The organism is Ideonella sp. A 288, from assembly GCF_002198735.1.
In the GTDB taxonomy this organism is placed as follows: domain Bacteria; phylum Pseudomonadota; class Gammaproteobacteria; order Burkholderiales; family Burkholderiaceae_C; genus Pseudaquabacterium.
In genome coordinates, this window is the sequence record NZ_MWLO01000125.1 from 54,562 (window position 1) to 99,751 (window position 45,190).

The 45,190-nt window shown below is 68.5% G+C and carries 44 protein-coding genes (1 of these 44 cut by a window edge); 17 read left to right on the forward strand and 27 right to left on the reverse strand.

Annotated features, from left to right (window positions below; all coding sequences use genetic code 11):
• The 4 genes in view from EOINJALH_RS15620 to EOINJALH_RS15635 are tightly spaced (at most 4 nt apart) and all read right to left on the reverse strand, a layout consistent with a single transcriptional unit that may run on beyond the window.
• Window positions 1–715: the 5' portion of a S49 family peptidase gene (locus EOINJALH_RS15620; protein ID WP_088281643.1), read on the reverse strand. The gene continues 305 nt to the left of window position 1, outside the view; 715 of the gene's 1,020 nt are visible here — the first part of the coding sequence; the start codon lies at window positions 713–715; the stop codon falls past the left edge of the window.
• Window positions 712–1,128, reverse strand: coding sequence for a Rieske 2Fe-2S domain-containing protein (locus EOINJALH_RS15625; RefSeq protein ID WP_088281645.1), 417 nt, complete (start codon window positions 1,126–1,128; stop codon window positions 712–714). The genes EOINJALH_RS15620 and EOINJALH_RS15625 overlap by 4 nt, the downstream gene beginning before the upstream one ends.
• Window positions 1,103–1,765, reverse strand: coding sequence for an HAD-IA family hydrolase (locus EOINJALH_RS15630; RefSeq protein ID WP_088281647.1), 663 nt, complete (start codon window positions 1,763–1,765; stop codon window positions 1,103–1,105). The genes EOINJALH_RS15625 and EOINJALH_RS15630 overlap by 26 nt, the downstream gene beginning before the upstream one ends.
• Before the next feature lie 4 nt (window positions 1,766–1,769).
• Window positions 1,770–2,717 (reverse strand): RluA family pseudouridine synthase, encoded by a 948-nt coding sequence (locus EOINJALH_RS15635; RefSeq protein ID WP_088281649.1) that lies wholly within the window; start codon window positions 2,715–2,717, stop codon window positions 1,770–1,772.
• Window positions 2,718–3,332: 615 nt separating this feature from the next.
• Between EOINJALH_RS15635 and EOINJALH_RS15640 the strand changes: the two genes are divergently transcribed.
• Window positions 3,333–6,308: an Rne/Rng family ribonuclease gene (locus EOINJALH_RS15640; RefSeq protein ID WP_088281651.1), complete on the forward strand. Its 2,976-nt coding sequence runs from the start codon at window positions 3,333–3,335 to the stop codon at window positions 6,306–6,308.
• A gap of 98 nt (window positions 6,309–6,406) precedes the next feature.
• On the opposite strand, the gene nagZ is transcribed toward EOINJALH_RS15640, so the two are convergent.
• The 21 genes from nagZ to EOINJALH_RS15745 form a co-directional block, all read right to left on the reverse strand.
• Window positions 6,407–7,465, reverse strand: coding sequence for a beta-N-acetylhexosaminidase (gene nagZ / locus EOINJALH_RS15645; protein ID WP_088281653.1), 1,059 nt, complete (start codon window positions 7,463–7,465; stop codon window positions 6,407–6,409).
• Window positions 7,462–7,857 (reverse strand): holo-ACP synthase, encoded by a 396-nt coding sequence (acpS, locus tag EOINJALH_RS15650; protein WP_088281655.1) that lies wholly within the window; start codon window positions 7,855–7,857, stop codon window positions 7,462–7,464. Before acpS ends, nagZ begins: the two co-directional genes overlap by 4 nt.
• The gene (locus EOINJALH_RS15655) at window positions 7,854–8,669 is read right to left on the reverse strand and encodes a pyridoxine 5'-phosphate synthase (RefSeq protein ID WP_088281657.1); all 816 of its coding nucleotides are present in this window, start codon (window positions 8,667–8,669) and stop codon (window positions 7,854–7,856) included. Before EOINJALH_RS15655 ends, acpS begins: the two co-directional genes overlap by 4 nt.
• Window positions 8,666–9,448 carry a DNA repair protein RecO gene (gene recO / locus EOINJALH_RS15660; protein WP_088281659.1) on the reverse strand — a complete coding sequence of 261 codons (783 nt, stop codon included), beginning with the start codon at window positions 9,446–9,448 and terminating at the stop codon, window positions 8,666–8,668. The genes EOINJALH_RS15655 and recO overlap by 4 nt, the downstream gene beginning before the upstream one ends.
• Window positions 9,448–10,398, reverse strand: coding sequence for a GTPase Era (gene era / locus EOINJALH_RS15665; protein ID WP_310732311.1), 951 nt, complete (start codon window positions 10,396–10,398; stop codon window positions 9,448–9,450). The genes recO and era overlap by 1 nt, the downstream gene beginning before the upstream one ends.
• Window positions 10,399–10,486: 88 nt before the next feature.
• Entirely contained in the window at window positions 10,487–11,236 is a 750-nt protein-coding gene (gene rnc / locus EOINJALH_RS15670; RefSeq protein WP_088281662.1) for a ribonuclease III, read from the reverse strand.
• Entirely contained in the window at window positions 11,233–11,601 is a 369-nt protein-coding gene (locus EOINJALH_RS15675) for a DUF4845 domain-containing protein (RefSeq protein ID WP_088281664.1), read from the reverse strand. The genes rnc and EOINJALH_RS15675 overlap by 4 nt, the downstream gene beginning before the upstream one ends.
• Before the next feature lie 23 nt (window positions 11,602–11,624).
• Entirely contained in the window at window positions 11,625–12,593 is a 969-nt protein-coding gene (lepB, locus tag EOINJALH_RS15680) for a signal peptidase I (RefSeq protein ID WP_088281724.1), read from the reverse strand.
• A gap of 7 nt (window positions 12,594–12,600) precedes the next feature.
• Window positions 12,601–14,409, reverse strand: coding sequence for a translation elongation factor 4 (lepA, locus tag EOINJALH_RS15685; RefSeq protein ID WP_088281666.1), 1,809 nt, complete (start codon window positions 14,407–14,409; stop codon window positions 12,601–12,603).
• Between the two features lie 557 nt (window positions 14,410–14,966).
• Window positions 14,967–16,427, reverse strand: coding sequence for a Do family serine endopeptidase (locus tag EOINJALH_RS15690; RefSeq protein WP_088281668.1), 1,461 nt, complete (start codon window positions 16,425–16,427; stop codon window positions 14,967–14,969).
• Window positions 16,428–16,499: 72 nt separating this feature from the next.
• On the reverse strand, window positions 16,500–17,501 hold the full coding sequence (locus tag EOINJALH_RS15695; protein WP_088281670.1) for a MucB/RseB C-terminal domain-containing protein: 1,002 nt from the start codon (window positions 17,499–17,501) through the stop codon (window positions 16,500–16,502).
• The gene (locus EOINJALH_RS15700) at window positions 17,498–18,097 is read right to left on the reverse strand and encodes a sigma-E factor negative regulatory protein (RefSeq protein WP_234413866.1); all 600 of its coding nucleotides are present in this window, start codon (window positions 18,095–18,097) and stop codon (window positions 17,498–17,500) included. Before EOINJALH_RS15700 ends, EOINJALH_RS15695 begins: the two co-directional genes overlap by 4 nt.
• 48 nt (window positions 18,098–18,145) lie before the next feature.
• Complete coding sequence (gene rpoE / locus EOINJALH_RS15705; RefSeq protein WP_088281672.1) at window positions 18,146–18,757, reverse strand: RNA polymerase sigma factor RpoE; 612 nt, start codon at window positions 18,755–18,757, stop codon at window positions 18,146–18,148.
• 465 nt (window positions 18,758–19,222) lie between these two features.
• Complete coding sequence (gene fabF / locus EOINJALH_RS15710; protein WP_088281674.1) at window positions 19,223–20,467, reverse strand: beta-ketoacyl-ACP synthase II; 1,245 nt, start codon at window positions 20,465–20,467, stop codon at window positions 19,223–19,225.
• 18 nt (window positions 20,468–20,485) lie between these two features.
• A complete protein-coding gene (gene acpP, locus EOINJALH_RS15715; protein WP_088281676.1) occupies window positions 20,486–20,725 on the reverse strand; it encodes an acyl carrier protein in 240 nt (79 codons plus the stop codon).
• A gap of 122 nt (window positions 20,726–20,847) precedes the next feature.
• Window positions 20,848–21,585: a 3-oxoacyl-ACP reductase FabG gene (fabG, locus tag EOINJALH_RS15720; protein ID WP_088281678.1), complete on the reverse strand. Its 738-nt coding sequence runs from the start codon at window positions 21,583–21,585 to the stop codon at window positions 20,848–20,850.
• Window positions 21,582–22,520 (reverse strand): ACP S-malonyltransferase, encoded by a 939-nt coding sequence (gene fabD / locus EOINJALH_RS15725; protein WP_088281680.1) that lies wholly within the window; start codon window positions 22,518–22,520, stop codon window positions 21,582–21,584. The genes fabG and fabD overlap by 4 nt, the downstream gene beginning before the upstream one ends.
• 29 nt (window positions 22,521–22,549) lie before the next feature.
• Window positions 22,550–23,548, reverse strand: a complete 999-nt coding sequence (locus tag EOINJALH_RS15730; RefSeq protein ID WP_088281682.1) for a beta-ketoacyl-ACP synthase III — start codon at window positions 23,546–23,548, stop codon at window positions 22,550–22,552.
• Window positions 23,545–24,621 (reverse strand): phosphate acyltransferase PlsX, encoded by a 1,077-nt coding sequence (gene plsX / locus EOINJALH_RS15735; protein WP_404872765.1) that lies wholly within the window; start codon window positions 24,619–24,621, stop codon window positions 23,545–23,547. The genes EOINJALH_RS15730 and plsX overlap by 4 nt, the downstream gene beginning before the upstream one ends.
• 319 nt (window positions 24,622–24,940) lie before the next feature.
• Window positions 24,941–25,123, reverse strand: coding sequence for a 50S ribosomal protein L32 (gene rpmF, locus EOINJALH_RS15740; RefSeq protein ID WP_088281684.1), 183 nt, complete (start codon window positions 25,121–25,123; stop codon window positions 24,941–24,943).
• 164 nt (window positions 25,124–25,287) lie between these two features.
• Complete coding sequence (locus EOINJALH_RS15745) at window positions 25,288–25,881, reverse strand: DUF177 domain-containing protein (RefSeq protein WP_234413867.1); 594 nt, start codon at window positions 25,879–25,881, stop codon at window positions 25,288–25,290.
• Between EOINJALH_RS15745 and EOINJALH_RS15750 the strand changes: the two genes are divergently transcribed.
• Complete coding sequence (locus tag EOINJALH_RS15750) at window positions 25,874–26,473, forward strand: Maf family nucleotide pyrophosphatase (protein ID WP_088281688.1); 600 nt, start codon at window positions 25,874–25,876, stop codon at window positions 26,471–26,473. The genes EOINJALH_RS15745 and EOINJALH_RS15750 overlap by 8 nt on opposite strands.
• Before the next feature lie 5 nt (window positions 26,474–26,478).
• Complete coding sequence (locus EOINJALH_RS15755) at window positions 26,479–27,234, forward strand: SAM-dependent methyltransferase (RefSeq protein WP_088281730.1); 756 nt, start codon at window positions 26,479–26,481, stop codon at window positions 27,232–27,234.
• Window positions 27,235–27,289: 55 nt separating this feature from the next.
• Here the strand turns inward: EOINJALH_RS15755 and EOINJALH_RS15760 are convergent, their stop codons facing one another.
• The gene (locus tag EOINJALH_RS15760) at window positions 27,290–28,756 is read right to left on the reverse strand and encodes a DEAD/DEAH box helicase (protein WP_088281690.1); all 1,467 of its coding nucleotides are present in this window, start codon (window positions 28,754–28,756) and stop codon (window positions 27,290–27,292) included.
• A 268-nt stretch (window positions 28,757–29,024) separates the two neighbouring features.
• Here EOINJALH_RS15760 and rfbD point away from each other — a divergent pair, with 268 nt between their 5' ends.
• The 14 genes from rfbD (at window position 29,025) to paaZ (ending at window position 43,216) form a co-directional block, all read left to right on the forward strand.
• Entirely contained in the window at window positions 29,025–29,945 is a 921-nt protein-coding gene (gene rfbD, locus EOINJALH_RS15765) for a dTDP-4-dehydrorhamnose reductase (protein WP_088281692.1), read from the forward strand.
• Window positions 29,942–30,505, forward strand: coding sequence for a dTDP-4-dehydrorhamnose 3,5-epimerase (gene rfbC, locus EOINJALH_RS15770; RefSeq protein ID WP_088281694.1), 564 nt, complete (start codon window positions 29,942–29,944; stop codon window positions 30,503–30,505). The genes rfbD and rfbC overlap by 4 nt, the downstream gene beginning before the upstream one ends.
• A gap of 26 nt (window positions 30,506–30,531) precedes the next feature.
• Complete coding sequence (locus EOINJALH_RS15775) at window positions 30,532–31,572, forward strand: NAD-dependent epimerase/dehydratase family protein (protein WP_234413868.1); 1,041 nt, start codon at window positions 30,532–30,534, stop codon at window positions 31,570–31,572.
• 339 nt (window positions 31,573–31,911) lie between these two features.
• Complete coding sequence (locus EOINJALH_RS15780; protein ID WP_234413869.1) at window positions 31,912–32,871, forward strand: glycosyltransferase family 2 protein; 960 nt, start codon at window positions 31,912–31,914, stop codon at window positions 32,869–32,871.
• A 25-nt stretch (window positions 32,872–32,896) separates the two neighbouring features.
• A complete protein-coding gene (locus EOINJALH_RS15785; RefSeq protein WP_088281696.1) occupies window positions 32,897–33,805 on the forward strand; it encodes a hypothetical protein in 909 nt (302 codons plus the stop codon).
• A complete protein-coding gene (locus EOINJALH_RS15790) occupies window positions 33,802–35,019 on the forward strand; it encodes an O-antigen ligase (RefSeq protein ID WP_088281698.1) in 1,218 nt (405 codons plus the stop codon). Before EOINJALH_RS15785 ends, EOINJALH_RS15790 begins: the two co-directional genes overlap by 4 nt.
• 102 nt (window positions 35,020–35,121) lie before the next feature.
• The gene (gene paaK, locus EOINJALH_RS15795; protein WP_088281700.1) at window positions 35,122–36,444 is read left to right on the forward strand and encodes a phenylacetate--CoA ligase PaaK; all 1,323 of its coding nucleotides are present in this window, start codon (window positions 35,122–35,124) and stop codon (window positions 36,442–36,444) included.
• Window positions 36,445–36,488: 44 nt separating this feature from the next.
• Window positions 36,489–37,499: a 1,2-phenylacetyl-CoA epoxidase subunit PaaA gene (gene paaA / locus EOINJALH_RS15800; RefSeq protein WP_088281702.1), complete on the forward strand. Its 1,011-nt coding sequence runs from the start codon at window positions 36,489–36,491 to the stop codon at window positions 37,497–37,499.
• The gene (paaB, locus tag EOINJALH_RS15805; RefSeq protein ID WP_088281704.1) at window positions 37,496–37,813 is read left to right on the forward strand and encodes a 1,2-phenylacetyl-CoA epoxidase subunit PaaB; all 318 of its coding nucleotides are present in this window, start codon (window positions 37,496–37,498) and stop codon (window positions 37,811–37,813) included. Before paaA ends, paaB begins: the two co-directional genes overlap by 4 nt.
• A gap of 7 nt (window positions 37,814–37,820) precedes the next feature.
• Window positions 37,821–38,606 carry a 1,2-phenylacetyl-CoA epoxidase subunit PaaC gene (gene paaC, locus EOINJALH_RS32780; RefSeq protein WP_234413870.1) on the forward strand — a complete coding sequence of 262 codons (786 nt, stop codon included), beginning with the start codon at window positions 37,821–37,823 and terminating at the stop codon, window positions 38,604–38,606.
• Complete coding sequence (paaD, locus tag EOINJALH_RS32785; RefSeq protein ID WP_404872766.1) at window positions 38,606–39,178, forward strand: 1,2-phenylacetyl-CoA epoxidase subunit PaaD; 573 nt, start codon at window positions 38,606–38,608, stop codon at window positions 39,176–39,178. Before paaC ends, paaD begins: the two co-directional genes overlap by 1 nt.
• Window positions 39,179–39,296: 118 nt before the next feature.
• Complete coding sequence (gene paaE / locus EOINJALH_RS15815) at window positions 39,297–40,382, forward strand: 1,2-phenylacetyl-CoA epoxidase subunit PaaE (RefSeq protein ID WP_088281706.1); 1,086 nt, start codon at window positions 39,297–39,299, stop codon at window positions 40,380–40,382.
• Between the two features lie 34 nt (window positions 40,383–40,416).
• On the forward strand, window positions 40,417–41,118 hold the full coding sequence (locus EOINJALH_RS15820) for a TetR/AcrR family transcriptional regulator (protein WP_088281708.1): 702 nt from the start codon (window positions 40,417–40,419) through the stop codon (window positions 41,116–41,118).
• A gap of 52 nt (window positions 41,119–41,170) precedes the next feature.
• The gene (gene paaZ, locus EOINJALH_RS15825; protein ID WP_088281710.1) at window positions 41,171–43,216 is read left to right on the forward strand and encodes a phenylacetic acid degradation bifunctional protein PaaZ; all 2,046 of its coding nucleotides are present in this window, start codon (window positions 41,171–41,173) and stop codon (window positions 43,214–43,216) included.
• A gap of 21 nt (window positions 43,217–43,237) precedes the next feature.
• Here the strand turns inward: paaZ and EOINJALH_RS15830 are convergent, their stop codons facing one another.
• Window positions 43,238–45,142: a hypothetical protein gene (locus EOINJALH_RS15830; protein WP_088281712.1), complete on the reverse strand. Its 1,905-nt coding sequence runs from the start codon at window positions 45,140–45,142 to the stop codon at window positions 43,238–43,240.
• Window positions 45,143–45,190: the final 48 nt, after the last annotated feature.

Here is a 45,190-nt window from a genome sequence, read left to right on the forward strand (position 1 = left end):
GGGCATAGGCCTTGTGGCGCTCGTTCTGCGGCGAGAACGGATCGAGCATGCCCTTGTTCTCGCCGGCCGTCAGCAGGCGCCGCTCGACGCCGAGCTTGTCCATGGTGCCGGCAAAGCCGAATCCGTCCATCAGCACGCCGATCGACCCGACCAGACTGGCCTTGTCGACGTAGATCTCGTCGGCCGACACCGCGATGTAATAGGCTGCCGACGCGCACATCTCGTCGACGACCGCATACACCTTCTTCTTGTGCAGCGCCTTGAGGCGGCGGATCTCGTCGTTGACGATTCCCGCCTGCACCGGGCTGCCGCCAGGGCTGTTGATGCGGATCACCACGCCCTTGGCACCGACGTCCTCGAAGGCATTCTTCAGCCCGGCGATCAGTTGCTCCGCGCTGGCCTCGGTGTCGGCGGCGATCTCGCCCTTGACCTCCACCAGGGCCGTGTGCGGGCCCTGGGGTGCCGACGTATGCCCCCGCTGGGAAAACAGCACCCACACGATCATGGCGACAAGACCCAGCCAGGCCAGGCGAAAGAAGACGCGCCAGCGGCGATCGCTGCGGCGGTCCTGCAGCAACTCGTGCGCCAGTCGTTCGAGGGTCTGCTCGACGGCAGGCCGGGACGCTGACGGGAGTGCGTCGACCCGTCGCTCTGGCATCGGCGCCGACTCGGGTGTCGCGGCGTGGGGGTTCGGGGTGTCGTCGGGCGGTGTCATGACTGGCCTTCAGGGTGCGGCGGCTCGTCGAAGGCGACGGGGCGGATGTCGGGGGAAGGATACCAATACACCTGCCCCCCCGACTCGGCGGCCCGAATGGCCATCAGCTTCGACCGGCCGCACGGACCACCCACGCAGCGGCCATCGGCGGGCTCGTAGGTGGCACCATGGATCGAGCAGACGATCCAGCGCTTGTCCAGGTCCAGGAACTGGCCCGGCTGCCAGTCCATCTCGACAGGCACATGCGAACAACGGTTGACATAGGCCACCACGCGGCCATCGAAGCGCATCGCGAAGGCCCGCGCCGGCCGACCCCAGAGCAGCACGTCGAAGACGTGGGCCAGGCCGCGCTCGGCCAGCGCCTCGGCAGCGCACAAGGCCTGCGGCTCAGGCGTTGGCGACGAGCCACTCATGCAGTTGCGCGGTACTGTGGGCCACGACCAATGGATCGAAGGCTTCGAAAGCCTCGGGCTCATGGGCGCCGAAGCTCACGCCGATGCGGGCCGCGCCGGCATTGACGGCCAACTGCAGGTCGTGCGTGGTGTCGCCGATCATCAGCGTGCGGGCCGGGTCCACGCCGAACTCGCGCATCAGTTGCTGCAACATCAGCGGCGCGGGCTTGCTGGCGGTCTCGTCGGCGGTGCGGGTGGCGTCGAACAGGCCCCGCAACTGCACCGTGTCGAGCGCCTCGTCCAGGCCACGCCGGCTCTTGCCGGTGGCCACGCCCAACCAGTGGTTGCGGGCCTTCAGCGCATGCAGCATCTCCAGCGTGCCCGGGAAGAGCACCAGTTCGTGCTGCCGCGCGAAGTAGTGATGGCGGTAGCGCAGGCCCAGTTCCGGGTAGCGCGACTCGGGCAGGCCGGGCACCGCGTGCTGCAGCGCATCGTGCAGGCCCAGGCCGATGACATAGGCCGCCTGGCTGTCGCTGGGCACTGCCACGCCGAGGTCGACGCAGGCGGCCTGGATGCAGCGCACGATCAGCGCGGTGGAGTCGAACAGCGTCCCGTCCCAGTCGAAGACGATCAGGTCGAAGCGGCGGGGTGCGGACATGGTGTCAGTGCGGGGTGCCGAGGCGGGCCAGGAGTGTCGCGCATTCGGCCGGCAGGGGCGACTGCAGGTCGATGCGGGCCCCGGTGGCGGGATGGTCGAAGGCCAGCCGGCGGGCGTGCAGGAACATGCGCTCGAAGCGCACACCGGCCAGGCCTTCGCCGCGCGAAAGCTGGCGGTTGAGGGCGAAATCACCGTACTTCGGGTCGCCGACGACCGGGTGCCCAGCGTTGGCCAGGTGCACACGAATCTGGTGGGTGCGCCCGGTCTTGATGGTCACATCGAGCAGGCTGTAGTCGGCGAAGGCCTGCACCACCTTCACCAGGCTGATCGAGCGGCGGCCGTCAGCATGGTCGTTCGGCACGGCGCGCACATGGCGCTCGCCGGCGGCGTCCAGCGTCTTGTGCAGCGCCACGTCGACCACCTTCAGCCGCGCCGGCCAGGTGCCGGGCACCAGCGCGGCATAGGTCTTATCGGTCTCGCGCTCTCTGAACTGTGCCTGCAGCCCGGTCAGCGCACTGCGCTTCTTCGCCAGCAGCAGGATGCCGGAGGTTTCCTTGTCGAGCCGGTGCACGAGTTCGAGGAAGCGCGCCTGCGGCCGGGCCTGGCGCAGTTGCTCGATCACGCCGAAGGCCACGCCGCTGCCGCCGTGCACTGCGACACCCGCAGGCTTGTCGATGGCCAGCAGGTGCTCGTCCTCGAACAGCACCGGGAACTCCCGCGCCGGCGCCGACACCGCCCCGGCGGGCCGCTCGGCCACGCGCACCGGCGGCACGCGGACCTCGTCGCCCAGGGCCAGCCGGGTGTCCGCAGACGCCCTGCCCTTGTTCACCCGCACCTCGCCGGAACGGATGACGCGGTAGACGTGGGTCTTGGGCACCCCCTTGAGCAGGCGCATGAGGAAGTTGTCGAGCCGCTGGCCTTCACCGGCCTCGTCGACGACCAGCCGACGCACCTCGGGCGGGGCGGCATCTTGCGGCGCGGCGTGCGTTGGAATGCTGCTTATAATGCGCCGGACCACAATTGAGCCCTAAGTGCTTGATTTTTCAGAGTTTACCCGGGCGTGCCGGGCTCTATTGTGGCGGCGCGCCCTTGTTGGCGCACCAAAGCGTTGATGCAACGCCTGATTCCGGCGCAGCAGGTTGCAGTCCCCGAAGCGATGCAGCGGCCCGCAGGCCAGGCGGAAGAGACACGTTGACACAGCCGTCCCACTTCGGGAAAGAAACCAGCTCATGGGAGGCAGACCGGTCCACAGGCCGTGCTGCCCCCCGCGTCGAAGCACACCGCCCGGTCCGCATGCTGTCCCACCCCTGCCTCCGAACGCTCGCCCGTGATGGCGAGTTGCGCCTGTCGTGCGCCGGACAGGGGTGCGCAGCAGCGCCGACCCGAACTGCCTCGTCGCACGCGGCCCCGCTGCACCCATGATCGTTGTTCGATCACTGCAGCCCAGGGCAATTCCTTCTCCGGCCGTCCCTCGTTTCTCGTGCATCGGTTGAGTCGCCTGCTCACCTGAGCCGGCGACCTGTTGGGGCAGCCCCGCACCTGCGGGGCTGCGTGACTGGGAGTGCACATGAAACGCATGCTGATCAATGCCACGCAGCCGGAAGAGCGGCGCCTGGCCATCGTCGACGGCCAGAAGCTGCTCGACTTCGAGACCGAGATCGAAGGGCGCGAGCAGCGCAAGGGCAACATCTACAAGGCCGTCGTCACCCGCGTCGAGCCGTCTCTCGAGGCCTGTTTCGTCGACTACGGCGAAGAACGCCACGGTTTCCTGCCGTTCAAGGAGATTTCGAAGCAGTACTTCCGTGAAGGCGTCGAGGCCAAGAACGCCAGCATCAAGGAAGCCATCCGCGAAGGCCAGGAACTCCTGATCCAGGTCGAGAAGGAAGAACGCGGCAACAAGGGGGCGGCGCTGACCACTTTCGTCAGCCTGGCCGGCCGTTACCTGGTGCTGATGCCCAACAACCCGCGCGGCGGCGGCGTGTCGCGCCGCATCGAGGGTGAAGACCGCGAAGAGCTGAAGGAAAACCTCGATCAGCTCGAGTACCCCAAGGGCATGAGCCTGATCGCCCGCACCGCCGGCATCGGTCGCACTGCGCCCGAGTTGCAGTGGGACCTGAACTACATGCTCAAGCTGTGGTCGGCGATCGACTCGGCCAGCAAGGCCGGCAAGGGCGCCTTCCTGATCTACCAGGAAAGCTCGCTGGTCATCCGCGCGATCCGCGACTACTTCACGTCGGACATCGGCGAGATCCTGATCGACACCGACGACATCTACGAGCAGGCCCAGCAGTTCATGAACCACGTGATGCCGGAATCGGCCTCGCGTGTGAAGCGCTACCGCGACGACGCGGCGCTGTTCAGCCGCTTCCAGATCGAGCACCAAATCGAGACGGCGTTCTCCCGCACGGTCAATCTGCCGGCCGGTGGCGCCATCGTCATCGACCACACCGAGGCGCTGGTGTCGGTGGACGTGAACTCCGCCCGCGCCACCCGTGGCGGCGACATCGAGGAAACCGCCACCCGCACCAACCTGGAAGCCGCCGACGAGATCGCGCGCCAGATGCGCCTGCGCGACCTGGGCGGCCTGATCGTCGTCGACTTCATCGACATGGAGGAGAGCAAGAACCGCCGCGAGGTCGAGCAGCGCCTGCGCGACGCGATGCGCCAGGACCGCGCCCGCGTGCAGTTCAGCTCGATCAGCAAGTTCGGCCTGCTCGAACTGAGCCGCCAGCGCCTGCGCCCGGCCCTGAGCGAAGGCAACCACATCACCTGCCCGCGCTGCAACGGCACGGGCCACATCCGCGACACCGAGTCGAGCGCGCTGCAGATCCTGCGCATCATCCAGGAGGAGACGCTGAAGGACAACACGGCCGCGGTGCATGTGCAGGTGCCGGTGGAAGTGACGAGCTTCCTGCTCAACGAAAAGCGCACCGAGATCACCAAGATCGAACTCAAGCAGCGCTGCACCGTGCTGCTGGTGCCCAACAAGCACCTCGAAACCCCGAACTACAAGCTCGAACGCCTGCGCCACGACGATCCGCGGCTGGAGAACCTGCAGGCCAGCTACACGATGATCGAGGAGCCGGACGACGAGGTGGCGATCAGCCGCCGCGAGAAGGCCAAGCCCAAGCAGGAGCCGGTCATCAAGGGCGTGCTGCCCGACCAGCCCGCACCGGTGAGTGTGCCGAAACCCGAGCCGGTCGCGGCCGCGCCGGTCGCCGCAGCGGCCGCCACGCCCGCCGTGCCGCCCACGCCCAGTTGGGTCACCGAAGCACCGCCACCCGCGGCCGGCTCGGGGTTCTTCGGCTGGGTGCGCAAGCTCTTCGGCGTCACCACACCGCCGCCCGCTGCCCCCACCGCTGCGCCCGTGGCCACGCCACCGGCCGCTCCGGCAGAGGCGGCTGGCGAGAAGCGCGAAGGCCGCGGTGATGCCCGCCGCGGCGACCGCGGAGGCCGCAACGATCGCGGCGGCCGAGGTCGAGACCGGGACGGCAAGCCTGCCGAAGGCCGTGGCGAAGGCCGCGCTGACGGCCGTGGCGAGTCGCGCGGCGACGGTGGCCGCGGCGAAGGCCGTGGCGAGGGCCGTGGCGAGGGCCGTGGTCGTGGCGGCGACAGCCGACGTGACGGGCGCCGCAACGAGCGCCCGGCAGAAGGCGACGCAACGCCTCGCAGCGCGATTGCGGCGGACGCCGCAGCCGACGCCCCGCGTCGGCCCGCACGTGGCGCTGACCGCGACGCAGCGGCCCTGGAGCCGCAGAACGCCCTGCTGTCACCCGTCGAAGGTTCACCGGCAGCCGACACTCCGCCGAGCGATGGCAACGACGGCGAGCGCGACGAACAACGCCGTCGGCGCCGCCGTCGCGGCGGGCGTGGTGGGCGTGAAGACGGCGCACCCGAGGCCCAGGGGGGCGACGAGAGCCCCCGCGACGTCGACGCGGTGGCATCGGCCGATGTGGCACCGGCCGACGTGGTCGCACCAGCCACGGACTCCGAACGGCCGTCTGGCGATGCAGCCGATGGCACCGATGCGGCGACATCGGACGACCGTGACGGCACCCGCCGCCGCGGCCGTGGCCGCAACCGTCGCGAGCGCCCTGCCGACGAGGCGGTGGCCGCTGTCGACGACACCATGACGCCGCCCGAAGGCGAGACCGTCCCCACGCCAGAAGCCGCCGAGGCGCCGATCGCAGCCGCGCTCGCCGTCCCTGCGCCGCCCCCCTCACGGCCCGAGCCGCGCTCGGTCGCCGCCCCGGTGACGGACGCCGCGCCCCGCGGAATGCCGCGCGTGACGCCGTACAGCCTGCCGCTGGACGAACTGCAGCGCGTGGCCCAGGTCTCGGGGCTGGAGTGGGTCAACTCGGACGCCGAGCGCATCCGACTGGTGCAGGAGGCCATGGCCAACGAGCCGAAGCCGGTGCACGTGCCGCGCGCGCGCAAGCCGGTCGCGCAAGTCGACGAAGGCCCGCTCGTGCTGGTCGAAACCCGCAAGGATCTCTCCCAGCTCAAGCTGCCGTTCGAGGCCGGCGGCCCAGCCGCGCGCTGAGCTCCGACGCCGTGCGGTTCAACAGCCGTTGAACCGCACCGTCGCGACGCCTGGACAAGGCGCTGCAGCCCGCGTGGGTGCCGCTCGACCTGGACGGATCAGGGCAGGCGTTCCAGCGCGTGCTGGTAGGCCGGTTGGTGCATCAGTTCGTCCCAGGGCATCGGCGGCACGGTGGGCAGCAGGTCGAGCCGCCGGGCCTCGCTGTCGGGGTCGGGCTGCCAGGTGCTGGCCTGCCGCGCGGCCAGCAGGCCGTCGAGCAGGGCATCGACCGCCGCACCGCCATCGAGCGACTGATTGCACAGCAGCACCATGTCGCAGCCGGCCTGCAGTGCGGCGATGGCGCCGTCCAACGTGCTGCCGGCCACCTTGGCCCCCTCCATGCTGAGGTCGTCGCTGAACACGGCGCCCTGGAAGCCCAGGTCGCCACGCAGGATGTGGCGCAGCCAGCGCGCCGAGAAGCCGGCCGGCATCGCGTCCACCTTCGGGTAGACCACGTGCGCCGGCATCACGCTGGACAGGCAGGTGGACAGCCACTCGTAGGGCCTGGCGTCGTCGGCGAGGATGGCCTTCAGCGAGCGCTTGTCCACCGGCACCGCCACGTGGCTGTCGGCCTTGACGTGGCCATGCCCCGGGAAGTGCTTGCCGCAGTTGGCCATGCCGGCCAGCAGCAGGCCGTGCATCAGGCTCTTGGCCAGCACCGTCACGACGCGCGCATCGCGGTGGAAGGCCCGGTCGCCGATGACGCTGCTGCCGCCGTGGTCGAGGTCGAGCACGGGCGTGAAGCTCAGGTCCACGCCGCAGGCGCGCAACTCGGCGCCCAGCACGAAGCCGGTGGCGGTGGCCGCGTCGGTGGCGGCCATCGCGTCCTTCATCCAGAGTTCGCCCAGCGCGCGCATCGGCGGCAACTCGGTGAAGCCGTCCGAGCGGAACCGCTGCACGCGGCCGCCCTCGTGGTCGACGCACACCAGCATGTCGGGTCGGATCGACTTGATCTCGGCGGTCAGCGCGGTGAGCTGCGAGCGGTCGCGCCAGTTGCGCGCGAACAGGATCAGGCCACCGGTGAGCGGGTGGGCCAGGCGGCGCCGGTCGTCGGCATCGAGTTCGATGCCGGCGATGTCGAGCACCACCGGTGAGTGGTCGACGGTCTGCTGGGTCATGTCGTTGTCTCCACCACCACGAATGTGACGGCCTGGTCGGTTTCGTCGCTGACGCTCACGTTGGCGCGCAGGTTGCGGCCGGCGAACCATTCGGCCAGTTCGCCGTGCAACACCACCTGCGGCTTGCCGCCGGGGGCATTGAGGATCTCGCAGGCACGCCAGGTCATAGGCCAGCGCATGCCCAGCCCGATGGCCTTGGAGAAGGCCTCCTTGGCCGAGAAGCGCGTGGCCAGGTAGGACACGCCGCGCGCCTCCGATCGGGCACGGCGGGCGCGGAAGACGGCCAGTTCTCCCGGACCGAGCACCTTCTCGGCAAAGCGCTCGCCGCGCCGCGACAGCGTGTCGCGGATGCGGCGGATGTCGCACAGGTCGGTGCCGATGCCGTAGATCATCGGCTCGGCCCACTGCCGCGCGAAGGCGGCGCCGAGTACGCGCGCTGGATGCAGCGCTGGTAGTCGCGCACCGTCTCGGTCAGGCCCAGTTCCAGCGCGTCGGCGACAAGCGCATGGCCGATCGACACCTCGAGCACGCCCGGCACGGCGCGCAGGAAGCCAGTGAGGTTGTCGCGGTTGAGGTCATGGCCGGCATTGACCTGCAGGCCGGCGGCGATGGCCGCCTCCGCCGCCGCGGTGTAGCGCGCCAGCACCTGCGCCTGCCGCTCGGTGCCCCAGGCGCTGGCGAAGGCTTCGGTGTAGAGCTCGACACGGTCGGCACCGGTGGATCGCGCCTGCGCCATGGCCTCGGGCAGCGGATCCATGAACAGGCTCACGCGCACGCCCAGCCGATTGGCCTCGGCCACCACCGGCTTCAGTCGCTCGAGATCGTCGGGAAAGGACCAGCCATGGTCGGAGGTGAACTGGTCGCTGCTGTCGGGCACGAAGGTGCACTGGTGCGGGCGCAATTCGCGCACGAAATCCATCAGGTTGTGGAACGGGTTGCCTTCGATGTTGTACTCGGCGCCGGGCCACTCGGCCACCAGCGCCGCGAGGTCGCGTACATCGTGTGCACGGATGTGGCGCTCGTCGGGCCGCGGGTGCACGGTGATGCCCTGCGCGCCGGCCTCCAGCGCCTGTCGCGACAGCTTCACCACGTCGGGAATACCAAGGTGGCGCGTGTTGCGCAGCAGCGCGATCTTGTTGACATTGACCGACAGCGCGGTGCGGCTGTGGCGGTCGTGGCTTTCGGGGGCGACGAGCGGGTTCATCGGGGCACATTCTCGGGGTGGCCATCGAGCAGGCGCCGCACCTCGATCATGGCCTGTCGGGTGCGCAATTGCGGCGAACCCAGATGATAGTGAAGCAGCGGCCGCACCTGGGCCCGCAGCGCGGGCAGCGCGGCCGCGCAGGCGGCACGCAGGGCCGGTGGGTCGTGGTCGTCCAGCGCAGCCTGAAGGGCCAGGCAATCGGTGGCGGCCAGCCCTGGCTCACCCGTGGCCAGCGCCACCAGCCCGGCTTCGGCGCGCAGGGCGTAGAGCCCGTCGGCGTGCATCGGCTCCTGCGTGGTGGTCACGCGATCGAGTTCGGGCAGCACGCCGGTCTCGCGCAGCAGCCACAGCTCGAAGGCCCTCAGCACCGCCTCGTCGCCGGCAGGATCGCCCGCCGCCAGTTCGGCCAGCGCATCGGCATAGGCGTCGAACAGGCCGGGGTGCGGGTCCTGCCGGGCCAGCAGCTTCATCAGCAGTTCGTTGAGGTAGAAGCCGGCGAACAGCCGCGCCGGCGGCAGCAGGGTGGCGCCGCCGGCGAACTCGGCCGACCGCAGGGTGACGACGTCACCCGAATCGTCGGCGCGAGGCCGGCCCAGGGTCACCTGGATGCGCTGGAACGGCAGCAGCACGCTGCGCAGTTGCGAGTACGGCCGCTTGGCCCCCTTGGCCACCACCGCCACGCGGCCCTGCTCCCGCGTGAAGAGATCGAGCACGAGGCTGGTCTCGCTCCAGGCCCACTGGTGCAGCACGAAGGCCGCCTGCGGCCCCGCACGCACCATCACTCGTAGCCGTAGGAGCGCAGGTGCTCTTCGCTGTCGGCCCAGCCCGAGCGCACCTTGACCCACAGTTCCAGGAACACCTTGGCGTCCATCAGCCGCTCCAGTTCGACCCGCGCCTCGCTGCCGATGCGCTTGAGCCGTTCGCCGCCATCGCCGATGACCATGCCCTTGTGGGCATCGCGCTCGACGACGATGGTGGCCGCGATGCGGCGCAGGTTGCCTTCTTCCTCGAACTTGTCGATCACCACCGTGGCGCTGTAGGGCAGCTCGTCGCCGGTCAGGCGGAACAGCTTCTCGCGGATCAGTTCGGCGGCAAGGAAGCGGTCGCTGCGGTCGGTGAGCGCGTCCGCGTCGTACATCCAGGGCTGCTCGGGCAGGTAGGGCGCCACGATGCCCAAGAGCCGCTGAACGTCGTCGGCCTTGTGCGCCGACATCGGCACGAACTCGGCGAAGGCGTGGCGCTCCTGCATCGACTTGAGCCAGGGCAGCATGTCGTTGCGCCGCTGCACCGCATCGAGCTTGTTGGCGATCAGGATGGCCGGTTTGTCCGCGGGCAGCAGCGACAGCACCTTGGCATCGTCGAGCCCGAATCGACCGGCCTCGACGACGAAGAGCACCACGTCGATGTCCGCCAGTACGCCATGCACCGTGCGATTGAGGTTGCGGTTGAGCGCCGTGCCGTGGCGGGTCTGGAAGCCGGGCGTGTCGACGAAGACGAACTGCGACTGGTCGATCGTGCGCACGCCGTGGATGCGGTGGCGCGTGGTCTGGGCCTTGCGCGAGGTGATGCTGATCTTCTGGCCGACGAGCGCGTTCACCAGCGTCGACTTGCCGACGTTGGGACGGCCGACCACGGCAATCAGGCCGCAACGGGTGGGCACGGCGTCGGCGCCATCGACCGGGTTGTCGGGCTCGGCGGAATCGGCCGCCGGATCGGGCAGGTCAGGCATGTCGGAGGTCATGGTGTCGGCGCACGGCGTTGGTCCGCCGATCGCGCCCCGTGGAGCCGGTGCAACGGCGGGATGTGCGGCAGGCAGGTCATGATTTTCCGGCGTCGCCGGGCTCGGTCGCGGACACCCGCATCAGCAGGCGGCGGGCCGCTTCCTGCTCGGCGGCGCGGCGCGATCGGCCCTCGCCGAGCTCGGCCAGTCCCAGCGGCGGCGACGCGCATTCGACCTCGAAGGTCTGCGCATGCGCCTGGCCGCGCGTGGCGACGATGCGGTAGGCCGGCACCGGCAGGCGGCGTGCCTGCAGCCATTCCTGCAGTTCGGTCTTGGCGTCCTTGCGCCAGCTGTCGGCCTCGCTGCCGGAAATCAGTTCACCGAACAGTTGCCGCACCAGACGCACGGCAGGATCGAAGCCGCCGTCGAGGTAGGTGGCGCCGATGACGGCCTCCACCGCGTCGGCCAGGATCGACGGCCGCTGCGCACCGCCGCCACGGGCCTCTCCCTCGGACAGGCGCACCACCGCCGGCAGACCCAGCACGACCGCAGCCCGGTGCAGGCTGTCCTCGCGCACGAGGTGGGCCCGCACGCGGGTGAGATCGCCCTCGTCAGAGCCCGAGAAGCGTTCGAACAGCAGGCTCGACACGGCGAGGTTGAGCACCGCATCGCCCAGGAATTCGAGCCGTTCGTTGTGGTCGGCACCGAAGCTGCGGTGGGTGATCGCTCGTTCGAGCAGGCGCGTGTTGCCGAAGGTGTACCCCAGGCGTGCCTGCAAACCATCGAGTGCCGAGACCGACGATCCTGCCGCCGCGGTCGCACGGCCGCGCTCGGCCGCCGTGGTCACTTCGATCGGCCCTCGTACTTGATCAGGAGGAACACCGGTGCGATCAACTCGACCTCCTTGTGGTAGGCAAAGCTGATGACGACGCGGTCGTTTTCCTTGGTGATGTCGAGATCATTGCCGGTGATGGTCTCGATCGAGTACTCGATGTCCTTCTGTCGCTCGAAGGCCTGGCGGATGCCCGCCACCGTAGCCGGAGGCGCCGCGGCAATGCGGTCGATGGTGGCCTGAATGGCTCGGTACTCCAGCAGCGTGGGCACCGTTCGGATCACCACATACCCGGCAAAGCCGACCAGAACGGCCCAGAACAACAGGCCGATCAGAGTGACGCCCCGCTGGTGCCGTCGTGAGCCGAAGTGCTGATTCATGGTCGTGATCTTGCCACGCCGGGTCAGTCGAAGGAACCGATGCGCTTGAGGTTGCCGAAGTTCATCCAGACGAAGAACGCACGGCCGACGATGTTCTGGTCTGGCACGAAACCCCAGAAGCGCGAATCCTGCGAATTGTCGCGGTTGTCGCCCATCACGAAGTAATGGCCGGCCGGCACCTTGCAGACAACGCCCTCTGCGCTGTAGCGACAGGCTTCGCTCATCGGGAACGACTTCGGCTCAGGGCCGTAGTACGCCTGGGCCTTCGGGTTGACGAGGATGTGGTGATCGACCTGACCGAAGCGCTCGGCGAAATGCGGCGCATAGCGCATGCTGTCTTCGTCGTAGAACTCACCCAGTGACCGCGTTGGAACGGGTTTGCCGTTGATCGACAGTTGCTGGTTGAGGTACGCCACCTCGTCACCGGGCACGCCGACGACACGCTTGATGTAGTCGATGCGGGTGTCGACCGGGTAACGAAAGACGATGACGTCGCCCGGCTTGGGGTCGTTGTTGGGAACGACCTTGATGTTGAGCACCGGCAGGCGGATGCCGTAGTGGAACTTGCTTACCAGGATCAGGTCGCCCACCAGAAGCGTGGGCACCATCGAACCCGATGGGATCTTGAACGGCTCGAACAGGAACGAGCGCAACACGAACACCACCAGGATCACCGGGAACAGCCCGGCCGTCCAATCCAGCCACCAGGGCTGAGCCAGCAATTGCCGACGCGCAGCCTCGATGTCGCCATCGACCTTGTCGATGCCCAATCGGGAAAGTTCTGAGCGGCGTTGCGCATCCTGCGCTGCCAACGCATCGGCGGCGGCTTGGCGGGCCGGTGCAAAGCGAAACCGCTCCGCCAGCCAATACGCCATGGTGACGACCGTCAGCACGAAGAGCAGCAGCGAGAAGTTGCCGATCCAGTAGCCCAGGTACCAACCCGCGCCGTAGACGATCAAGACGCCGCCGAGCACGGCGGTCAGTGCGCTCATCATTGGGTCAGTCTTCCACTTGCAGGATGGCAAGGAAGGCCTCCTGCGGCACCTCCACCGTCCCGATCTGCTTCATGCGCTTCTTGCCGGCCTTCTGCTTCTCGAGCAGCTTCTTCTTGCGGGTGATGTCACCGCCGTAGCATTTTGCCAGCACGTTCTTGCGCAAAGCCTTGATGTTCTCGCGGGCGATGATGTTGGCGCCGATGGCCGCCTGGATCGCCACGTCGTACATCTGGCGCGGGATCTGTTCGCGCATCTTGGCGGCCACGGCGCGTCCGCGGTACTGGCTCTGCACACGGTGCACGATGATCGACAGCGCATCGATGCGGTCGCCGTTGATCAGCAGGTCGACCTTGACGACATCGGCCGCGCGATATTCCTTGAACTCGTAGTCCATCGAGGCGTAGCCCCGCGAGACGCTCTTCAGCTTGTCGAAGAAGTCGAGCACGATCTCGGCCAGCGGCAGCTCGTAGGTGAGCATCACCTGGCGGCCGTGGTAGGCCATGTTCAACTGCACGCCGCGCTTCTGGTTGGCCAGCGTCATAACCGGGCCGACATAGTCTTGCGGCATGTACAGGTGCACGGTGACGATGGGCTCGCGGATCTCGCGGATGCGGCCCAGGTCGGGCATCTTGGACGGGTTCTCGACCTCGATCACCTCGCCGTCGTTGAGCTCGACCTGGTAGACGACGCTGGGCGCCGTGGTGATCAGGTCCTGATCGAACTCGCGCTCGAGCCGCTCCTGCACGATCTCCATGTGCAGCAGGCCGAGGAAGCCACAACGGAAGCCAAAGCCCAGCGCCTGCGACACCTCGGGCTCGTATCGCAGCGAGCTGTCGTTGAGCTTGAGCTTCTCGAGCGCGTCGCGCAGTTGATCGTACTCACTGGCTTCGGTGGGATACAGGCCTGCGAACACCTGCGGCTGGATCTCCTTGAAGCCCGGCAGGGCCTCGGTGGCCGGGCCGGCGTTGTTGGGCAGCTTCTTCTCGAGCGTGATGGTGTCGCCCACCTTCGCCGCCTGCAGTTCCTTGATGCCCGCAATGAGGAAACCGACCTCGCCGGCCTTCAGTTCCTCGCGCGATTCCGACTTCGGCGTGAAGACACCGAGCTGCTCGATCGGGTAGACGGCGTTGGTGGCCATCATTCGGATGCGATCGCCCTTGCGCAGCACGCCGTCGACGACTCGGGCCAGCATCACCACGCCGACGTAGTTGTCGAACCAGCTGTCGATGATCATCGCCCGCGGCGGGCCATCGGGGTTGCCGCGGGGCGCCGGCATGCGCGTGATGACGGCTTCGAGGATCTCGTCGATGCCCTCGCCGGTCTTGGCCGAGCACGGGATTGCGTCGGTGGCGTCGATGCCGATCACGTCCTCGATCTCTGCCTTGGCGTTCTCAGGATCGGCCTGCGGCAGGTCCATCTTGTTGAGCACCGGCACGACCTCGACATGCAGTTCGAGTGCCGTGTAGCAGTTGGCCACCGTCTGGGCCTCGACACCCTGGCTCGCATCGACGACGAGCAGTGCGCCCTCGCAGGCCGAGAGGGATCGACTCACCTCGTAGCTGAAGTCGACGTGGCCCGGCGTGTCGATCAGGTTGAGGTTGTAGACCTGGCCATTGCGCGCCGTGTACTGCAGCGAGGCCGTCTGAGCCTTGATGGTGATGCCCCGCTCACGCTCGATGTCCATCGAGTCGAGCACCTGCGCCTCCATCTCGCGGTCGGAGAGACCGCCGCAACGCTGGATCAGGCGATCGGCAAGCGTCGACTTGCCGTGGTCGATGTGCGCAATGATCGAAAAGTTTCGGATGTGGTCCATAGGTACGGTGGCGGTCGGATGCGCATGCACGGGCCGCGCTGCGACTGCGGCATCGCGAGCCGTGAAGGCCCTGCGATGCGTGGGCGCTCAGGCGCCTGGTCGGGAACAAAAAAAAGGCACGTCCAAGAGAAGACGCGCCTTCCAACAAAAACGTATGGCAACTGCTTGTTGGGCTTTCATTGTAGCCAAAAGCACCGGGCTGGAACCCGCGCCGTTGCTTGTTTTCCGGTCGTTGCAGGTCACCAACAGCATGTACTTATCAACAGCTTCTCAACAGGTCGGATCGCTCTGTTGCCAGAGCCCCACACCCGACCAGTTGATCCAAATGTTCAGCGGAAAAGATCCGTCAATCCCCTGATTCTAACCTTTGAGATCCGGAATCTTGAGCCACCAACACCGAAGCGAACGACCACCAACCGGTGGGGCGTCCGGAGCCCACTCGACGCCGGACAGCAGCCACAGATGTTTGCGCCCACTACCATCGACGCCTATGCCGCATTATGAAAAGACCTGGCATCCCACTGGGATGCCAGGTCCACGCGGCAGCGGCCCGACCGTCAACGACCAGCCGGGATCACCACATAGTTGACCCACTCGCCACGCCGAACCATCAGGTTCACCGACTTCGACTTCTCGACCTTGGCTGCCAAGCCCATGAACTGGCGAACATCGGTGATCTCGGTGTTGTTCATCGCAAGCACGACATCGCCACTTCGCATGCCCGCCCGCGCCGCAGCGCCTTCGGCCGATTCAACCCGAACGCCGCCTCGGACCTTCATTTCCTTGCGTTGCCCGTCAGTGAGTTCGACCACCGTGAGGCCCAACGCCGACTTTGCAGCCGCCGACGCCGCGGGCTCGGGCGTCGGCGCCTTGGCCTGCTGTTCGGCCTCGAACTCGACCACGGTGACGCTCATGTCACGATACGCACCCCGTCGATACACCTGGAGCGCCGCGCGCGCACCGGGCTTGATGCTGCCAATGATGCGAGGCAGATCGACCGAACTCTCGATGACCTTGCCATCGACGCGCGTGATGATGTCGCCGGCCTCGATGCCCGCCTTGTCCGCTGGCCCGCCCGCCTCGACACCGCGCACCATCGCCCCTGCCGCCTTGCCCAGACCGATCGACTCGGCGACCTCCTTGGTGACCGCCGCGATCGTGACACCGATGCGCCCCCGGATGACGCGGCCGCTGGACCGCAACTGGTCGGACACACGGGTGGCCTCGTCGATCGGGATCGCGAAGGCGATGCCCATGTAGCCACCGGAGCGGCTGTAGATCTGCGAGTTGATGCCCACCACCTCGCCGCGCATGTTGATCAGCGGGCCGCCCGAATTGCCAGGGTTGATGGCCACGTCGGTCTGGATGAAGGGAAGGTAATCACCGGTCTCGCGGGCCTTGGCACTGACGATGCCAGCCGTCACGCTGTTGGCCAGGCCAAAGGGCGACCCGATCGCCATGACCCACTCGCCGACCCGCAAGCGATTGACATCGCCGATGCGCACCGCCGGCAGGCCGGTCGCATCGATCTTCACGACCGCGACATCGGTGCGCTTGTCGGCACCGATCAACTTGGCCTTGTACTCTCGCTTGTCCGTCAGCGTGACGATCACTTCGTCGGCACCCTCGACGACGTGGGCGTTGGTCATCACGAAACCGTCGGCCGTGAGGATGAAGCCCGAGCCGACACCGCGAGGCTGCGCCTGCTGCGGTTCGTCGTCGTTCCTGGGGCCGCCGCGGCCGCCCGGCATGGGGATGCCGAAGCGGCGCAGGAATTCCTCGATGTTCGGATCCCGTTCAGCACCGCCAGGCCCCGCGCCGGCCAGGCGGCCGCGCTCGGTCGTGCGGATGTTCACCACCGAGGGACCCACCTTCTCGACCAGGTCGGGAAAATCGGGCAGTTCGCGGGCCTGGGCGGGCGCCTGGCTGGCGAGCGCAGACATGATCGCGAAGGCTGCAGCACCAATCCAGCGACGGCGTGCAGTGGACGAAACAAGCAAATCGGCAACGTTCAACATCGTGCTCCCTCTCTCGATGGGTCGGTCGGCATCGGGCAGGCCGCAGGCCAGATGCCGAAACTGTGTGCGGCCTCAACGCCGCTGCAATCCTGCCTCGAATTGCTGGATGGTGGGCATCGGTACATCGCCGACGACCGTGATCCACCATTCGCCCTGGCGATTCATCAGGGTGCTCGTGGCGCCGAGGCTGGTGCGCATCGGGCGATGCTGTTGGGCATCGAAGGGCTCGACGAACACGGACACGTGGGTCAAGCCGTCCGAGTACACCGCCTGCAGCACCTGACGGGCGTCGCCAACCCCCATCGAGGCTTCGAGCGCGCGTCGCGCGCAGCCAACCAGATGAAAGCCAGCGACGGCACGCTGCATGGTCCAGCCCTCGGACTCGAAGTTCACCCTTTGAGACGGCAGCCTCAGCACCCGATAACCATCCAGGCGCTTCATCGGACCGAGCACGCTGTCCGGCTGCAGCTTGCCGCCGAAACTCAGTTCTGTGAAGGCCGATGACTCCAACACCTCGCCGCGCGGTCCCAACACATCGGCCCGCAGCAGCAGTCCGCTGCCCCGCTCGGCCCACAGCCGCTGGGCGTAGCGCATCCCATCCTTGGGCTTGAAGACCACGACGTCCACGTCCATGCCGGCCACGCGGTCTTGCCCCAAAGGGCGGGCCTCGTAGCTCTCGAGCAGACGTTGACCGAGGCTGGGCAGCGCCGGGAACTCCGCCACCGCATCCTCGGTCTCGAAAACGGCCACCCGGGTCTGAGGCCACAAAGTGAGCACGGTCTCGTTGTGCCGAAGTTGCTGTCGCGCCTGACCGTTGAGCAGTTCGATGCGCTCGAGTCGCTGCCGTCCATCGCTCACGCGACTGATCCGCGAGCTCGACAGGTGCCCTCCACCCGACGAGGTCATCGTGCCCTGGTAGCTGCGCTGGGTTGCAGCCGCTTGCGCTCGCGCGAGCCACTGCTGGGCATCGAAGCCCACAGGCTGCGCCTGCGCCAGCACCGCGGCGCAGCCTAGCAAGTGGCCGGCGCAGTAGCGCTTCCAGCGCCAGCGCTGATCGACAGGGGCCGCACTCACTTGTCGTCGACGGTCAGGCTGTCGACACTCCGCACCACGGCACCGGGCATCGCCAGTGACGCGCCGTTCGAGACGCGACGATGGGCCGACAGATAGCGGTCCAATTGGGCATCGCGGATCATGCGGCCGTTGGCGACCACCTGCTCGGGAGGGGCCGTGCTCGCCAGCGTGGCGGCGCTCGGCTGAACGGGTGCCTGCGAGGTGGGGCGCAGCACCACCAGCACGCCCGCCACGGCAACAAAACCGGCGGCAGCGGCGGCCGAGGCAAGTTGCCAGTTCGTCCGGTGGCGAGCGGGCGCCCGCGCTGGTTCGGCCGCCACTTCAGGGGCCCAAGGGGCCAGGGGCACCGGCTCCACAGCCAGCCTGCCGCGCAGCGAGTCGAGGAACGCGGCGTCGCGGGCCGGCAGTGACGACAATTCGTCCGAACGCAGCACATCGCCGATCAGTTGATAGGTGTGCCAGCACTCGCGGGCACGCGGGTCGGCCTTCCAGGCTGCCATGGCGCCTTCGACTTCGGCTGGTCCGAGGCGCCCATCCGCCAGGTCCGACATCAGTTGCCGCGACGGGGTGCCCATTTCATCCGATCTGTTCGACATGATCCTGCCTTGTTGAAGCCACGCGCACCCGAGTGCCCAATCCACCGATCACCATCGCTCGCCCTCTCGGGTATCCAGCAAGGGCCGAAGCCGCTGCGCGATGGCTTCTCTTGCCCGAAAGATACGGGACCGCACCGTGCCGATCGGGCAGTTCATCAGCTCTGCAATTTCCTCGTAGCTCAGCCCTTCGATCTCGCGCAGGGTGATCGCCTGCCGAAGATCTTCTGACAGCGCTTCGATCGCAAGGTTCACGGTTTCGGCGATTTCCTTGCTGGCCAGCAAGGACTCGGGGGTCGCGCCATCGCTTAGTTCGCGATCATGACGGTAAGTTTCATCGTCATCGTCGCTGGCCGAGAGCAGTGACGACTCGTTCACGACCGGATCGCGCTTGAGATCAACAAGTGCCTTCTTGGCCGTGTTCACCGCAATGCGGTACAGCCAAGTGTAGAAGGCGCTGTCGCCGCGAAACTGCGGCAAAGCCCGGTACGCCCTGATGAACGACTCCTGGGCGATGTCGTTCACGAGATCGGTGTCCCGCACCATGCGACCGATCAGGCGCTCGATCCGGCGCTGGTACTTGACCACCAGCATCTCGAAAGCCTTCGGGTCGCCAGCCACGGCACGCTGCACCAACAGGGTGTCCGACGCATCGTCCGTCATGGCGGCGGGCTCGCGGTCACTGCGCTCGATCGGTTGCGCAAGGCCAGTTGAAGACCGTGCCAGGAGGTCGCGGACCGGCTGCACGACACCCCACACCAATGACGACCATGCTCGCCAGCGTCGCACCGCAGCAGTACCCAGCGACCCAGATCGAGTGCCCGCTCGACACGGGAAAGCTGGCACGGTGATCGACCGGGGGCCTGCCATCGCCAGCGCTGCCCGTCCCAAACCAACACACCCGCCATGGGTTTCGTGGAGAGCCATCCCGCCCACATGGCAACGATGACAGACAGCGCAAGAATCCAACCCGGCAGAATCAGTTGGAAAGATCGGTCGATCCAGGCCCCGAGGACGCCCGCCGACAGGCCCCACAGGACGAGCCCCAGGACGCGCTCTCGCCGTCCAGGGCCGAGGTCCAGCTCGACGGGCGGTGCCGCTCGCATGCCGCGATGGCGCCCGAGCGCCCTAGACCCGCCGGAAGACCAGCGTGCCGTTGGTGCCGCCGAAACCGAAGTTGTTCTTCACGGCCACGTCGATCGTCATCTCCCGCGCGGTGTTGGCGCAATAGTCCAGGTCGCATTCGGGATCCTGGTTGAAGATGTTGATCGTGGGAGGCGACACCTGATGGTGCACCGCCAAGGCCGTGAACACCGACTCGATGCCACCAGCACCGCCCAGCAAGTGCCCGGTCATCGATTTGGTGGAATTGACGACCAGCCGCTTTGCGTGGTCGCCGAATGCCAGCTTGATGGCATTGGTTTCGTTGAGGTCACCCAGCGGCGTCGATGTGCCGTGCGCGTTCAAGTAGTGAACGTCCGACGCATTGACCTTGGCGTTGCGCAGCGCAGCCGTCATCGACCGCTTGGGACCGTCCACGTTGGGTGCCGTCATGTGATGCGCATCGGCACCCATGCCGAAGCCGGCGAGTTCGGCATAGATCTTGGCCCCACGCGCGACGGCATGCTCGTACGACTCGAGCACCATCACACCTGCCCCCTCGCCCAGCACGAAGCCGTCGCGGTCACGGTCCCATGGACGGGAAGCCGTCTGGGGATCGTCGTTGCGCGTGGACAGAGCCCGGGCGGCCGCAAAGCCACCCATGCCCAGCGGAGACACCGTGGACTCGGATCCTCCGGCGATCATCACGTCGGCGTCACCGTACTCGATCATCCGGCCCGCCTCGCCGATGCAGTGCAGGCCGGTGGTGCAGGCCGTCACGATGGCCATGTTCGGACCGGTGTAGCCGTACCTGATCGAGATGTGCCCCGAGATCATGTTGATGATCGAGGCGGGCACGAAGAACGGCGAAATGCGGCGGGCGCCACGCTCGATGTAATCCTGGTGCGTCTGCTCGATCAGCGGCAAGCCGCCAATGCCGGAGCCCACCATGCACCCGTAGCGTTCAGCCTGGGCTTCGGTGAGTGTGTCGCCATGGGGCAGCCCGGCATCGGCCACTGCCTGGATGGCAGCGGCCATGCCGAAATGGATGAAGGCATCCATGTGGCGGGCTTCCTTGGCGGGGATGTACTCCTCGACATTGAAGCCCTTGACCTCACCGGCGAAATGGCAAGACAGCACCGTCGCATCGAAGCGTTTGACGGTGTCGATGCCTGAACGGCCGGCCAGGATATTGCTCCAGCCTTCGGCCACGGTGTTACCGACCGGGCTGATCAGGCCCAGGCCGGTGATGACGACACGACGACGGGTCATGCGATGCCGTGTGTTGACTCAGGCCTTCTGGTGATTGACGGCGTAGTCGATCGCCAACTGCACCGTGGTGATCTTCTCCGCCTCTTCGTCCGGGATCTCGATGCTGAACTCGTCCTCGAGTGCCATCACCAGTTCGACCGTGTCGAGGGAATCCGCGCCCAGATCAGCCACGAAGGCCTTCTCGTTGGTGACGTCGGATTCGGGAACGCCGAGTTGCTCGGCGATGATTTTCTTGACACGTGCTTCGATATCGCTCATGACTCCTCCGGGAGTGAAATGCAGAAAGCCAGCCCAGGATTCTACCGGCGCTGGAGTCGCCTATCCGAGGCACTCCGGCCACCATCGCGCCGAGCGGGCAGGGCCCGGCGGACGGGCAATGCTCAGACCATGTACATGCCGCCGTTGACGTGCAGCTCGGCACCGGTGATGTATCCCGCCAGGGGCGAGGCCAGGAACGCCACGGCATGCGCGATTTCCTCCGGCGTACCGAGTCGACCGAGCGGGATCTGCTGCAGCAACGCCGCCTTCTGCGCCGGCGGCAGGTCAGCCGTCATGTCGGTTGCGATGAACCCTGGCGCGATGCAGTTGACGGTGATGTTCCGGCTGCCGAGTTCTCGGGCCAGCGCCCGCGTCAACCCTGCGGTGCCGGCCTTGGCCGCCGCGTAGTTGGCCTGCCCGGCGTTGCCGCTGGCCCCCACCACCGAGGTGATGTTGATGATGCGGCCGTGGCGCTGCTTCATCATCGGCCGCATCGCCGTTCGGCAGGCGCGGAACACGGCCTTCAGGTTGGTGTCCAGCACCGCGTCCCAGTCCTCGTCCTTCATGCGCATGGCCAGCGTGTCGCGCGTGATGCCGGCGTTGTTGACCAGCACGTGCAGGCCACCTTCGGACTTGACGAGGCCTTCGATGGCGGATTCGACCGCGGCCGCATCGTTGACGTTGAGGCACAGGCCGCGGCCGCCATGGGGCGCCAGCGCTTCGCCGATGGCGGCGGCTCCGGCCTCGGTGGTGGCCGTGCCGACGACCATGAAGCCCTGGGCGGCCAGCGCGGCGGCGATGGCGCGACCGATGCCACGCGACGCGCCAGTGACCAGCGCCACCTGCTTGACGGTGCTCATGCCAGTTGTCCCTTCATCTCGCCCAGCGTGGCCGGGTCGAAGATCATGCCGCTCTCGAGGCCTGGGTCGATGCGCTTGACCAGGCCTGCAAGCACCTTGCCCGGGCCACACTCGACGACGCGCGTCATGCCCCGGGCCTGCAAGGCCTGGATCACCTCGACCCAGCGCACGGGCCCGAACGCCTGGCGGTACAGCGCGTCGCGGATCGCCACGGGATCGACCGGCGCGGCCACGTCGATGTTGTTGACGACCGGGATGACCGGCGCCGCGATGGCTTGTACGGCCAGGCGTTCGCGCAGGCGCTCGGCGGCCGGCCGCATCAGCGTGGAATGGAACGGCGCCGACACCGCCAGCGGCAAGGCGCGCTTGGCGCCCATGGCCTTGAGCACCTCGCAGGCGCGGTCGACGCCAGCCTTGCTTCCGGCGATCACGGTCTGCTTCGGATCGTTGAAGTTGGCCGCCTCGACCACTTCGCCGCTCTCCGACGCGGCCTTGGCGCAGCCCTCGCGCACGGCGGCCGCGTCGAGTCCGAGGATGGCGGCCATCGCCCCGACGCCGACCGGCACCGCCTCCTGCATGGCCTGGGCACGAAAGCGCACCAACGGCAAGGCATCGGACAGCGAGAGGGCACCTGCCGCGACCAGTGCGCTGTACTCCCCAAGCGAGTGACCGGCAACTGCCGCAGGCGGATCGCCGCCTTCGGCGAGCCAGGCGCGATAGCAGGCCACCGCCGCGGTGAGCATCACCGGCTGGGTGTTGGTGGTGAGATCCAGCTGGGCCTTCGGGCCCTCCGAGATCAGCTTGGCGACGTCCTCGCCCAAGGCCTGCGAGGCCTCGTCGAGGGTGGTGCGAACGGCAGGATGGCCGCCCCAGGCGTCGAGCATGCCGACGGCCTGCGAACCCTGACCGGGAAAGACAAAGGCGAACGTTGTCATCGTGCGAATCGTGGCGAGCAGGAAGTGGATCAGAAGTCGAGCAGCACCGCGCCCCAGGTGAAGCCACCGCCGACCCCTTCGAGCATCACGGTGTCGCCTGGCCGCACCCGGCCGGAGCGAACCGCCACGTCCAGGGCCAGCGGTATGGACGCCGCCGACGTGTTGCCGTGCTCGTCGACGGTGACGATGACCTTCTCCAGCGGCAGCCGTAGCTTGCGGGCGGTGCCCTGCATGATGCGGATGTTCGCCTGATGGGGAATCAGCCAGTCGATGTCGTCGGTGGTCAGGCCCGCCTTGGCGAGCGTGGCCCGCGCGGCCGACTCGAGCACGCCGACCGCGAGCTTGAAGACGGCCTGCCCGTCCATCTTGAGCAGGGGATCGCCCAGCACCTTGCCACCGGACACGGTGCCCGGCACGCAGAGGATCTCGACATGCCGGCCGTCGGCATGCAGGTCGGTGGACAGGATGCCCGGCACCTCGCTGGCCTGCAGCACCACGGCGCCCGCACCGTCGCCGAACAGCACGCAGGTGCCGCGATCGTTGAAGTCGAGGATGCGCGAGAAGACCTCGGCACCGATGACCAGCGCTTTCGAGGCCGTGCCGGTGCGGATCATCGCGTCAGCGACCGTGAGTGCGTAGACGAAGCCCGAGCACACCGCCTGCACGTCGAATGCTGGGCAGCCGACAATGCCCAGCTTGCGCTGCACGATGCACGCCGTGGACGGGAACACCATGTCCGGCGTGGAGGTGGCCACGATGATCAGATCGATCTCGTCGGCCTGCAGGCCGGCCGACTCAAGCGCCGCCCTGGCCGCGTCGACAGCCAGGTCGCTGGACGACTGCGACGGATCGGCAAAGTGGCGTGCGCGGATGCCGGTGCGCTCCACGATCCAGCCGTCGGAGGTTTCGACGCCGCGCGTCGCCAGGTCGGCGGCCAGGTCGGCGTTGGTGAGTCGGCGTGCAGGCAGCATGCTGCCGGTGCCAGTGATGCGCGAAAAGCGCGGGGGTGTGCTGTGGGTCGAGGTCATGCAGCTTGGGCGGACACCGCATCGTCCGGTGCCGTCGGCTGGTCCGACAGCGCATCACGAACGCTGTCGTGGACACGGTCCAGGAGCCGGTTGCGGGCGGCATCATACGCCCGCTCGAGGGCCCGGCCGAAGGCGTAGGCGTCTGATGCCCCGTGGGCCTTGAAGACCAAGCCGCGCAAGCCGAGCAGCGCGCCGCCGCTGTAGCGGCGGTGATCCATTCGCGAGCGGAAGCGCTTGAGCACCGGCATCGCCACCATTGCGGCCAGCCGGCTCAGGGGCGTGCGCGTGAACTCGTCCTTGAGCACCTGCGTCAGCATGCCGGCCACGCCTTCGGCGGACTTGAGCGCCACATTGCCGACGAAGCCATCGCAGACGACCAGATCGGTTGTGCCCTTGAAGATGTCGTTGCCTTCGACGTTGCCATAGAAGTTGAGGCGGCCTGCGGCACCGGCCTCGCGCAGCAGTTCGCCCGCCCGCTTGATGGTCTCGCTGCCCTTGATGGTTTCCTCGCCGATGTTGAGCAGGCCGACACTGGGGTTGTCGTTCCCATCGAGCGCGCTGACCAGTGCGCTGCCCATCACCGCGAACTGCAGCAGGTGTTCGGCGGTGCAGTCGACATTGGCCCCGAGGTCGAGCACCTTGGTGAAGCCGCCGCGCGCGTTGGGCAGCAAGGCTGCAATCGCAGGCCGGTCAATGCCCTCGAAGGTCTTCAGCACATAGCGGGCCACGGCCATCAGGGCGCCAGTGTTGCCTGCCGACACACACACGTCGGCGGCGGCCACACCCGAATCGTCCGCCTTGAGCTGGCTGATCGCGACGCGCATCGACGACTGGCGCTTGCGCCGCAATGCCACCTCCACCGGGTCGTCCATCGCCACGACTTCTGCGGCCGGCACCAGCGTGCAGCGCGGCCAACCCGCAGCCACCGCGAGCGCCGATTCCGTGCCGACCAGCAGCAGGTCGGCCTGTGGATGCGCATCGAGGAATGCCCGGCAGGCAGGGAAGGTGACCGACGGACCCAGGTCACCACCCATGCAGTCGACGGCCACGCGAACACGCGACAGGGGCTTCAATGACGACGAGGACACTTGGATGGTTGGGCGTGGCACCTGCCGGCGAATCCGGCCGGCAAACGGGCAACTGCAGTGTCGGCCGGCTCAGCAACGAGCGGTGCCGGGCACGACCTTAGGCGATCGGTCGGGACTGCACAAGCGGACCCACCCTGCCTGCCGGAAACGTTCGGGCAGCGGCCACATCGCGGCCAGGATGGGAACTCGGGGGGTGCCGGATAAGCACGAAACCCGGCTCCACCGTGGGTGGGGCCGGGCATCGGGGAGCGGCGACTCGCTGGACGTGCGGCACCAACGGTGGACGCCGCGGCGCAATCGATCGTCAGGCGTCCTGCTTGGTCTTCAGCACCTTGCGGCCACGGTAGAAACCGGTCGGGCTGATGTGGTGACGCATGTGCACTTCGCCGGTGGTCGGCTCGATGCCGGTGCCCGGGGTGACGAGGGCGTTGTGCGAACGGTGCATGCCGCGCTTGGACGGCGACTTCTTGTTCTGCTGGACGGCCATGAAAGACTCCTGATCGGAACCGGCGCCGCGGGAGCGGTGAGGCCGGAGCGGGCTCGACGAGCCCGTCTGTGGATGCCTGAATCGGGCAAGCGGCGGGGCATGACAAGCAAAGGCCCCGCAACGGAAAGCCCGCGAGTATAGCAGCCCGCTCAACGCGAGGTCACCTATCTGCGGGTCTTGATGCCTTGCAGCACGGCGAAGGGGTGGGGCCGCTCATCCTCGTCCTGCGGGACGGGGTCAGTCCCTGGCAGCGGCAGCGGCATCGGGCATTGCTCGTGCCGAGGGATCAAGGGCAAGGACAGGAGCAACTCGTCCTCGATCAATTCGCGCAGGTCGAGCCAGCGCGGCAGTGACAGCACGTCATCCTCCGACTCTGCGTCGAGCACCTCGGCCTGCGCCTCGTCGCGCACGAAACGCACCCGACGTTGCACCGCCAGCAGCTGCTGAAACGGCTGCAGACAACGCTGGCACTCGAGCCACACCGAGGTGCTGGCCTCGAGGTGCAGCCACAGTTCGGGATCGCCGCCAGTGACGGCCCGGCGCTCGCCGCGCACCTGCCAATCGACCGCCAGCGGCGGGGAATCCTGCGGCAGGGCCTGGCTGTCGGCCAGCCGGGAAAGCGTCTGGCCGGGCCAAGCGCCGGACAATTCGCCCCCTTCGGCGCAAAGCGCCGCCACATCGAGCCGGCAGGGGTCGTGTCCTCTGGGTTTCATGGCGTCAGTGTACGCACGCGATGGGACAATCGTTTGCATGTCCATGCCGCCCGCCCTCGTCCTGGGTTCCACCTCGCGCTACCGGCGCGAACTGCTGGAGCGTCTGCGTCTGCCCTTCGAGTCGGTGGCCCCCGCGGTCGACGAGTCGCCCCTGCCCGGCGAAACCCCTGCGGCGCTGGCGCTGCGGCTGGCGGTGGCCAAGGCGCGGGAGGTGGCGTCCCGGCAAGGCGATGCGGTGGTGATCGGATCGGACCAGGTGGCCGACCTCGACGGCATGTCGATCGGGAAACCCGGCACGCACGAACGCGCGGTGGCCCAACTGCAGGCCATGCGCGGTCGGACGATCGTGTTCCAGACCGCGGTGGCGGTGGTCCGGCGCGCCACCGCCTATGAGCAAGTGCGGCTGGCGGCGGTGACGGTGCGGTTCCGGTCGTTGACGGACGCCGAGATCGAGCACTACCTGCGCGCCGAACAGCCCTACGACTGTGCCGGCAGCGCCAAGTGCGAAACCCTCGGCATCGCCTTGCTGGCCTCCATCGAGTCGGACGACCCGACGGCGCTGGTCGGCTTGCCTCTGATCCGCACCTGCGCGATGCTGCGCGAGGCCGGGATCGACCCACTGGCGGCCCCGCGGTGACCGTCGTGCCCGGCCGCCTGGTGCTGGTGCCGAATGGCCTGGACCTGGGCAGCGGCGAAGAGATCGACCTGACCGAGGTGCTGCCACGGGCCGTGCTGGCGCAGGCAGCGTCGATCGGGCACTGGGTGGTCGAAAACGCGAAGACGGCGCGCGCGTTCCTCAAGCGCGTCGACCGTCACGTGACGCTGGCGCAACCGCTGCAAGCCCTGGACATCCGTGAGTTGCCACGCCCCCGCAAGGGGGTGAGCACACCGGAGCCAGCCGATTTCGGCCGTCTGCTGGCGCCTGCGCTGGCGGGCCACGACGTGGGCCTGCTGTCCGAGGCCGGGCTGCCGGCCGTGGCCGACCCGGGCGCCCTGCTGGTGTCGGCAGCACATGGCCTGGGCCTGACGGTCATGCCCTTGTCGGGGCCGAGTTCGCTGCTGCTGGCATTGGCCGCCAGCGGTCTGAACGGCCAGAGCTTCGCCTTCGTCGGCTACCTGCCCGTGGAAGCAGGCGCGCGCGCCGCTCGGCTCCGTGAGCTCGAGTCCCTGTCACGTCGGCAAGGACAGACGCAGATCGCCATCGAGACGCCCTACAGGAACGCAACCCTGCTGGGCGCCCTGGTGGAGCACCTTCACCCGTCGACCCGCCTTTGCGTGGCCAGCGGGCTGACGCTCTCGGCGCAGCAATGCCAGACACGAACGGTCCAGGCCTGGCGCGCGATGCGCCACGAGATCGGAGATCGGGTGCCCGCGGTGTTCTTGTGGCTGGCGGGTTGAATCGAGGGCCACTTGGTCCCGAGCGCGGTGCCAGGCGATCGACCGTCTTCGCCGCTTACTGACTGCCGCCACCCAGCAGCGAAGCCACCTTGCGCTTCGTGCGGATGTTGCTGGACCGGCGGGGCACGGGCGGCGCCGCGGCAGGCATCTGGTCCCACGCCGGCCGATCGTCGGCGGCCGGCGCCTCGTAAGGCTTGTCGAAGAACGGGTCTCGGCTCGGGCCACGGGGTGCGGCATAGCGCGGCGCGTCGGTGCGTTCGCGGACCGGGGCCGGCGGTGCCGCGCGGTCGGCGGGCGCCGCGCGTTCGAATTCGTCGTCGCGGGGTCGGCGCGGCGGGCGGCGCGGACGGTCGTCCTCCAATTCCACCGGCTCGATCTCGATCTTGGTCTTGATCAGGCGCTCGATGTCGCCGACGAGGCGCACGTCGTCACGGTCGACCAGCGTGATGGCCAGGCCCGACGCGCCGGCACGACCGGTGCGGCCGATGCGGTGCACGTAGTCCTCGGCATTGAAGGGCACGTCGAAATTGAACACGGCCGGCAGGTCGGCAATGTCCAGGCCACGAGCGGCGACGTCGGTGGCCACCAGCAGGTCGACCTCCCCGCGCTTGAACGCGTCCAGCGACTTCAGGCGCTCGTCCTGCGACTTGTCGCCGTGCAGCGCCGCGGTCTTGAGGCCGTCGCGCTCGAACGAGCGCGCCAGTCGGGCCGCGCCGAGCTTGGAGTTGACGAAGATGATGGCCTGGCCAATGGAGCGGTCGCGCAGCATCTGCCGCACCGCCGCCCGCTTGTCGTCCTCTGCCACGCTGTAGAAGCGCTGCTCGACATTGGTGGCCGTGGCATTGGCCCGCGCCACCTCGACAGTGATGGGATCCTGCAGGTAGCTCTGGGCCAGGCGCCGGATCTCGGGCGAGAAGGTGGCCGAGAACAGCAGGGTCTGGCGCTGCTTGGGCAGGTAGGACAGGATGCGCTGCAAGTCGGGCAGGAAGCCGATGTCGAGCATGCGGTCGGCCTCGTCGAGCACCACATACTCGACCTGGTTGAGCACGCAGTTCTTGGCCTCGATGTGGTCCAGCAAGCGCCCGGGTGTGGCGATCAGCACCTCGACGCCCCGCTTGAGTTCAGCCGTCTGGGGCTTCATGTCGATGCCGCCGAAGACCACCGTGGAGCGCAATTGGGTGTGCTTGGCGTAGGTCTTGACGTTGTTGGCCACCTGGTCGGCCAGTTCGCGGGTGGGCGTGAGCACCAGGGCGCGCACCGGATGGCGCGCCGGCGACATGGATGCCGTCTCGTGCCGCATCATCTTTTGCAGCAAGGGCAGCGAAAACGCAGCGGTCTTGCCGGTACCGGTCTGGGCAGCGCCCATCACGTCGCGCCCGGCCAGCACCAGGGGGATCGCCTTGGCCTGGATCGGTGTCATCGAGGTGTAGCCGGAGTCGGTGACGGCCCGCAGCAACTTGGCGTCGAGCTCCAGCGTCTCGAACTTCAGCGGGGCTTCCGCAGTGGTGGTGGTTTCGGTCATTAACTCGGGATTATCCCCTACCTGTCACGAAACGCCCGACCAGGCTGTGGCTGGCTGTCGACAGGCCCCCACTACAATTTTGAGGTTTTCGGGGAGTTGCATGTCCGCGGGCAATCAGAAGATCCCGCCGAGGCTCCCCCGATCGTCTGGACCGCTTCACGCGCTCGACGAATTCCCGATCCGCCACGACCCACAGGATGCCACTCCACCGCCGGACATCGACCCTGCCGTGCCACGCGCTGCGAGGCCTGCGGCCGCTGGCCTCGCCATGAAGCTGCTGTTGCTGGGGCCCGACGGACAAGTGGGCTGGGAACTGCGCCGCGCGCTCGCCCCGTTGGGGGACCTGATCGTGCTAGGCCGAACGGTGCGATCCGGCGGCCTGTCGGGCAACCTTGCGGATCCCGCGGCACTGACCGCCACGCTGCGGGCACTTCGCCCAGACGTCGTGGTCAATGCGGCGGCCTACACCGCCGTCGACAAGGCCGAGAGCGACGTCGAAGCGGCCACCGCGGTCAATGCCGTGGCCCCTGGCGTGATCGCCCGCGAGCTGGCAACCTGGTCGGGGTGGCTGGTGCACTACTCCACAGACTACGTCTTCGACGGCAGCGGCACCGCCCCGCGCGACGAGCTCGCCGCGACCGGGCCGCTGGGGGTGTATGGACACACCAAGCTTGCCGGCGAAGAGGCCATCAGGTCCAGCGGCTGCCATCACCTGATCCTGAGAACGAGCTGGGTCCATGCTGCGCGCGGCGGCAATTTCGCCCGCACCATGCTGCGTCTGGCGGGCCAGCGCGACAGCCTGGGCGTCGTCGACGACCAGATCGGTGCACCGACGGGCGCCGATCTGCTGGCCGATGTGACGGCCCATGCGCTGCGCGCTGCATCGAACGCCACTGAGCTTTCGGGCACCTACCACGCCTGCGCCAGCGGCGCGGTGAGCTGGTGCGACTATGCCCGCCACGTCATCGCCTGGGGCCATCGCGCGGGATTGCCTTTGAAGGCCACAGCCGACAGTGTCAAGGGCATCCCGACAAGGGACTATCCCAGCCCGGCCACTCGACCCCTGAACTCCCGCCTCGACACCCGAAAGCTGTGCCGCAGTTTCGGTCTGACCTTGCCCGACTGGCGCCTCGGCGTCGACAGGATGCTCGACGAGGTGTTTCCCACATTGACTGCCATTCCCCCATGAAATTCCTCGCCACCTACCTGCCGGGCGTCGTGATCATCGAACCGGATGTGTTCAGCGACGATCGGGGCTGGTTCACCGAAAGCTTCAACCGCCGCCGCTTCGCCGAGGGCCTGGCGTCGCTGGGCGAATCGACACCGCGGGATTTCGTCCAGGACAATGAATCCGCCTCGAAACGCGGCGTGCTGCGCGGCCTGCACTACCAGTTGTCGCCTCACGCTCAAGGCAAGCTGGTGCGGGTGAGTCAAGGCGCCGTATTCGATGTGGCCGTTGATATCCGACGCCAATCGCCGACCTTTGGCCGCTGGCTGGGCGTCGAACTCAGTGCTGAGAACCGGCGTCAGCTGTGGATCCCGGAAGGCTTTGCCCACGGCTTCCTGGCGCTGAAGGATGACTCCCGCTTTCACTACAAGACCACCGACTACTACGCCAAGGACAGTGAGCGCGCCATCGTCTGGAACGACCCGCAGTTGGGCATCGCCTGGCCGGGCGGCCTGACGCCGCTGCTCGCCGACAAGGATGCCGGTGCGCCTGCCTTCGCCGCCGCCGACCTCTTCGATTGACCGCCTGCCACCTCCGGGAGACCCGCGTGACCACCCCATCGGCCTTCGAGACGACGCTGCAATCCCTGAGCGCGACACCGCGCACCTGGCTCGTGACCGGCGTCGCCGGATTCATCGGCAGCCACCTGCTGGAGACCCTGCTCGGCCTTGGCCAGAAGGTGGTCGGCCTCGACAACTTCGCCACCGGACACCGGCGCAACCTCGACGACGTTCGCGCCATCGTCGGCGATGAGGCCTGGTCACGCTTCCGTTTCATCAGCGGCGACATCCGCAACCCGGCCGATTGCCACGCCGCCTGCGCCAATGTCGACATCGTGCTGCACCAGGCCGCGCTGGGCTCGGTGCCCCGTTCGCTGGCCGACCCGGTGACCACCAACGACGTCAACATCGGCGGCTTCCTCAACATGGCCGTGGCCGCACGCGATGCCAAGGTGCAGCGCTTCGTCTATGCGGCCAGCAGTTCCACCTACGGCGATCATCCGGGCCTGCCGAAGGTCGAAGACATCATCGGCAACCCCTTGTCGCCCTACGCAGTCACCAAGTACGTCAATGAGTTGTATGCCGCGGTGTTCGCCCGCAGCTACGGGCTGGAAAGCGTCGGACTGCGCTATTTCAACGTCTTCGGCCCGCGGCAGGACCCCAACGGTGCCTATGCGGCCGTCATCCCGCGATGGGCGGCCTCGATGCTCACAGGTGAAACGGTGTACATCAACGGCGACGGCGAGACCAGTCGAGACTTCTGCTATGTGGCCAACGCCGTGCAGGCCAACCTGCTGGCAGGCACCACGACGTGTCCCGAAGCCATCGATCAGGTCTACAACGTGGCCGTCGGCGACCAAACCTCGCTGAATCAGATGCACGGCATGCTGTCGGCGGAACTGCAACGCTGCCGGCCGGGGTTGGCGGTGGGCACTCCCGAGTACCGCGATTTCCGGGCAGGCGACGTCCGCCATTCGAGGGCCGACATCGGCAAGGCGCGCGTGCGCCTGGGGTTTGCGCCCACCCACGACATCCGCGCTGGCATGGGACTGGTGGCGGATTGGTATGCCGCCCGGCACGCCGCATAGCCACTGGCAAGGCCCTGTCGCAGTCCTTTTGTGATAGCGATCACCCTCGCCAGGCGCCGGCGGCCCTATGCTCGCGACGCCCGATCGCCAAGATTGCTGCGGTGGCCGAAATCCAACGCCAAACGTAAGCCTTAGTCAGTTCATCTGCCGAATCAATGACTTGCGCAAACGCATCAGGGTTTGTGCGCAGAACGGTGGGCTAAACTCCAAGGCGTCATGGCATCGATACACGAAAGCAAGCGGGACACCGCCGTCGGCATCCGACGGACCCGCACCCACCGCGGCACCGTCGCGGAATTGCTCTCCCCCTGGGAGGAATTCCGGCAGGTCATCCCGCTGGTGTCCCTCAAGTCGCTGCTGCACCGCCCCAATCCGGCGATGCCGAAAGTGGCGGTGTTGATGTGCACGATGCAGGGTCAGCACTTTCTGGCCCAGCAGCTCAATTCCATCGCCACGCAGACGCACCCCAGTTGGGCCATCTGGGCCTCCGACGACGGCTCGGATGACCACACCCATGCCATCCTGGAGTATTACCAGTCGCACTGGGGCGAAGAGCGCATCTCCATCCACGACGGCCCGGCCGAAGGCTCGACCGCCAACTTCCTGTCGCTGACCTGTCGTGCCGACATCGATGCCGACTACTTCGCCTACGCCGACCAGGACGACATCTGGGAAGCCGACAAGCTCGAGCGCGCCGTGGCCTGGCTGCAGACCGTGCCGTCCGACCAACCCGCGTTGTACGGCTCGCGCACCCTGCTGGTCGATGCCCGGAACCAGCACCTGGGCTACTCGCCGCTGTTCGAAGAAGCACCGAGCTTCCGCAATTCGCTGGTGCAAAGCATCGCAGGCGGCAACACCATGGTCTTCAACCGCGCCGCTCGCGATCTGCTGCGCAGCGCCGGCGAAAGCATCGAGGCCATCACGCACGACTGGTGGGCCTACATGCTGGTGGCGGGCGTGGGAGGCTCGGTCCACTACGACCCCTACCCCACCGTGCGATACCGCCAGCACGCCAGCAACCAGTTCGGCGCCAACATCAATCCGGTGGCCCAGTACCACCGGGCGCGCCTGCTGCTGCAAGGGCGTTTCCGGGGCTGGATCGATGCCAACCTGCGTGCCCTCGAGCGCGTGCGCGACCGCATGACCCCCGAGAACCAGTTGGTGCTCGATGAGTTCATCGAAGCACGGCGGCGCTGGCTGGGCCCGCGCCTGGTCGGGCTGTGGCGCTCCGGGGTTCGCCGGCAAACGCTGCTGGGCAACATCGGCATCACGCTGGCGGCGCTCATCAACCGCCTCTGACGCGTCGAGCGCGACGACCGCTCCCATGGCGCCGTTGGCTCGCAGCACGGCCGCCGTCGTGGTGGTGTACCGCGCCTCCTCCGATCCGCGACCGCTGATCGCGCAACTTCAGTCCAGCGTCGGGCTCACCGTCGTCGTCGACAACTCGGCCACCGGACACCCGGCACTCGTTGATTTGCCTGCGAGCCCTTCACTGGTTCACCTGCACAACGCCAACCGAGGCGGCCTGGCGGGCGCCTACAACCGGGCTCTGGACGGGTTGGCCATGCACTCGTCTCCGCTCACCCACGTCGTCTTCCTCGACGAAGATTCCGACGCGTCGGGTCTGGGCCGTCTGCTGGCGGACACCGTGGTGGCTGACGCGCTTCAGTCGCCCACCACGGCGGCGGTGGCACCGGCCTACGTGGACCGCGCCACGGGACTGCGCGGCAAGTACATCGAACTTCAGCGCTGGCGCCTCAACTACCTGCCACGCGTGTTCCAGGGGCTGCGGCCTGTGGCCTTCGTGATCAACTCGATGTCGGTGTGGCGCCTGCACGCACTTCAGCGCATCGGCGCCTTCAACGAGGGCCTGGCCATCGACCATGTGGACACCGAGTACTGCCTGCGGGCGCGCCAGGCAGGCCTGCAGGTGCATGTGGACGGCAGCCACCAGTTCCTGCATTCGATCGGCGATCGCCGACGCTTCACCTTCCTGGGTCGCGAGATGCAGGCGGGCGGTCATTCGGCCGCACGCCGCTACCTGATCGGCCGCAACACCGCGTGGCTGGGCCGACGCTGGCTGTGGCGCGAGCCGGCCTTCGCCTTCCTGTGCCTGACGCGCCTGGGCTACGAGGCCGTGGGCATCGGCCTGGCCGAAGACGATCGGCTGCCCAAGCTCTGGGCACTGCTGCGCGGCGGGGTGGTCGGGCTGCTCAGCCCGCGGTTGCGATGAACCCGGATGCCGTGTGGCGCGGGGGCCGCGCGGCCGGTGCCATGGCCGCGGCGGCAGCGTGGGTGGTCTATTTGCCGCTGGGTTTGCAGTACCTGTGCCTCTTCGTCGGCGGTGCACTGGCAGCGCGCCAGCTCACCGCGTCCGGGCAATGGCACGAACTGGCCAGGTGGCCCCTCTTGCGCACGCTGCTGGCCCTGTGGCTGTTGCTGGCGGCTTCTGTCGCCTGGACCGACGCGCCGCGCGCCGATGTGGCCTCGCACCTGTGGCACTACGGCCGGCTGATGCTGGTGCCGGTGTTGGCCATGGCTTGCCCCCCCGCAGCGGCCGAACAGGGACTGCGACATTTCATCGTCGCCTCGGTGGTCGTGGCCCTGCTGACACTGGCCGAGAGTCTGCATGGCCTGCCCACCAGCCCGCTGTGGGCCAGCACCCTGGACGCCAACGGCAACCAGCGCATCGCCACCTCGCTGCTGATGGCCCTGGGCACGGCGCTGGCGCTGTGGCTGGCATCGGACACGGCTCGCCCCCCCCGGCAGCGGCTGGCCTGGCTGCTGGCGGCGGTCGTCGTGGCGCTGGGCCTGTCGCTGCAGGACCGCCGTACCGGCCTGGTGGTGCTGCCGGTGCTGCTGGCCGTGCTGGCCTTCGCGCGGCAGCGCTCGTGGTGGCGCCGCGGGCTGCTGGTGGGGGGCGTGATGTTGCTGGCCCTGCTGGCCTGGCAGGCTTCGGGCAGCGTGCGCGCGCGCTTCGACGAAGGGCTGACCGAACTGAAGAGTTACCGCTCCACCGGCGAGGTGGCCACCAGCTGGGGCATGCGGGTTCGCATGTTCGACCTGACACTGGACATGGTGCGCGAGAAGCCCGTGCTCGGCCACGGCATCGCCAGTTGGTTGAGCTTGTGGCGTGCCCGCGCGGGCGGCGGCGGTGCGCTGCTCGAAGCGCAGTTGACGCCGCACAACGAGTACCTGCTGGTCACCTCCCAGGTCGGCCTGATCGGGCTGGGGCTGTGGCTGGCGGTGCTCGGAGCCGGCGTGGCCCAGGGATGGCGGGCCGGCCGCGCGGGCCACGCGGCGCTGCTGACCTGGGTCGCCATCGCCACAGCCGGGCTCTTCAACGTGGTCGCTCGCGACGCCAAGTTCGCCCTGCCGCTGATGCTGCTGGCGGCATTGGCCATCGCCGCCAGCCGTTGTGCGCCTGCGCGCGATTGCCACGGGTAAACCCTGGAGGCTTTGACTTGCGTCAGACCTCGGTCGATTCCTACAATTGACCGTCCGGTCGGTCGAATTTGCGGTGGCCGGATCTCACAGGAGACCCCGCCCATGCCCGTCAAGCGCCCCGCCCCTGGTGACCTCGAGCCGATCGAGATCGCCAGCCGAGACGAGATCGAGGCGCTGCAACTGCAGCGCCTGAAGGCCACGCTGCAACTCGCCTACGACAAGGTGCCGCACTACAAGGCCTCGTTCGACGCCCAAGGCGTGCACCCGGCCGACCTGAAGACGCTGGCCGACCTGGCGAAGTTTCCCTTCACGACCAAGAAGGACCTGCGCGACAACTACCCCTTCGGCATGTTCGCCGTGCCACGGCAGCAGGTGGCGCGCATCCACGCCTCGTCGGGCACCACCGGCAAGCCGACCGTGGTCGGCTACACCCAGAACGACATCGACGTCTGGGCTCACCTGGTGGGCCGCTCGATCCGCGCGGCCGGCGGCCGCCCGGGCGACATCGTCCACGTGGCCTACGGCTACGGCCTGTTCACCGGGGGCCTGGGCGCGCACTACGGCGCCGAGCGAAACGGCTACACCGTGATCCCGATGTCGGGCGGCCAGACCGAGAAGCAGGTGCAGCTGATCCAGGACTTCCAGCCCGACATCATCATGGTCACCCCCAGCTACATGCAGGTGATCATCGAGGAGTTCGTGCGCCAGGGTCTGGACCCGGCTGCGTCTTCGCTGAAGGTCGGCATCTTCGGCGCCGAGCCCTGGACCGAGGCCATGCGCCAGGAGATAGAGGCCAAGGCCGGCCTCGACGCGGTCGACATCTACGGCCTGTCCGAGGTGATGGGCCCGGGCGTGGCCAATGAATGCATCGAATCGAAGGACGGCCCGGTGATCTGGGAAGACCACTTCATGGCCGAGATCATCGACCCCGATACCGGCGCCGTGCTGCCCCCCGGCAGCGAGGGCGAGCTCGTCTTCACCTCGCTCACCAAGGAGGCGCTGCCGATCATCCGCTACCGCACGCGCGACCTCACACGCCTGCTGCCGCCCACCTCGCGCAGCTTCCGCCGCATGGGCAAGATCGTCGGCCGCTCCGACGACATGCTGATCATCCGCGGCGTCAACATGTTCCCGACACAGGTCGAGGAGATCGTGCTGGCGCTGCCGCGGCTGTCGGGCCAGTACCAGATCGTCGTCACCCGCGAAGGCCCCCTCGACGAGGTGGAGGTGCGCTGTGAACTGCAGCCCGACGCGGCCGGCTCCACGCCGGCCGAGATCACCGCCGCGGCGCGCGAGGTGCAGCACCGCATCAAGACGCTGGTGGGCGTGTCCACCCGCGTGACCATCGGCGCGCCCGGCACGCTCGAGCGCACGCTCACCGGCAAGGCCCGGCGGGTGATCGACAGGCGCCCCAAGGGCACCTGACCGCCGCCCACCCCCTCAGGCCATTTCGACAAGGACCCCACCGCATGTACACCCAAGCCATGGACACCATGGGCCGCGACGAGCCCGATGGCGGCAAGAAGCTGCGCAGCGCCGAAGAGCTGCAGTTGCAGGAGCGCTTCGACGCGCGCATCGACGACGGCGGCTTCATAGAGGCCAAGGACTGGATGCCCGAGAACTACCGCAAGACCCTGGTGCGGCAGATCAGCCAGCATGCGCATTCCGAGATCGTCGGCATGCTGCCCGAAGGCAACTGGATCACCCGCGCGCCCACGCTCAAGCGCAAGGCCATCCTGCTGGCCAAGGTGCAAGATGAAGGCGGCCACGGCCTTTACCTGTATGCCGCCGCCGAGACCCTGGGCGTCAGCCGCGACCAGCTGCTCGACGCGCTGCACACCGGCAAGGCCAAGTACAGCTCGATCTTCAACTACCCCACGCTCACCTGGGCCGACATCGGCACCATCGGCTGGCTGGTCGATGGCGCGGCCATCATGAACCAGGTGCCGATCTGCCGCTGCAGCTACGCGCCCTATGCGCGGGCGATGATCCGCATCTGCCGCGAGGAGAGCTTCCACCAGCGCCAGGGCTACGACAGCCTGCTGGTGATGATGCGTGACGGCACCGACGCCCAGCGCGCGATGGTGCAGGATTCGGTGAACCGCTGGTGGTGGCCCTGCCTGATGATGTTCGGGCCGCCCGACGACCAGAGCCCCAACTCGGCGCAGGGCATGCGCTGGGGCATCAAGCGGGTGTCCAACGACACGCTACGCCAGAAGTTCGTCGACGCCACCGTCGAGCAGGCCAAGGTGCTGGGCGTCGCCCTGCCCGACCCCGACCTGAAGTGGAACGAGGCCCGCGGCCACTGGGATTTCGGTGCCATCGACTGGGCCGAGTTCTGGCGCGTCGTCGGCGGCGAGGGCCCCGTCAACCGCGAGCGCCTGGCCGCCCGCGTCAAGGCCTGGGACGACGGCGCCTGGGTGCGCGAAGCCGCCCTCGACCACGCCCGCAAGCAACACCCCAAGGAGCAAGCCGCATGAGCACCGCTGCCGACACAACAAAGAGCAACACCCAAACCGAATGGCCGCTGTGGGAGATCTTCGTCCGCAGCAAGGCCGGCCTGGACCACAAGCACTGCGGCAGCCTGCACGCCGCCGACGCCAAGATGGCGGTGCAGCTGGCCCGCGAGGTGTACACCCGGCGCCAGGAGGGCGTGAGCCTGTGGGTGGTGCGTTCCGACCACATCACCGCCAGCGACCCCGGCGACAAGGACATGTTCTTCGACCCGATGGAAGACAAGGTCTACCGCCACCCCACCTTCTACGAGTTGCCCGATTCGGTCAACCACATGTGAGGCCGGCATGACCGCATCGATTGCCACCCGCCACGACCCCGCCACCCAGTACGTGCTGCGCCTGGGCGACGCCTGCCTCATCCTGGGCCAACGCCTGGGCGAATGGTGCGGGCACGCGCCCATCCTCGAAGAGGACATCGCGCTGACCAACATGGCGCTCGACCTGATCGGCCAGTCGCGGGCGCTGCTCACCCTGGCCGGCCAGATGAACGTGCGCGCCGGCGGCGACCCGCTCGACGAAGACCAGCTGGCCTTCCTGCGCGAGGAGCGCGACTACGTGAACCCCACGCTGGTCGAGCTGCCGCGCGGCGACTTCGCCTTCACCGTGCTGCGCAACGCCATGGTGGCCACCTGGCTCGAACTCACCTGGCGGCACCTGGCCACGTCCACCGAACCCGAGCTGGCGGCCATCGCCGGCAAGGCCGTGAAGGAGGCGCGCTACCACCGCGAGCACGCGTCCGACTGGGTGCAGCGCCTGGGCGGCGGCACCGACGAATCGGCCCGGCGCCTGCGAGACGCGCTGGACGCGCTGTGGCGCTACACGCCCGAGCTCTTCACCGACGACGCCGTCGACGAGGCCGCAGCCGCCAGCGGCCTGGGCCCGCGCGCGTCGGCGCTGCGCGAGGCCTGGCAGGCCGAGATGACGGCGCTGCTGGACGACGCCGGCCTGCAGCCGCCCGCCGCCACGGCCTTCGTCAGCCGCGGACGCCAGGGCCAGCACACCGAGCACATGGGCCACCTGCTGACCCAGTTGCAGTACCTGCAGCGCGCCTACCCCGGCGGTGCCTGGTGATCCACGACCTGCGCCCGGCCGACGGCTCGCCGGGTTCGCCCGATGCGGCGCCCGACACCGCGGCAGACACCCGCTGCGCGCGCGCCTGGGCGGTGCTCGCCGACGTGCTCGACCCCGAGGTGCCGGCGCTGTCGGTGCGAGACCTGGGCATCGTGCGCGACGTGCAGACATCGGCCGACGGCCTGTCGCTGGAGATCGTGCTGACGCCCACCTACTCGGGCTGCCCGGCCACCGAGGTGATCGAGCGCAGCGTGCTCGACGCGATCGAGGCCGCCGGCCTGGGCCCGGCCACGGTGCGCCTGCAGCGCTCGCCCGCCTGGACCACCGACTGGATCAGCGACGACGGCCGCCGCAAGCTGCGCGCCTACGGCATCGCGCCGCCCGGTCGTTGCGGCACGGTCACCGAATCGCCGATCCGGCTGGTGCGCCGACAGGCCGTCGACTCACCCAACTGCCCGCGCTGCGACAGCCCGCGCACCGAGCGCCTGTCGGCCTTCGGCTCCACCGCCTGCAAGTCGCTGTGGCGCTGCCTGGCCTGCCGCGAGCCGTTCGAGCACTTCAAACCCATCTGAACACCATGCAGACTTCCACAATGCAATCAGTCGCGCGGGCCGAGCGCCGGGCCGCTCCCAAGCCGGCCCGCATCCCCTCGGGGGATCGGCCGATGGTCACATCGGACGAGGGGTCGGCATGAGCACACTCTTCCACCCGCTGAAGGTCCGCCGCATCGAGCCCGACACCAACGAGGCGGTCATCGTGTCCTTCGACATCCCGCCCGAACTGCGCGAGACCTTCGGCTTCACCCAGGGCCAGTACCTCACGTTGCGCGCCACGGTCGACGGCCAGGACGTGCGGCGCTCCTACTCGATCTGCGCCGGCGTGGACGATGCCGAGCTGCGCGTGGGCGTGCGGCGCGTCAAGGACGGCCTGTTCTCGAACTGGATCAACACCCAGCTGAAGGCCGGCGACAGCGTGCAGGTGATGGCGCCGCAGGGCCGCTTCTATGTGCCGCTCGACCCCGCCGCGCGCCGCCACCACGTGGGCCTGGCCGGCGGCAGCGGCATCACGCCGATCCTGTCGATCATGAAGACGGTGCTGGCGCGCGAGCCGCTGTCGCGCTTCACGCTGATCTACGGCAATCGCTCGCCGCAGTCCACGATGTTCAAGGAAGAACTCGAGGACCTGAAGAACCGCTACCTCAGCCGGCTGGTGCTGCACTACGTGTTCTCCGACGAGTCCACCGACCTGCCGCTGCACCATGGCCTGATGAACCGCGACAAGGTCGCCGAGTTCCTGGCCGCGGTGCTGCCCGCCGACGGCATCGCCCACGCCTACATCTGCGGCCCCTACCAGATGAACGACGAGGCCGAGGCCGCGCTGCGCGCCGCCGGCGTGCCGGAAGACCGCCTCCACATCGAGCGCTTCGGCGTGGCCCAGGCGCCGGGCGGTGCGGCCGGCGCGGTGGTGCACGAGGCCAAGCCCGGCGATGCCGAGGCCGCCACCGTGGTGATCATCCGCGACGGCGTCAAGCGCGAACTGCTCTTCCGCAAGGACCAGCCCAGCATCCTCGACGCCGCTTCGGCCGCCGGGCTGGAGGTGCCGTTCTCGTGCACGTCTGGCGTGTGCGGCACCTGCCGCTGCAAGCTGGTCGAGGGCCGGGTGCGCATGGACCGCAACTTTGCGCTCGACAAGGCCGAAGTGGACGGTGGCTACGTGCTCGCCTGCCAGTCGCACCCGCTGACCGACCGCGTGGTGCTGTCCTTCGACGACCGCTGACACGTCGGCGCCGACAGCACCAGGCCGACACCCGATGGCCCGCGGACGCGCCCCCGGCTACGACGACCAGCGGCAGGACATCCTGCGGCACGCGGCGCATCTGTTCGCGCGGCGCGGCTACGCCAGCACGTCGATGAACCAGGTCGCCGAGGCAGCCGGCTTGTCCAAGGCCTCGCTGTACCACTACTACCGCGACAAGTACGCGTTGCTGGTGAGCATCGCCGAGGGCCATGTGGCCGCGCTCGAGGCCATGGTGGCCGAGGTCGAGGCCGCCGGCACGCCGCCGGCCGAGCGCATGCGCGAGCTCATCCTCCGCATCATCGGCGAATATGCCGGCGCCCAGGACGACCACCGCGTGCTCACCGAGGACGTGCGCTTCCTCGAGCCTGATGACCGCGAGCGCATCCTCGGGCACGAGCGGCGTGTCGTCGAGGCCTTTGCCCGCACCATCGCCGCCTGGCAGCCCGCGCACGCCGAGGCCGGCCTGGCCAAGCCGCTGACCATGCTGCTGTTCGGCATGATCAACTGGATGTTCACCTGGCTTAAGCCCGACGGCGGCCTGACACACGAGCGCATGGCACCGATCGTGGCCGACCTGTTCTTCGGTGGCGTGCCCGCCGTGGTGCCGCCACCCCGGCCGGTGCGTGGTCGGCCGCGCGCCAAGGCCAGGGCCGGCGTCGGCACTGCCGACAAGGCCGCCGACAGCGCCGACCCCTGCGTGGTGTCCGGCAACTGACCGCTCCGGGCGAGCCGCCCTTTCCGCTTTCCCCAACACCTCTGCAGACACGATGACCCCCACCCTCCAAAGCTACATCGCCGGCCGCTGGATCGGTCGCGAGCCGGCCCAGTCGCTGCGCAGCGCCGTCAATGGCCGGCCCGTGGCCGCCACGCACGCCGAGGCCATCGACTTCGGCGAGGCGCTGCACCACGCCCGCACGGTGGGCCTGCCGGCTCTGATGGCGCTCGACTTCCAGGAGCGGGCCCAACGCCTGAAGGCACTGGCCAAATACCTCACCGAGCGGAAGGAGGCGCTGTACGCCGTGTCGGCGCACACCGGCGCCACCCGCGCCGATGGCTGGATCGACATCGAGGGCGGCTCGGGCACCCTGTTCGCCTACGCCGGCATCGGCAGCAACGAACTCCCGTCGGGCAACGTGCTGCACGAGGGCCCGGCGATGCCGCTGGGCAAGAAGGGCGGCTTCGCCGGCACGCACATCCTGGTGCCGCGCGGCGGCGTGGCAGTGCACATCAACGCCTTCAACTTCCCCATCTGGGGCCTGCTGGAGAAGTTCGCCCCCAGCTTCCTGGCCGGCATGCCCTGCATCGGCAAGCCCGCCAGTGCCACCAGCTACCTCACCGAGGCGGCGATGCGGCTGATCGTCGAATCGGGCCTGGTGCCCGAGGGGGCGCTGCAACTGGTGATCGGCGGCACCGGTGACCTGCTCGACCGGCTGGACGGTGCCGACATGGTCACCTTCACCGGCTCGGCCGACACCGCCGCCCGGCTGCGCGTGCACCCGAACCTGGTGCGCCAGTCGGTGCCCTTCAATGCCGAGGCCGATTCGCTGAATTGCGCCATCCTGGCCGATGACGTGGACCCCGGCGACGAGGAGTTCGAGCTGTTCGTCAAGGAGGTGGCGCGCGAGATGACCGTCAAGGCCGGTCAGAAGTGCACCGCCATCCGGCGCGCCATCGTGCCGCGCCGGCACCTGGGCGCGGTGGCGGCGGCACTGAAGGCGCGGCTGACCAAGACCGTCGTCGGCGACCCGGCCGTCGACGGCGTGCGCATGGGCGCGCTGGCTTCGCACGCGCAATTGGCCGACGTGGCCGAGCGCGTGGCGCAGTTGCGCCAGGGCACCGAACTGGTCTGCGGCGGCGGCGAGGGCTTCGCGCCACTGGGCGAGGGCACGGCCGACGGCGCCTTCTTCGCGCCGACGCTGCTGTGCTGCCACCGGCCGCTGGCCACCGACGCGGTGCACGACCTCGAGGCCTTCGGCCCGGTCAGCACGCTGATGCCCTACGACGGCCTGGACGAAGCGCTGGCATTGGCCAGGCGCGGCAAGGGCAGTCTGGTCGGCACCCTGGTCACCAAGAGCCCGGCCATCGCCGCCCAGGCCATCCCCAGGCTGGCCGCCTGGCACGGCCGCTTCCTGGTGCTGGACCGCGAGGCCGCGGCCGAATCCACCGGCCACGGCTCGCCGCTGCCGGTGCTCAAGCACGGCGGACCGGGCCGTGCCGGTGGCGGCGAAGAACTGGGCGGCATCCGCGCCGTCAAGCACTACCTGCAGCGCACCGCAGTGCAGGGGTCACCCACCATGCTGGCCGCCGTCACCGGCGAGCATGTGCGGGGCGCGCGGCTGGTCGAGACCGAGGTCCACCCGTTCAGGCGCTACTTCGAGGACCTGCAGATCGGCGAGAGCCTGCTCACCCACCGCCGCACCGTGGGCGAGGCGGACCTCGTGGCCTTCGGCGGCATCTCGGGCGACTACTTCTACATGCACTTCGACGAGATCGCCGCCAAGGAATCCCCCTTCGGCAAGCGCATCGCGCACGGCTACTTCGTGCTGTCGGCGGCCGCCGGCCTGTTCGTCAGCCCGGCGCCGGGGCCGGTGCTGGCCAACTACGGCCTGGACACGCTGCGCTTCGTCAAGCCCGTAGGCATCGGCGACACCATCCGGGCGCGGCTCACCGCCAAGCGCAAGACCGACCGCCACAAGCGCGACGACAAGGGCGTGGGCCAGGGCGTCGTGGCCTGGGACGTGGAGGTGACCAACCAGCACGGCGAACTGGTGGCCAGCTACGACATCCTCACGCTGGTGGCCAAGCGCGGCTGACGGGACGATCGTGCCGGGCGTTCAGAACCCGGCGTCGGCCGCCAGCGGCAGCCACTGCAGCAGCGTGCCCAGGTCGGCGAGCTGGTCACCCCAGGCCGGCCCCAATGCAACCAACCGCCCGCCCCGGCTGCCCAGGTAGCTGCGGGTGGACGCGTAGTAACGGTAGTAGTAGCCCTGCGCCGAGCCGCTGGTGGCGTGCCCCGAAAAGTAGGTCGGGAACATGCGCTCGGCGTAGTTGAACAGCCGGTCCGACACGGAATCGACACTGGCGAAGGCGCCGATCGTGTCCGCCGCAGTGCGCGGCGCGCCCAGGCGGTCCTCGGCCGCCTGCAGGGCCTGCGCGATCGCCCGTCCGTGCAGCGGGCCGCCGATGCGCGGCAATGCCAGCGCGGCCAGGCTGCCGGCCAGAGCGCCGGTGCTGCGCGCGTCGACCACGCCACCGACGATCGGCGAGGCGCCCAGGCCGGCCACCGGCAGGCTCGACGCCGGGCCTTCGGGCAGCACGCTGCAGCCGGCCTCCGGCAGCGCATGGCCGCCGTTCCACCAGTGGTTGCCGTTCATCGACATTGCCGCCTGGCCGCCGACGATGTTCAGCGGGCACGGCACCACGTCGCTGCCGACGCGGCCGAAGTGCCCCGCCTCCGAGGTGACGAGGTTGTTCGCCAACACCAGGTTGCGGCTGGCCAGCACCCGGTTGACCGGTGCCGGCGCGGCCGCCCCCACGCCCCAGCACGGGTCGACGGTGACATGGTCCTGCAGCGCCTCGTCCCAGGCCTGGCAATCGCTGCCCGCGCCATCGGCCGCGCCCAGCACACGACTGTCGTGCACGCGGATCGCGTCGCCGCCGGTCACCGAGGCCCCGTCCATCGGCGGCCGATAGCCCGCGGTGAAGACGATGCTGTTGCCGACCGCGCTGCAGTCCTGGCAGCCCGAGAACTCCAGCGCCGCTTCGCGGGCGTCGACGATCAGGTTGTTGCGGGCCACGGTGCGCAGGGCCTCGTAGTCCCAGCGGCCGTCGAGCGAGAAGTAGTAGGTGGCATCCGTCTCCTCGCCGCCGAGTTCGACCCGCCGCACGCGATAGAAGGTGTTGGCCTCGTAGAGCACGTCGACCGATCCGCCCTTGGCCTCGATGCCCAGGCCGCCGCCCGTCTGCAGCACGGTGTTGCGGCAGAAGGCCGCGCGGTGCACGCCGACGTTGTCGATGCCGTGCCGCGAGGTCTGGCTGACCCGGCTGTCCAGCACCCACAGGTCCTGCACCTGGTTGAACTTCATGCCGTCCATGCCGGCGCTCTCGCTGGTCTCGGCGTCGCGCTCGGCCGGGTCGAACAGGTTTTGAACCGTCACGTGCCGGATCAGCACATGGTGCGATGCCTCGTGCCGGCCATAGACCGACAGGTCCAGGCTGCCGTCCCCGCGGCGCGCGCTGCGCGTGGCCTCGCGCGCCGTGCCGGCAACGTGGACGCCTGCAGCGGCCTGCAGCGGCTGCGGGTCGGCGTGCCGACGGCCGTCCCAGGTGCCCACCAGCGCCGGCCCGATGGTCAGCCCCTCGATGGCCAGGTACGACACGCCAAGCAGGTTGAGCCCGTGCCCCAGCACCGTGGCGTCGGGCCGGCCATCGGTGGCCATCAGCCACACCGGGTTGGACGGGCCGCGGCGCAGGCGCTGGGCGAAGATCTCGCTGCCCAGGTTGTCGGCATAGGTGCCCGGCGCCAGCCGGATGCGCACCGGCCGGTCGGGGTGCTGCTGCGCCGCACGCAGCGCATCGCGAACGCCCGAGGTGCCCTGCGCGGGAACCAGATCGATGTCGACCCAGGCATCGGCGGGCACGCCGTCGGTGAACGGCCGTTCGTTGCAGGTGGCCGCCGGCACCGCGGTGGCCGACAGGGCGATCGCCAAGGCCAGGACAAGGGTGTGCGACAGTCGCATGGGCAAGATCCTCGGCCCAGGTGCAGGCCCTCCGCGGCATGGTGACAC

Bases quoted from the DNA above. Each gene is read 5' to 3' on its own strand.
- EOINJALH_RS15655 (WP_088281657.1), bottom strand. From the start codon at position 8,669: ATGAACCCGCTCGTCGCCCCCGAAAGCCACGACCGCCACAGCCGCACC.
- EOINJALH_RS15750 (WP_088281688.1), top strand. From the start codon at position 25,874: ATGTCCATGCCGCCCGCCCTCGTCCTGGGTTCCACCTCGCGCTACCGG.
- EOINJALH_RS15630 (WP_088281647.1), bottom strand. From the start codon at position 1,765: ATGTCCGCACCCCGCCGCTTCGACCTGATCGTCTTCGACTGGGACGGG.
- lepA (WP_088281666.1), bottom strand. From the start codon at position 14,409: ATGGACCACATCCGAAACTTTTCGATCATTGCGCACATCGACCACGGC.
- EOINJALH_RS15625 (WP_088281645.1), bottom strand. From the start codon at position 1,128: ATGAGTGGCTCGTCGCCAACGCCTGAGCCGCAGGCCTTGTGCGCTGCC.
- acpP (WP_088281676.1), bottom strand. From the start codon at position 20,725: ATGAGCGATATCGAAGCACGTGTCAAGAAAATCATCGCCGAGCAACTC.
- recO (WP_088281659.1), bottom strand. From the start codon at position 9,448: ATGGTGCGTGCGGGGCCGCAGGCGGCCTTCGTGCTGCACCAGTGGGCC.
- EOINJALH_RS15700 (WP_234413866.1), bottom strand. From the start codon at position 18,097: ATGTCGAACAGATCGGATGAAATGGGCACCCCGTCGCGGCAACTGATG.
- EOINJALH_RS15790 (WP_088281698.1), top strand. From the start codon at position 33,802: ATGAACCCGGATGCCGTGTGGCGCGGGGGCCGCGCGGCCGGTGCCATG.
- lepB (WP_088281724.1), bottom strand. From the start codon at position 12,593: ATGAGCGCACTGACCGCCGTGCTCGGCGGCGTCTTGATCGTCTACGGC.
- fabF (WP_088281674.1), bottom strand. From the start codon at position 20,467: ATGACCCGTCGTCGTGTCGTCATCACCGGCCTGGGCCTGATCAGCCCG.
- EOINJALH_RS15690 (WP_088281668.1), bottom strand. From the start codon at position 16,427: ATGTTGAACGTTGCCGATTTGCTTGTTTCGTCCACTGCACGCCGTCGC.
- EOINJALH_RS15785 (WP_088281696.1), top strand. From the start codon at position 32,897: ATGGCGCCGTTGGCTCGCAGCACGGCCGCCGTCGTGGTGGTGTACCGC.
- paaB (WP_088281704.1), top strand. From the start codon at position 37,496: ATGAGCACCGCTGCCGACACAACAAAGAGCAACACCCAAACCGAATGG.
- EOINJALH_RS15745 (WP_234413867.1), bottom strand. From the start codon at position 25,881: ATGGACATGCAAACGATTGTCCCATCGCGTGCGTACACTGACGCCATG.
- fabD (WP_088281680.1), bottom strand. From the start codon at position 22,520: ATGACAACGTTCGCCTTTGTCTTTCCCGGTCAGGGTTCGCAGGCCGTC.
- rfbC (WP_088281694.1), top strand. From the start codon at position 29,942: ATGAAATTCCTCGCCACCTACCTGCCGGGCGTCGTGATCATCGAACCG.
- EOINJALH_RS15760 (WP_088281690.1), bottom strand. From the start codon at position 28,756: ATGACCGAAACCACCACCACTGCGGAAGCCCCGCTGAAGTTCGAGACG.
- fabG (WP_088281678.1), bottom strand. From the start codon at position 21,585: ATGAGCACCGTCAAGCAGGTGGCGCTGGTCACTGGCGCGTCGCGTGGC.
- rfbD (WP_088281692.1), top strand. From the start codon at position 29,025: ATGAAGCTGCTGTTGCTGGGGCCCGACGGACAAGTGGGCTGGGAACTG.
- rpmF (WP_088281684.1), bottom strand. From the start codon at position 25,123: ATGGCCGTCCAGCAGAACAAGAAGTCGCCGTCCAAGCGCGGCATGCAC.
- EOINJALH_RS15830 (WP_088281712.1), bottom strand. From the start codon at position 45,142: ATGCGACTGTCGCACACCCTTGTCCTGGCCTTGGCGATCGCCCTGTCG.
- acpS (WP_088281655.1), bottom strand. From the start codon at position 7,857: ATGATCTACGGCATCGGCACCGACCTGTGCGACATCCGCCGCATCCGC.
- era (WP_310732311.1), bottom strand. From the start codon at position 10,398: ATGCCTGACCTGCCCGATCCGGCGGCCGATTCCGCCGAGCCCGACAAC.
- EOINJALH_RS15820 (WP_088281708.1), top strand. From the start codon at position 40,417: ATGGCCCGCGGACGCGCCCCCGGCTACGACGACCAGCGGCAGGACATC.
- rpoE (WP_088281672.1), bottom strand. From the start codon at position 18,757: ATGACGGACGATGCGTCGGACACCCTGTTGGTGCAGCGTGCCGTGGCT.
- EOINJALH_RS15675 (WP_088281664.1), bottom strand. From the start codon at position 11,601: ATGAATCAGCACTTCGGCTCACGACGGCACCAGCGGGGCGTCACTCTG.
- EOINJALH_RS15640 (WP_088281651.1), top strand. From the start codon at position 3,333: ATGAAACGCATGCTGATCAATGCCACGCAGCCGGAAGAGCGGCGCCTG.
- paaA (WP_088281702.1), top strand. From the start codon at position 36,489: ATGTACACCCAAGCCATGGACACCATGGGCCGCGACGAGCCCGATGGC.
- paaC (WP_234413870.1), top strand. From the start codon at position 37,821: ATGACCGCATCGATTGCCACCCGCCACGACCCCGCCACCCAGTACGTG.
- paaE (WP_088281706.1), top strand. From the start codon at position 39,297: ATGAGCACACTCTTCCACCCGCTGAAGGTCCGCCGCATCGAGCCCGAC.
- paaZ (WP_088281710.1), top strand. From the start codon at position 41,171: ATGACCCCCACCCTCCAAAGCTACATCGCCGGCCGCTGGATCGGTCGC.
- nagZ (WP_088281653.1), bottom strand. From the start codon at position 7,465: ATGACCCAGCAGACCGTCGACCACTCACCGGTGGTGCTCGACATCGCC.
- EOINJALH_RS15730 (WP_088281682.1), bottom strand. From the start codon at position 23,548: ATGACCTCGACCCACAGCACACCCCCGCGCTTTTCGCGCATCACTGGC.
- paaK (WP_088281700.1), top strand. From the start codon at position 35,122: ATGCCCGTCAAGCGCCCCGCCCCTGGTGACCTCGAGCCGATCGAGATC.